This is a genomic window from Jiangella anatolica (assembly GCF_003236295.1).
Taxonomy (GTDB): Bacteria; Actinomycetota; Actinomycetes; order Jiangellales; family Jiangellaceae; genus Jiangella; species Jiangella anatolica.
This window is the reverse complement of the sequence record NZ_POTW01000042.1, coordinates 1-52,538: the sequence shown is the minus strand read 5'-3', so window position 1 is coordinate 52,538 and position 52,538 is coordinate 1. Positions and strand designations below refer to the sequence as shown.

Annotated in this window: 55 protein-coding genes and 1 pseudogene; 28 read left to right on the top strand and 28 right to left on the bottom strand. The window is 73.3% G+C overall.

Going from position 1 to position 52,538, the window contains the following annotated elements; all coding sequences use genetic code 11:
- Together C1I92_RS17775 and C1I92_RS17770 are read right to left on the bottom strand one after the other, a co-directional pair.
- Window positions 1-975, bottom strand: a 975-nt coding sequence (locus C1I92_RS17775) for an acyltransferase family protein (protein WP_146605186.1), incomplete at its 3' end; no start/stop codon positions are given.
- A gap of 113 nt (window positions 976-1,088) precedes the next feature.
- Window positions 1,089-2,303: a pyrophosphate--fructose-6-phosphate 1-phosphotransferase gene (locus tag C1I92_RS17770; protein WP_111255988.1), complete on the bottom strand. Its 1,215-nt coding sequence runs from the start codon at window positions 2,301-2,303 to the stop codon at window positions 1,089-1,091.
- 133 nt (window positions 2,304-2,436) lie between these two features.
- On the opposite strand from C1I92_RS17770, the gene C1I92_RS17765 reads away from it, so the two are divergent.
- A complete protein-coding gene (locus C1I92_RS17765) occupies window positions 2,437-3,798 on the top strand; it encodes a class II 3-deoxy-7-phosphoheptulonate synthase (RefSeq protein ID WP_199521327.1) in 1,362 nt (453 codons plus the stop codon).
- Here C1I92_RS17765 and C1I92_RS17760 read toward each other — a convergent pair.
- Window positions 3,795-4,391, bottom strand: coding sequence for a VOC family protein (locus tag C1I92_RS17760; protein WP_111255987.1), 597 nt, complete (start codon window positions 4,389-4,391; stop codon window positions 3,795-3,797). The genes C1I92_RS17765 and C1I92_RS17760 overlap by 4 nt on opposite strands.
- A 28-nt stretch (window positions 4,392-4,419) precedes the next feature.
- The gene (locus C1I92_RS17755; RefSeq protein ID WP_111255986.1) at window positions 4,420-4,761 is read right to left on the bottom strand and encodes a VOC family protein; all 342 of its coding nucleotides are present in this window, start codon (window positions 4,759-4,761) and stop codon (window positions 4,420-4,422) included.
- A gap of 116 nt (window positions 4,762-4,877) precedes the next feature.
- Here C1I92_RS17755 and C1I92_RS17750 point away from each other — a divergent pair, with 116 nt between their 5' ends.
- Entirely contained in the window at window positions 4,878-7,634 is a 2,757-nt protein-coding gene (locus C1I92_RS17750; RefSeq protein ID WP_111255985.1) for an ATP-binding protein, read from the top strand.
- Here the strand turns inward: C1I92_RS17750 and C1I92_RS17745 are convergent, their stop codons facing one another.
- The 7 genes from C1I92_RS17745 to C1I92_RS35635 form a co-directional block, all read right to left on the bottom strand.
- A complete protein-coding gene (locus C1I92_RS17745; RefSeq protein ID WP_111255984.1) occupies window positions 7,635-8,147 on the bottom strand; it encodes an NAD(P)H-dependent oxidoreductase in 513 nt (170 codons plus the stop codon).
- Window positions 8,144-9,145, bottom strand: coding sequence for a sulfate/molybdate ABC transporter ATP-binding protein (locus tag C1I92_RS17740; RefSeq protein ID WP_111255983.1), 1,002 nt, complete (start codon window positions 9,143-9,145; stop codon window positions 8,144-8,146). Before C1I92_RS17740 ends, C1I92_RS17745 begins: the two co-directional genes overlap by 4 nt.
- Complete coding sequence (locus tag C1I92_RS17735; RefSeq protein WP_111255982.1) at window positions 9,142-9,966, bottom strand: sulfate ABC transporter permease; 825 nt, start codon at window positions 9,964-9,966, stop codon at window positions 9,142-9,144. The genes C1I92_RS17740 and C1I92_RS17735 overlap by 4 nt, the downstream gene beginning before the upstream one ends.
- Window positions 9,959-10,702, bottom strand: a complete 744-nt coding sequence (cysT, locus tag C1I92_RS17730; protein WP_369124116.1) for a sulfate ABC transporter permease subunit CysT — start codon at window positions 10,700-10,702, stop codon at window positions 9,959-9,961. The genes C1I92_RS17735 and cysT overlap by 8 nt, the downstream gene beginning before the upstream one ends.
- A gap of 47 nt (window positions 10,703-10,749) precedes the next feature.
- Entirely contained in the window at window positions 10,750-11,787 is a 1,038-nt protein-coding gene (locus tag C1I92_RS17725) for a sulfate ABC transporter substrate-binding protein (protein WP_111255980.1), read from the bottom strand.
- Window positions 11,788-11,888: 101 nt separating this feature from the next.
- Window positions 11,889-12,443 (bottom strand): winged helix-turn-helix domain-containing protein, encoded by a 555-nt coding sequence (locus C1I92_RS17720; RefSeq protein WP_146605185.1) that lies wholly within the window; start codon window positions 12,441-12,443, stop codon window positions 11,889-11,891.
- 47 nt (window positions 12,444-12,490) lie between these two features.
- Window positions 12,491-12,562, bottom strand: a complete 72-nt coding sequence (locus C1I92_RS35635; protein WP_369124115.1) for a putative leader peptide — start codon at window positions 12,560-12,562, stop codon at window positions 12,491-12,493.
- Between the two features lie 77 nt (window positions 12,563-12,639).
- Between C1I92_RS35635 and C1I92_RS17715 the strand changes: the two genes are divergently transcribed.
- Both C1I92_RS17715 and C1I92_RS17710 read left to right on the top strand, forming a co-directional pair.
- On the top strand, window positions 12,640-13,662 hold the full coding sequence (locus tag C1I92_RS17715; protein ID WP_111255978.1) for a threonine aldolase family protein: 1,023 nt from the start codon (window positions 12,640-12,642) through the stop codon (window positions 13,660-13,662).
- A 101-nt stretch (window positions 13,663-13,763) separates the two neighbouring features.
- On the top strand, window positions 13,764-14,672 hold the full coding sequence (locus C1I92_RS17710) for a sulfite exporter TauE/SafE family protein (protein WP_111255977.1): 909 nt from the start codon (window positions 13,764-13,766) through the stop codon (window positions 14,670-14,672).
- Between the two features lie 4 nt (window positions 14,673-14,676).
- On the opposite strand, the gene aroF is transcribed toward C1I92_RS17710, so the two are convergent.
- From aroF to pknB, 3 genes are all read right to left on the bottom strand, one after another.
- Window positions 14,677-15,732, bottom strand: coding sequence for a 3-deoxy-7-phosphoheptulonate synthase (aroF, locus tag C1I92_RS17705; RefSeq protein ID WP_111255976.1), 1,056 nt, complete (start codon window positions 15,730-15,732; stop codon window positions 14,677-14,679).
- Between the two features lie 119 nt (window positions 15,733-15,851).
- Window positions 15,852-16,724, bottom strand: coding sequence for a deoxyribonuclease IV (locus tag C1I92_RS17700; RefSeq protein WP_199521324.1), 873 nt, complete (start codon window positions 16,722-16,724; stop codon window positions 15,852-15,854).
- A gap of 29 nt (window positions 16,725-16,753) precedes the next feature.
- A complete protein-coding gene (gene pknB / locus C1I92_RS17695) occupies window positions 16,754-18,820 on the bottom strand; it encodes a Stk1 family PASTA domain-containing Ser/Thr kinase (RefSeq protein WP_111255975.1) in 2,067 nt (688 codons plus the stop codon).
- A gap of 180 nt (window positions 18,821-19,000) precedes the next feature.
- Between pknB and C1I92_RS33880 the strand changes: the two genes are divergently transcribed.
- On the top strand, window positions 19,001-19,594 hold the full coding sequence (locus tag C1I92_RS33880) for an SseB family protein (protein ID WP_158564188.1): 594 nt from the start codon (window positions 19,001-19,003) through the stop codon (window positions 19,592-19,594).
- A gap of 161 nt (window positions 19,595-19,755) precedes the next feature.
- Here C1I92_RS33880 and C1I92_RS17685 read toward each other — a convergent pair whose 3' ends face one another.
- Window positions 19,756-20,103 (bottom strand): DUF1844 domain-containing protein, encoded by a 348-nt coding sequence (locus tag C1I92_RS17685; protein WP_111255974.1) that lies wholly within the window; start codon window positions 20,101-20,103, stop codon window positions 19,756-19,758.
- Between the two features lie 224 nt (window positions 20,104-20,327).
- Between C1I92_RS17685 and infC the strand changes: the two genes are divergently transcribed.
- The 5 genes from infC (at window position 20,328) to C1I92_RS17660 (ending at window position 22,797) form a co-directional block, all read left to right on the top strand.
- Window positions 20,328-21,047 carry a translation initiation factor IF-3 gene (gene infC, locus C1I92_RS17680; RefSeq protein ID WP_199521323.1) on the top strand — a complete coding sequence of 240 codons (720 nt, stop codon included), beginning with the start codon at window positions 20,328-20,330 and terminating at the stop codon, window positions 21,045-21,047.
- 17 nt (window positions 21,048-21,064) lie between these two features.
- A complete protein-coding gene (rpmI, locus tag C1I92_RS17675) occupies window positions 21,065-21,259 on the top strand; it encodes a 50S ribosomal protein L35 (RefSeq protein WP_111255973.1) in 195 nt (64 codons plus the stop codon).
- A gap of 58 nt (window positions 21,260-21,317) precedes the next feature.
- On the top strand, window positions 21,318-21,707 hold the full coding sequence (gene rplT, locus C1I92_RS17670; RefSeq protein ID WP_111255972.1) for a 50S ribosomal protein L20: 390 nt from the start codon (window positions 21,318-21,320) through the stop codon (window positions 21,705-21,707).
- Window positions 21,708-21,777: 70 nt separating this feature from the next.
- Window positions 21,778-22,611: a TrmH family RNA methyltransferase gene (locus C1I92_RS17665; protein ID WP_111255971.1), complete on the top strand. Its 834-nt coding sequence runs from the start codon at window positions 21,778-21,780 to the stop codon at window positions 22,609-22,611.
- An 18-nt stretch (window positions 22,612-22,629) separates the two neighbouring features.
- On the top strand, window positions 22,630-22,797 hold the full coding sequence (locus tag C1I92_RS17660; RefSeq protein WP_111255970.1) for a type II toxin-antitoxin system VapB family antitoxin: 168 nt from the start codon (window positions 22,630-22,632) through the stop codon (window positions 22,795-22,797).
- A gap of 189 nt (window positions 22,798-22,986) precedes the next feature.
- On the opposite strand, the gene C1I92_RS17655 is transcribed toward C1I92_RS17660, so the two are convergent.
- The gene (locus C1I92_RS17655) at window positions 22,987-23,832 is read right to left on the bottom strand and encodes a TIGR03619 family F420-dependent LLM class oxidoreductase (protein WP_111255969.1); all 846 of its coding nucleotides are present in this window, start codon (window positions 23,830-23,832) and stop codon (window positions 22,987-22,989) included.
- A gap of 35 nt (window positions 23,833-23,867) precedes the next feature.
- Between C1I92_RS17655 and C1I92_RS17650 the strand changes: the two are divergent.
- The 6 genes and pseudogenes from C1I92_RS17650 to C1I92_RS17625 form a co-directional block, all read left to right on the top strand.
- A pseudogene (locus tag C1I92_RS17650) lies at window positions 23,868-24,320 on the top strand (PPOX class F420-dependent oxidoreductase); the annotation flags it as partial.
- A 92-nt stretch (window positions 24,321-24,412) separates the two neighbouring features.
- Window positions 24,413-24,952: an MOSC domain-containing protein gene (locus tag C1I92_RS17645; RefSeq protein ID WP_111255967.1), complete on the top strand. Its 540-nt coding sequence runs from the start codon at window positions 24,413-24,415 to the stop codon at window positions 24,950-24,952.
- 53 nt (window positions 24,953-25,005) lie between these two features.
- A complete protein-coding gene (gene pheS / locus C1I92_RS17640; RefSeq protein WP_111255966.1) occupies window positions 25,006-26,124 on the top strand; it encodes a phenylalanine--tRNA ligase subunit alpha in 1,119 nt (372 codons plus the stop codon).
- Complete coding sequence (gene pheT, locus C1I92_RS17635) at window positions 26,124-28,616, top strand: phenylalanine--tRNA ligase subunit beta (protein ID WP_111255965.1); 2,493 nt, start codon at window positions 26,124-26,126, stop codon at window positions 28,614-28,616. The genes pheS and pheT overlap by 1 nt, the downstream gene beginning before the upstream one ends.
- The gene (locus C1I92_RS17630) at window positions 28,613-29,413 is read left to right on the top strand and encodes an SDR family NAD(P)-dependent oxidoreductase (RefSeq protein WP_111255964.1); all 801 of its coding nucleotides are present in this window, start codon (window positions 28,613-28,615) and stop codon (window positions 29,411-29,413) included. The genes pheT and C1I92_RS17630 overlap by 4 nt, the downstream gene beginning before the upstream one ends.
- A 69-nt stretch (window positions 29,414-29,482) precedes the next feature.
- Window positions 29,483-30,049 (top strand): Uma2 family endonuclease, encoded by a 567-nt coding sequence (locus C1I92_RS17625; protein WP_111255963.1) that lies wholly within the window; start codon window positions 29,483-29,485, stop codon window positions 30,047-30,049.
- Window positions 30,050-30,053: 4 nt separating this feature from the next.
- Here the strand turns inward: C1I92_RS17625 and C1I92_RS17620 are convergent, their stop codons facing one another.
- Window positions 30,054-30,995: a protein kinase family protein gene (locus C1I92_RS17620; protein ID WP_111255962.1), complete on the bottom strand. Its 942-nt coding sequence runs from the start codon at window positions 30,993-30,995 to the stop codon at window positions 30,054-30,056.
- Between the two features lie 99 nt (window positions 30,996-31,094).
- Here C1I92_RS17620 and argC point away from each other — a divergent pair, with 99 nt between their 5' ends.
- From argC to C1I92_RS17580, 8 genes are read left to right on the top strand one after another with little or no spacing between them, the layout of a single operon-like run.
- Complete coding sequence (gene argC, locus C1I92_RS17615; protein WP_111255961.1) at window positions 31,095-32,138, top strand: N-acetyl-gamma-glutamyl-phosphate reductase; 1,044 nt, start codon at window positions 31,095-31,097, stop codon at window positions 32,136-32,138.
- Entirely contained in the window at window positions 32,135-33,292 is a 1,158-nt protein-coding gene (argJ, locus tag C1I92_RS17610) for a bifunctional glutamate N-acetyltransferase/amino-acid acetyltransferase ArgJ (RefSeq protein ID WP_111255960.1), read from the top strand. Before argC ends, argJ begins: the two co-directional genes overlap by 4 nt.
- A complete protein-coding gene (argB, locus tag C1I92_RS17605; protein WP_111255959.1) occupies window positions 33,289-34,170 on the top strand; it encodes an acetylglutamate kinase in 882 nt (293 codons plus the stop codon). Before argJ ends, argB begins: the two co-directional genes overlap by 4 nt.
- The gene (locus C1I92_RS17600) at window positions 34,167-35,408 is read left to right on the top strand and encodes an acetylornithine transaminase (RefSeq protein ID WP_111255958.1); all 1,242 of its coding nucleotides are present in this window, start codon (window positions 34,167-34,169) and stop codon (window positions 35,406-35,408) included. The genes argB and C1I92_RS17600 overlap by 4 nt, the downstream gene beginning before the upstream one ends.
- A complete protein-coding gene (gene argF, locus C1I92_RS17595) occupies window positions 35,405-36,337 on the top strand; it encodes an ornithine carbamoyltransferase (protein ID WP_111255957.1) in 933 nt (310 codons plus the stop codon). The genes C1I92_RS17600 and argF overlap by 4 nt, the downstream gene beginning before the upstream one ends.
- Window positions 36,334-36,849 (top strand): arginine repressor, encoded by a 516-nt coding sequence (locus C1I92_RS17590; RefSeq protein ID WP_199521322.1) that lies wholly within the window; start codon window positions 36,334-36,336, stop codon window positions 36,847-36,849. Before argF ends, C1I92_RS17590 begins: the two co-directional genes overlap by 4 nt.
- On the top strand, window positions 36,846-38,267 hold the full coding sequence (argH, locus tag C1I92_RS17585; RefSeq protein WP_111255955.1) for an argininosuccinate lyase: 1,422 nt from the start codon (window positions 36,846-36,848) through the stop codon (window positions 38,265-38,267). Before C1I92_RS17590 ends, argH begins: the two co-directional genes overlap by 4 nt.
- Window positions 38,268-38,277: 10 nt before the next feature.
- Window positions 38,278-38,781 carry an O-acetyl-ADP-ribose deacetylase gene (locus tag C1I92_RS17580; protein WP_111255954.1) on the top strand — a complete coding sequence of 168 codons (504 nt, stop codon included), beginning with the start codon at window positions 38,278-38,280 and terminating at the stop codon, window positions 38,779-38,781.
- 484 nt (window positions 38,782-39,265) lie between these two features.
- Here the strand turns inward: C1I92_RS17580 and C1I92_RS17575 are convergent, their stop codons facing one another.
- The 9 genes from C1I92_RS17575 to C1I92_RS17535 form a co-directional block, all read right to left on the bottom strand.
- Entirely contained in the window at window positions 39,266-40,006 is a 741-nt protein-coding gene (locus C1I92_RS17575) for a class I SAM-dependent methyltransferase (protein ID WP_111255953.1), read from the bottom strand.
- On the bottom strand, window positions 39,990-40,409 hold the full coding sequence (locus C1I92_RS17570) for an MmcQ/YjbR family DNA-binding protein (protein ID WP_111255989.1): 420 nt from the start codon (window positions 40,407-40,409) through the stop codon (window positions 39,990-39,992). The genes C1I92_RS17575 and C1I92_RS17570 overlap by 17 nt, the downstream gene beginning before the upstream one ends.
- A gap of 132 nt (window positions 40,410-40,541) precedes the next feature.
- A complete protein-coding gene (locus tag C1I92_RS17565) occupies window positions 40,542-41,339 on the bottom strand; it encodes an alpha/beta fold hydrolase (RefSeq protein ID WP_111255952.1) in 798 nt (265 codons plus the stop codon).
- Window positions 41,340-41,349: 10 nt separating this feature from the next.
- Window positions 41,350-42,135: an HpcH/HpaI aldolase family protein gene (locus tag C1I92_RS17560; protein WP_111255951.1), complete on the bottom strand. Its 786-nt coding sequence runs from the start codon at window positions 42,133-42,135 to the stop codon at window positions 41,350-41,352.
- The gene (locus C1I92_RS17555) at window positions 42,132-43,253 is read right to left on the bottom strand and encodes an ABC transporter ATP-binding protein (protein WP_111255950.1); all 1,122 of its coding nucleotides are present in this window, start codon (window positions 43,251-43,253) and stop codon (window positions 42,132-42,134) included. The genes C1I92_RS17560 and C1I92_RS17555 overlap by 4 nt, the downstream gene beginning before the upstream one ends.
- Window positions 43,250-44,578, bottom strand: a complete 1,329-nt coding sequence (locus tag C1I92_RS17550; RefSeq protein WP_111255949.1) for an extracellular solute-binding protein — start codon at window positions 44,576-44,578, stop codon at window positions 43,250-43,252. The genes C1I92_RS17555 and C1I92_RS17550 overlap by 4 nt, the downstream gene beginning before the upstream one ends.
- Window positions 44,579-44,606: 28 nt before the next feature.
- Window positions 44,607-45,425 (bottom strand): carbohydrate ABC transporter permease, encoded by an 819-nt coding sequence (locus C1I92_RS17545; protein WP_111255948.1) that lies wholly within the window; start codon window positions 45,423-45,425, stop codon window positions 44,607-44,609.
- The gene (locus C1I92_RS17540; RefSeq protein ID WP_111255947.1) at window positions 45,422-46,303 is read right to left on the bottom strand and encodes a carbohydrate ABC transporter permease; all 882 of its coding nucleotides are present in this window, start codon (window positions 46,301-46,303) and stop codon (window positions 45,422-45,424) included. Before C1I92_RS17540 ends, C1I92_RS17545 begins: the two co-directional genes overlap by 4 nt.
- Before the next feature lie 118 nt (window positions 46,304-46,421).
- On the bottom strand, window positions 46,422-47,531 hold the full coding sequence (locus C1I92_RS17535; protein WP_111255946.1) for an aminotransferase-like domain-containing protein: 1,110 nt from the start codon (window positions 47,529-47,531) through the stop codon (window positions 46,422-46,424).
- An 85-nt stretch (window positions 47,532-47,616) separates the two neighbouring features.
- Here C1I92_RS17535 and C1I92_RS17530 point away from each other — a divergent pair, with 85 nt between their 5' ends.
- Window positions 47,617-48,321 carry an HAD family hydrolase gene (locus C1I92_RS17530; RefSeq protein WP_111255945.1) on the top strand — a complete coding sequence of 235 codons (705 nt, stop codon included), beginning with the start codon at window positions 47,617-47,619 and terminating at the stop codon, window positions 48,319-48,321.
- On the opposite strand, the gene C1I92_RS17525 is transcribed toward C1I92_RS17530, so the two are convergent.
- Window positions 48,299-49,204: a MurR/RpiR family transcriptional regulator gene (locus C1I92_RS17525; protein ID WP_158564187.1), complete on the bottom strand. Its 906-nt coding sequence runs from the start codon at window positions 49,202-49,204 to the stop codon at window positions 48,299-48,301. The genes C1I92_RS17530 and C1I92_RS17525 overlap by 23 nt on opposite strands.
- A 177-nt stretch (window positions 49,205-49,381) precedes the next feature.
- Here C1I92_RS17525 and C1I92_RS17520 point away from each other — a divergent pair, with 177 nt between their 5' ends.
- On the top strand, window positions 49,382-49,612 hold the full coding sequence (locus C1I92_RS17520) for a hypothetical protein (RefSeq protein ID WP_111255943.1): 231 nt from the start codon (window positions 49,382-49,384) through the stop codon (window positions 49,610-49,612).
- An 8-nt stretch (window positions 49,613-49,620) separates the two neighbouring features.
- Here the strand turns inward: C1I92_RS17520 and C1I92_RS17515 are convergent, their stop codons facing one another.
- Window positions 49,621-50,946 carry an ADP-ribosylglycohydrolase family protein gene (locus C1I92_RS17515; protein WP_111255942.1) on the bottom strand — a complete coding sequence of 442 codons (1,326 nt, stop codon included), beginning with the start codon at window positions 50,944-50,946 and terminating at the stop codon, window positions 49,621-49,623.
- Between the two features lie 122 nt (window positions 50,947-51,068).
- On the opposite strand from C1I92_RS17515, the gene C1I92_RS17510 reads away from it, so the two are divergent.
- Together C1I92_RS17510 and C1I92_RS17505 are read left to right on the top strand one after the other, a co-directional pair.
- A complete protein-coding gene (locus tag C1I92_RS17510; protein ID WP_111255941.1) occupies window positions 51,069-52,106 on the top strand; it encodes a LacI family DNA-binding transcriptional regulator in 1,038 nt (345 codons plus the stop codon).
- Window positions 52,103-52,538: ABC transporter permease family protein (locus tag C1I92_RS17505; protein ID WP_325048155.1), on the top strand; the 436-nt coding region annotated here is incomplete at its 3' end. The genes C1I92_RS17510 and C1I92_RS17505, both read left to right, overlap by 4 nt.

Genomic DNA, 52,538 nt, shown 5'->3' with positions numbered 1-52,538 from the left:
CCGCATGGGCGCGCTCCCCAGCAGGCGGGTCGGCACCGTGGACGACAGCCCGCCAGCGAACACGCGCATCGGCGTCGCGCCGAGCAGTCGGGTAGGCACCGTCCCGGACGCCCACGTGACCCCCGCCGCGATGACCGCCGCCGTCCCCAGCACGGGGACCAGCGCCGCGACACCCGGGAACGGCGTCGCCGCGTCGTACGTCAGCGCCGCCCAGCCGATCGCCGCGAGCCCGCCGCCGGCCAGTGCGCCGGCCAGCCGGCGCGGCAGCCGCTCCAGCCGCCGGGCGCCGATCGCCAGCGCCGCGCCGGCCGCCAGCTCCCACGCGCGCGTCGTCGACACGAGGTACGCCGCGCCGGGCGATGCCGCGGTCAGGTGCACCGACCACGCGAGCGACGGGACCGCGACGACGGCCAGCCCAGCCAGCAGCGTCCGCCGCAGCGACGGCGTGCCGCGGCGGCGCCGGTGCCACCACACCAGCGCCAGGATCAGCACCGGCCACAGCACGTAGAACTGCTCCTCGACGGCGAGGGACCAGAAGTGCTGCACGGGGCTGGGCGGCTCGCCGGCGGCGAGGTAGTCCACCGAGTCGGCCGCGAGCCGCCAGTTCACCACGTACGTCGCCGCCGCGGCGATGTCGCCGGCGACCGCGGGCCAGCGCAGCGGCGGCAGCAGCAGCATCGTCAGCGCGGCGGTCGCGGCCAGCACGACCGCCGTCGCCGGGAGCAGCCGGCGGATCCGGCGGGCGTAGAACCGGCCCAGCCGCAGCCGCCCGGTCGACTCGACCTCGCGCAGGATCAGCCCGGTGATGAGGAAGCCGGAGATGACGAAGAACACGTCCACGCCGACGAAACCGCCGCTGACCAGTGGAATGCCCGCGTGGTAGGCCAGCACCAGCAGCACCGCGACGGCGCGCAGACCCTCGACGTCCGGCCGGAAGTTCGATGGTTGCGCGCCGGTTCGGGACCGGTCCGTCACGTCGCAGGCACTCCTCCCGGCGGCTGTGGCGTCACCGTGAGGGCGTACCCAGCCGCGGCCGCGGCGAACGTGGGAGTCCGCCGCGGCCGGGTCGTGCCGCGGGCCGCGGGAGGTCAGGCCGGCTGCCCGATGGCCCCGATCAGGTCGGCGAACCAGGGCGTGGAGGGGTCGAACTCCTTGCCGCCCTTGATCCGGTCGAACTCGATGGCGCGCAGCCGTCCGCCGCGCTCCTCGTCGTGCCCGATGAGGCCGCCCTCGTGCCGCAGCGCACACTCGACGGCGAGGTCGGTGCAGCTCTTGATCAGCCGCAGGTCGTCGGCGTTCGCGGCGGCGGAGCGGCTGAAGTAGCCGCTCTTCTGCACCATGACCTTCTCGGCGCCGACGCGGGCGGCGAACTGCTTGGCGAACCAGGCGCCGGGGTTGATCTTGTCGATCTTGACGTGGCCGAACGGGTCGCGCGGGACCTCCTCGCCGGCCTCCTCCATCTCGGTGATGATCTCGTCGACGCCGGCGCCCTCGGACAGGAAGATGTTGACGCAGCCCAACTCGTCCATCACCGAGCGCAGCCGGCCGGCCTCGGCGTCGAGGTCGAGCTTCTGCTCGGGCAGGTAGACGGCGTGGACGTCCCAGCGGCGCGGGTCGACGCCCAGCTCCGGCGCCCACTCCTGCGCGGCCAGCCACTTGCGGTAGGCGCGCGCCGTCGCCGCCGTCAGCCAGCCGCAGTGCCGGCCCATCACCTCGTGGACGATGAGCATCCGCGGGTTGGAGGAGTGCTCGGAGATGATGTTGCGCGCGTAGATCGAGCCCTGCTCGGCGGCGGTCCAGGCGCCCAGGCTCTGCCGCACCGGCACGATGTCGTTGTCGACGGTCTTCGGCAGCCCGACGACGGTCAGCTCGTAGTCGTTGGTCGCGAGGTACGCGGCGAGGTCGGCGGCGGTCGTGTTCGTGTCGTCGCCGCCGATCGTGTGCAGCACGTCGACGCCGTCGCGGGTGAGCTGCTCGGCCGCGACGTGGAGCGGGTCCTGGCCCTCCTGGACCAGCCCGCGCTTGACGCAGTCGGCGACGTTGGTCAGCTTGACCCGGCTGTTGCCGATGGGCGAGCCGCCGAACCGGTGCAGCCGCGACGCCGTCGCCCGCATCTCGGGCGTGACGGTGATCGAGCGGCCGGTCAGCAGGCCCGCGTAGCCGTCGAGGTAGGCGATGATCTCGACGTCGGGCGCGATCTCGGTGTACCGCTCGATCAGGCCGCCGACGGCCGAGGACAGGCACGGGGCCAGGCCGCCGGCCGTGAGCATGGCGACCTTGCGCACGGGGGTGCTCTCGGGCATATGACGTGACCTTCTGTCGGAGTGGGACGGATCGCATGTCACCTTATCGTCGGTTCCTGAGACCACCGGCCGCGCTGTCCGGGGTGTGGGCGTTCACGGCGGGTTCACAGCGCGGCGGCCTACCCTGTCAGGTGTGAACTCCCCGGAGGACCTTGCGCTGTACACCGAGCTGACCGACGCGGTCGGCGCGCTGGAGGCCGGTCAGCAGCCCGAGTGGCCCGACCCGGCCGCCGTCCAGGACGCCGTCGCGCAGCTGCGCGCCATGCCGCCGCTGGTGTTCGCCGGCGAGTGCGACCTGCTGCGCGAGCGGCTGGCCGCAGTGTCCCGCGGCGAGGCGTTCGTCCTGCAGGGCGGCGACTGCGCCGAGACGTTCGCCGGGGTCAGCGCCGACAACGTCCGCAACAAGCTGAAGACGCTGCTGCAGATGGCGGTCGTGCTGACGTACGCGGCCAGCGTGCCGGTGGTGAAGATCGGGCGGCTGGCCGGGCAGTACGCCAAGCCGCGCTCCAAGCCCACGGAGACCCGCGACGGCGTCACGCTGCCGGCGTTCCGCGGCGACATCGTCAACGACTTCGAGTTCACCGAGTCCGCCCGGGTGCCCGACCCGCACCGGATGGTCCGCGCCTACCACGCGTCGGCGGCGACGCTGAACCTCACCCGCGCGTTCGTCGGCGGCGGGTTCGCCGACCTGCACCAGGTGCACGCCTGGAACAACGACTTCGTCCGCACGTCGCCGGCCGGCCAGCGCTACGAGCGGCTGGCCCGGCGGCTGGACCAGGCGTTGAAGTTCATGCGGGCCATCGACGTCGACACCGAGCAGCTGCGCACCGTCGAGCTGTACTCCAGCCACGAGGCGCTGCTGCTCGACTACGAGCTGGCGCTGACCCGCATCGACTCGCGCACCGGCGCGCCGTACGACGTGTCCGGGCACTTCGTGTGGATCGGCGAGCGGACCCGCCGGCTCGACGGCGCGCACCTGGAGTTCGCGGCGCGTATCCGCAACCCGATCGGCGTCAAGGTCGGCCCGACGACGACACCGGACGAGCTGCTGGCGCTGGCGAACAAGCTCGACCCCGAGCGCGAGCCCGGCCGGCTGACGTTCGTCACCCGCATGGGCGCCGGCAAGATCCGCGACGCGCTGCCGGCGCTGATCCAGAAGGCGCAGGCCGACGGCCTGGTCGCCTCCTGGATCTGCGACCCGATGCACGGCAACACCTACGAGGCGCCCAGCGGCCACAAGACCCGCCGCTTCGACGACGTCGTCGACGAGGTCCGCGGCTTCTTCGAGGTGCACCGCTCCCTGGGCACCCACCCCGGCGGCATCCACGTCGAGCTCACCGGCGACGACGTCACCGAGTGCGTCGGCGGCGGCGACCCTATCGCCGAGGACGGCCTGGGCAGCCGCTACGAGACCGTCTGCGACCCGCGGCTGAACCGCACCCAGTCGCTGGAGCTGGCCTTCCTCGTCGCCGAGCTGCTGGAGTCGGCGAACTAGGACTCCCACCGGAACCCGTCCGGGTCGGTGAAGGCGCCGTCCGCGCCGCCGATGACGACGCCGTGCGCCCCGGCGCCGGCCGGGTCGACGCCGGCGACCTTGGCGAGGTCCTTGCGCCGGTTGAGGGTCAGCGTGACGGCGCCGGTGTCGAGCTCGGCGTACTTGCGGCCGAAGCTCTTCGCGACCGTGAAGCCGCGCTCGGCGTAGAACCGCTTGCTCGCGGCCACGTCGTCGACGCCGAGCTGGAGCACGACGTCGTCGACCTTCAGGGTGGCCGGGCCGGTGTCCTTCTTCGACGACGACGCGACCGTCACGATCGTGCCGTCCGGGGCCGTGACGACGCCGCCATAGCCCCACAGCGACTTCGAGGCGGGCTTGAGCACGGTGGCACCGGCCTCGACCGCGGCGGCGACGAGCGCGTCGACCGTGCCGGGCTGGGACGCGACGAGCGACAGCGTGAACCCGCTGAAGCCGTCGCCCGGCACGCCGCCGGACCGGAGCCGGACCCGATCGTCCAGGCCGAGGGAGGTGTAGAAGCCGGCGGCGGACGCGGGGTCGGCCACCTCGAGGGTGATGTGATCGATGGTCGTCATGAGGGTTCTTCCTTTCGATTCGGTGTGGTCAGCGCTGGAGGAAGCCGAGCAGGTTGCCGCTGGGGTCCTCGACGACGGCGGCCAGCTGCCCGCCGCCGACGTCCTTGACGTCCTGACGGGTGCGCCAGCCGGCCTCGACGGCCCGGCGCAGGGCCGCGGCGGCGTCGTCGACGTGGCAGTACCCGACGGGGCCGTTCATGCCGTGGCCGTGGCCGTTCGGGTCCAGCCCGATCTCCTGGTCGCCGAGCCGGAACCCGACGTAGTAGGGCTCGTCGGCGTAGGGGGCCACGCCCAGGACGGTCCCGTAGAGCGCCCGTGCGGCGGCCAGGTCCCGGACCGGGACGATGATGGTCTTGATGCCGTGGCTCACGGCCTGCCTCCTCGCTGCGGTGGATCCGATGCCTCAGCCTCCCGCCGGGCCGGCCCCGCCCACATCCGTGCCGAGCACGGGTCGGAGCACGTAGCCCGTACGGAATACTGGGCGGGGTGTCGAAGCAGCCGGTCACGACGGCCATCTCGGCCCGCGAGGCCGAGATCCTGGCGCTGGTCGGCGAGCACCGCACCAACGCCGAGATCGCCGCGCAGCTCTACATCTCGGTGCGCACGGTCGAGACGCACGTGTCGTCGCTGCTGCGCAAGCTGGGTGCGCCCGATCGCCGGGCGCTCGCCGGGCTCGCGGCCGAGGCGGCGCGCGAGGAGCGGACGAGTCAGGCGCTGGCCGGGCTGCCGGCGCCGCTGAACCCGTTCATCGGCCGCGCGGAGGAGCGCCGCGAGTTGCGTGAGGCGGCCGGCGCGCACCGGCTGGTCACCGCGGTCGGCCCGGGCGGGGTCGGCAAGACCCGGCTCGCGCTGGCCGTGGCCGCGGACCTGGCCGGCGACCACCCCGACGGCGTCTGGTACGCCGACCTCGTGCCGGTCACCGATCCCGCGCTGGTCGGCGCGGCCGTGGCCGACGCGCTGGGCGTGGGCGAGCAGCAGGGCCGCGGCATCGACGACTCCGTGTTCGCCGCGCTGGCCGACCGGCGCGCGCTGCTGGTGCTGGACAACTGCGAGCACCTGCTCGACGGCGTGGCCCCGTTCGTCGAGCGGATGCTGGCACGCTGCCCGGCCGTGCACGTCCTGGCCACCAGCCGGGCCCGGCTCATGATGCCGTTCGAGCGGGTCTACTCGGTGCCGCCACTGTCCCTCGGCGCCGCGTCCGACGCCGTCGCCCTGTTCGCCGACCGCGCCGCGGCCGTCGGCTGGACCGTCGAGCCCGGACAGCTGGACCAGGTCGCCGACGTGTGCCGCAAGCTCGACGGCGTGGCGCTGGCGATCGAGCTCGCCGCCGCCCGGCTGCCCGCCCTCGGGTTCGACGGACTGGCCGCCGGCCTCGCCGACCACCTGCGGCTCCTGGTGGGCGGCTATCGCGCCGACGACCGGCACCGCTCCGTGCGCGCGGTGCTGGACTGGAGCCGGGCGCTGCTCGACGAGCCCGGCGTGGTCCTGCAGCGGCGGATCTCGGTGTTCGTCTCCCCGTTCACCGCCGCGGCCGCGGCGTCGGTGGCCGGATTCGACCCGTTGGCGCCCGGCGACGTCGTCGACGGGCTGGCCCGGCTCGCGGACCAGAACCTGCTGAGCGTCGTCCCGTCCGCCGGCGTGACCCGGTACCGCGCGCTGGAGACGATCCGCCAGTACGGCGCCGAACAGCTCACCGCGGCCGGTGAGCTCGACGCCACCCGGGCCCGGCAGCTCGAGTGGTGCCTGGCCGTGGCCACCGAACTGGCCACCGACCATTCGCCGCCGGCCGGTGACTGGCGGGCGCGGTTCGACGCGGTCGCCGACGACCTGCGCTCCACCCTCGGCTGGGCGGCCGCGGACGCCGGCCGGCGCGACGGCGCCCACCGGCTCGCCCTGGCGCTGGCCGGGCTGGCCTTCACCCGCAACCTGCTCGGCGAGTCCCAGCTGCGCTACGAGCAGGCCGCCGCGCTCGCCGGCGACCCCGCCGCCGCGGCCACCGCCCTGCGATCGGCCGCGAGCGTCGCCGCGTGCCGGCTGCTCGGCGACGACACCTACCGGCTCTGGCGGGCCGCCGCCGACGCCGCCCTCGCCGCCCGCGACCCGGCGGCCGCGGCCCGGGACCTCGCCACGGCCGCGATGACCACGTACCGGAAGGCCGCGACGTTCGCCCGGCGGCCCGCGCCCGAGGAGTCGGCCGCGCTGCTCGACCGGGCGCGCGAGCTGGCCGGGGACGGCCCCGCCGCCGTGGCCGCCGTGACCCTGGCCGAGTGCGACGCGCTCGGCTACGCGTTCTTCGCCGACCACGCCCGGCCGGCGCCGTCGGCCGCCGAGCTGACCGCGCTGGCCGAACGGGCCGTCGAGCTGGCCGGCGCGCTCGGCGACCCGCTCGCCGAGAGCGCCGCGCTGCAGGCGCTGACCGCCGCGCAGCGCCGGGCCGGCGACGGCTTCGCCGCCGCGGCCACCGCGGGCCGCCGCGTCGACCTGCTAACCGCGGTACCCGTCACGCCCGCCGCTACCGACGAGCTCATCGACGCGCTGCAGATCGCCACCGCGACCAGCATCGGCGTCGGCGACTTGCCTGCGGCGCGGCGCCGTGGCCGGCAGCTGTGCGACCTGCCGCCGCTGGCCGAGACCGGCCACGTCGCCACGTCCAGGCTGATCATGGCCGACGCGCTCGCCGGACACGCCACCGACGTCATCGCCGCCGCCGGCCGGTTCCTCGACGGCTGGACGCGGGCCGGCCGGCCGCAGAACCGCGGCTTCGGCCCGGTCGCCGCCGGAGTGGCGATGATCCACGGGCTGCGCGGCGACGACGCCGCCCGGGCCGAGTGGCTCGCCGTCCTCGACCAGCTGGGCGTGACCCCCGAGGACCGCGCCGGCTACAGCCCCACGTTCGACGCGATCGTCCTGCTCCACGATGGCCGCGCCGGCGCCGCCCTGGACCTGCTCGACCCCGGCGACGGCGAGCCGAGCCCGTGGCGCACCGGGATCCTGCTGCACTGGCACGTCGCACTGCGGGCCGAGGCCGCCGTGCTGGCCGGCCGGTCCGACGCCGCCGAGCTGCTCTCCGCCGCCCGCCCGGTCGTCGGCGCGAACCCCGTCGCCGGGGCGCTGCTCGACCGGGCCGCCGCCCTCCTCGACGACGACCGCGAACGGCTGCTCGCCACCGCCGCCGCGTTCGAGGCGGCCGGCTGCCCGTACCAGCGCGACCGGACGTTCACCCTCGCCGGCGACCGGCGATGATCATGGAACCAGGGCGCCGGCGGTCGCGGCGAGGACGGGGGCGTGGTCGGCGGCCCAGCGTTCGGCCAGCGGCAGCAGGTCCGGCAGCTCCCGTTCCTCGATGACGAACGACGGCACCGGCAGGGTGGCGCCCAGCTCGGCGAGGACGGGGCGCAGCTGCAGGTCCGCGACGAAACGGTGGGTGGGCGCGGCGGCGACGGTGACCGGGACGGCGACCGTGCCGCGCAGCGCGCCGCCGGGCAGCCGGTCCAGGAACGCCTTGAGCAGGCCCGTGTAGCTGGCCTTGTACGTCGGCGTGGCCACCACCAGCACGGACGCCTCCGCCGCCGCGGCCAGCGCCGCCTCGCCGTCGGCCGCCAAGGAGTCCAGCCACTGTCCGCCGAAGCCGGCCAGGTCGAACACCGGCCCGTCGGGCAGGCCGGCCCGCGCGCCGATCGCCGACGACAGCGCCGTCGCCACCCCCAGCGTGCGCGACCCCGCTCTCGGGTTGCCGACCACTGTCACGATGCTCATCTCGCGGGAACCTCCAGAGCCGATCGAACCGGTGAACCGAGAACCGGCACGACCGGTGCGCCGGGCACGACCCGCACGGACACCGTCGCGCCGACGTCGACGCCCAGGCGGAAAAACTCCGTCCGGGTCATGGTGGCGAGCACGACCTGCTCGCCGGTGCTGACCTCGACCCGCACCTCGAAGCCGACGCGCACGACCCGGGCGACCCGGCCGGCGACGGCGTCGGGGTCGTCCGCGCCGGGCGCCAGCGCGACGTCGTGCGGGCGCACCAGCTCCGAGCCCAGCTGCGTGACCGGTCCGAGGAAGCGCATGACGAAGTCGTTGGCGGGGGAGTCGTAGAGCTGGTCCGGCGAGCCGATCTGTTCCACCCGGCCCTCGTTGATCACGACGATCTCGTCCGCCACCTCCAGCGCCTCCTCCTGGTCGTGCGTGACGAAGACGGTGGTGACGTGCACCTCGTCGTGCAGCCGGCGCAGCCACTCGCGCAGCTCCTTGCGAACCTTCGCGTCCAGCGCGCCGAACGGCTCGTCCAGCAGCAGCACCTTCGGCTCGACGGCGAGCGCGCGGGCCAGCGCCATGCGCTGCCGCTGGCCGCCGGACAGCTGCGCGGGCAGCCGGTCGGCGAACTGCTCCAGGTGCACCAGCGCCAGCAGCTCGTCCACCCGCCGGCGGATCTCGTCCTTGGGCCGTTTGCGGATCTCCAGCCCGAACGCGACGTTGCGCCGCACGGACAGGTGCTTGAACGCGGCGTAGTGCTGGAAGACGAACCCGACACCGCGCTTGCGGGCCGGCAGCGCGGTGGCGTCGAGGCCCTCGATACCGATCGTGCCGGCGTCGGCCCACTCCAGCCCGGCGATGATCCGCAGCAGCGTCGACTTCCCGCCGCCCGACGGGCCCAGCAGCGCGGTGAGCTGCCCGGACGGGATGCTGACGGACACGTCCTCGAGCGCGACGAAGTCGCCGAAGCGCTTGGACACGCCGGTGACCTCGATGCTCATCGGGGTTCCTCCTTCGGCCGGATGATCGAGACGACGACGATGCAGGCGACGGCGACCAGCGCGAGCAGGAACGCCGTCGCGTACGCGCCGCCCTGGTCGAAGTTCAGGTACTTCTCCTCGACGACGAGCGTGGCGGTGCGGGTCTGCCCGAGGACGTTGCCGGAGACGACCTTGACGGCGCCGAACTCGCCCAGCGACCGGGCCAGGCTCAGCACGACGCCGTACGTCACGCCCCACTTGATCGCCGGCAGCGTGATCCGCCGGAACGTCTGCCCGGCCGTCGCGCCGAGGCTCTGCGCCGCCTGCTCCTGCTCGGTGCCGATCTCCTCCAGGACGGGGACCACTTCGCGGATGACCAGCGGCAACGCGACGAACGTCGTCGCCAGCACGATGCCGGGCGTCGCGAAGATCACCTGCAGCCCGGCGTCCTCCAGGCCCGGGCCGAACCAGCCGGACCGGCCGCCGTACACCAGCACCAGCGCCAGCCCCACCACGATCGGCGACACCGACAGCGGCACGTCCAGCAGCGCGTTCAGCAGCCGCCGGCCGGGGAAGCGGTAGCGGACGATCAGCAACGAGATGCCGACGCCGAACACGGTGTTCAGCACGACGGACACGATCGCGACGCCGACGGTCAGCCGCAGCGCGTGCGCGACGTCGGGGTCGTCGAGGATGCCGCGCAGGTTCTCCAGGCCGCCGTCGAAGGTGTGCTGCGCGACCAGCCACAGCGGCCACGCGACCAGCAGCACCAGATACGCCGTCACGACCGCACGGGCCACCCAGCGGCCGCGGCCGCGCGTCCTCGGCCGCCGGCTAGCCACGGCGGCCCACCCGGCGCTGGATCACGTCGAGCGCGACGATCACCGCGAACGACACGGCCAGCAGGACCGTCGCGACCGCCGCCGCGTTGTCGAGGTTGTCGTTCTCGATGCTGCTGAGGATCCGCACCGACGTCACCTCCGTCCGCCTCGGCAGGTTGCCCGACAGCAGCACCAGCGAGCCGTACTCGCTGACGCCGCGGGCGAACGAGAGCGCCGCGCCGGCCGCGATCGCCGGGGCCAGCGCCGGCAGGATGATCCTTCGGAACGTGGTGAGCCGCGACGCGCCCAGCGACGCGGCGGCCTCCTCGACCTCCCGGTCCAGCTCGGCCAGCACCGGCTGCACCGTACGGACGACGAACGGCAGCGTCACGAACAGGAACGCCAGGAACACCGCGGCCCGGGTGTTGGCGATGTCGACGCCGAGCGGGCTGTCCGGCCCGTACAGCGACAGCAGCACCAGCCCGGCGACGATCGTCGGCAGCGCGAACGGGACGTCGATCAGCACCTCCAGCGCCCGCTGGCCGGGGAACCGGTCGCGCACCAGCACCCACGCGATCAGCGTCCCCATCACCACGTTCACGACGGTGACCAGCAGCGCCGTGCCGACGGTGAGCCGGATCGCGGCCGCCGTCTGCTCGTTCGTCACCGCCTGCCAGAACCCGTCCCACCCGCCGGCGGCGGCCGTCGCCACGACCGCCGCCAGCGGGATCAGCACCAGCAGGCTGAACCAGAGCATCGCGACGCCCAGGCCCAGCCCGGAGGCGCGGGTGAGGCGCACTGAGCTCACTCCGCCTTGCCGGACTCGGCGATGATCTTGGTGATGATGCCGCTCTCCTCGTCGAAGAACTTGTCCGACAGCGCGCTCCAGCTCTCGAAGTCGTTCTCGACGGTGAGCAGGTGCGCCGGCGCCGGGAACGGGTCGTCCGGGTCCTGCGCGCCCTCGACGCCGCTGGTGTCGACGCCGTCGACGACCGGCCGGAAGCCCTTGAGCGCGAACTGGCGCTGGCCGTCCTCGCTGAGCACGAAGTCCAGCCACTCCTGCGCCTTCGGGTCCGCGTCGCTGAGCACCGCGCCCGGGTTCTCGATCAGGATCGTGGTCTCCGGGATGACCCAGTCCAGCTCCTCGCCGTTCTGCGTCGCGAGGATCGCCTCGTTCTCGTAGGCCAGCAGCACGTCGCCGGTGCCGCCGAGGAAGCTGGTGGTGGCGTCGCGGCCGCTGTTGGGCAGCGAGACGACGTTGGCGAAGAGCTTGCGGACGAACTCCTCGGCCTCCGCGTCGGTGCCGCCGTTCGCGGCGATGTGCCCCCATGCGGCCAGCGCGTTCCAGCGGGCCGCGCCGGACGACGCCGGGTTCGGCGTGACGATCTCGATGCCCGGCTGGACGATGTCGTCCCAGTCCTGGATGTTCTCCGGGTTGCCCGGCCGGACCGCCAGCACCACTACCGAGGACGACACGACGCCCTTCGTCGGGCCGTCGTCCCAGGTCTCGTCCACCAGCCCGGCGTCGACCAGCCGGGTCACGTCGCTGCTGACGGAGAAGTGGACGTAGTCGGCCTCCAGGCCGGACTCCACCGCGCGGCTCTGGTCGCCGGAGGCGCCGTAGGAGCTCTGGAACCGCACGCCCGCGCCCTCGTCGGTCTTGTTCCACTCCTCGGCGATGGCGACGTTGGCCGCCTCCGGGACCGCGAAGCCCACGATCGAGAGCGTGGTCTCCTCGCCGCCGCCGGAGGCGGTGTCGGCGTCATCGCCCCCGCAGGCCGCGAGCGCCAGGCCGCCGGCGAGGACGATCGCGGTCGCTGCTGCTCTGGTACGGGTCTTCATGAGTGGTGCCCCCTCGGTCGGTGCGGATCATAGTAAGCACGGTGGATTAGTAGACAATAGAGCAGATCTCGCATGCTGAGCGAGAATCGCCCGGATGTTGGTCAGTCGAGCCGGTAGCCGTGGCCGCGCAGCGTGTGGATCCGGCGCCCGTGCCGGCGCAGCTTCACCCGCAGCCGCCGGATGTGCACGTCGACGGTGCGTGTGCCGGTCGTGGTGCCCAGCGGCCAGACCTCCTCGATCAGCTCCGACCGGGTGATCGACCGGCGGCGGTTCTCGATCAGGTACGCGAGCAGCTCGAACTCGCGGTGGGTCAGCGACACCGGCCGTCCGTCGACGACGGCGGTGCGGGCGGCGTGGTCGAGCGCGAAGCCGTTCGGCTCGTCCGGCTCCGGCTCCGGCTCAGGCGACGCGGCGATCGCGGCCTTGACGGCGCGCAGCTGGGCGCCGGCGTGGCTGGGGGAGCGCAGCGCGATGGCGGCCGACGTCTCGGCGCTGGGCAGCAGCTCCTGGGCGAACTCGCGCAGCAGCTCGGCCAGCTCGACGACGGTGGCGCCGGACCGGCCGGCCAGCGCCTCGTCGACCTCGACGAACACGACCACGCCGAGCGGCGACGGTTCCGGGACGGCGGACAACGGGGGCACAGCGGCAATGGACATGGTGACTCCCGGGGAGGGTGGGTGGACCGCGGTGTTGAGAGCGGGAGTCAGCGACAGAGCTGGCTGGCGACGCGCATCAGATCGACGGCGCGTCGCTGGGTGAGCAGCAGCCTGGGCACGCCACCAATTTCCTAGGTGTCTGGTGGGAAAGCAACCGGCCATCCGCATCGTGGGAACCGCGCCCTAGAGTGGCGCTGTGATCGACCTGCGCAGCGACACCGTCACCCGGCCCACCGCGGCGATGCTGGCCGCGATGTCCACCGCCGACACCGGCGACGACGTCTACGGCGAGGACCCGACCGTGTCCGCGCTGGAGGAGCGAGTCGCGGCGCTGCTCGGGCACGAGGCCGGCCTGTTCACCGTCAGCGGCTCGCTGGCGAACGTGCTGGGGGTGCGGTCGCTGGTCGCGCCGGGCCAGGAGCTGCTGTGCGAGGAGCGCGCGCACGTCGTGCGTGCCGAGCTGGGCGCGCACGCCGCCACGCAGGGCGTCACCACCCGCACCTGGGCACATCCGCGCGGCCACGTCGACCTCGACGCCGTCCGCCGGCTGATGACGCCCGACGCCGGGCCGTACCTGGTCTCCACCAAGGCGGTGGCGGTCGAGAACACGCACAACTTCGCCGGCGGGACGGTTCAGCCGCTGGACGCGCTGCGCGAGCTGCGGGCGCTGGTCGACCCGGTCGGCGTGCGGCTGCACCTCGACGGCGCCCGGCTGTGGAACGCGCACGTCGCGACCGGTGTCGCGCTGGCCGACTACGGCCGGCTGTTCGACACCGTCTCCGTCTGCCTGTCCAAGGGTCTGGGCGCGCCGGTCGGCTCGGTGCTGGTCGGGCCGGCGGCGGCGATCGCCGAGGCGCGGGTGTGGCGCAAGCGGCTCGGCGCCGGCTGGCGACAGGCCGGCGTGCTCGCGGCGGCCGGCCTTCACGCGCTGGACCACCACGTCGAGCGGCTCGCCGACGACCACGCACACGCCCGCCTGATCGCCGAGGCCGTCGCCGCCGTCGATCCGTCCGCCGTCGACCTCGCCGCGGTCGAGACCAACGTCGTCATCCTCGACGTCGGCGACCGGGCCGCCGCGCTGGTGGAGCGCGCCGCCGCCGAGGGCGTCCTGACCGGCACCGTCGGCCCCGGCCTGGTCCGCCTCATCACCCACCTCGACGTCACCACCGACGACGCCAAGCGCGCCGCCGAGGTCCTCGCCGCCCTCCTCGGCGACTGACGGCTGCGTCCGTACTGCGAGACGCGACCGTCCAGCTGTTGACCACAATCCCGACCTAGGCGACTATTCCTATAGTTCTGACGGGTTAAGGAGGCTGCCGGGTGCGTACGCTCGTCCTGCTGGGTCTGGTGGGTTTCGCCGCTCAGCTCGTCGACGGCAGCCTCGGCATGGCCTACGGCGTCACCTCGAGCACGCTGCTGCTGGCCGCGACGGCGAACCCGGCGGCGGCGAGCGCGACCGTGCACCTGGCCGAGATCGGCACGACGCTGGTCTCCGGCGTGGCGCACTGGCGGTTCGGCAACGTCGACTGGAAGGTCGTCGCGAAGATCGGCGTCCCGGGCGCGATCGGTGCGTTCGTGGGCGCGACGCTGCTGTCCCGCCTGTCCACTGAGGCCGCGGCTCCGGTCATGTCGCTGATCCTGCTGGCGCTCGGCCTCTACCTGCTGATCCGGTTCACGCTGCGCGGGCTGCCGGTGCGCCGCGACCCGAAGCCGCTGGGCCGCCGGTTCCTCACCCCGCTCGGGCTGGTCGCCGGGTTCGTCGACGCCACCGGCGGCGGTGGCTGGGGCCCGGTCGGCACGCCCGCGATCCTGGCCAGCGGCCGGCTGGAGCCGCGCAAGGTGATCGGGTCGATCGACACCAGCGAGTTCATCGTCGCGGTCGCCGCGAGCGTGGGCTTCCTCATCGGGCTGGGGACCGAGAACATCGACTACGCCTGGGTGGCCGTGCTGCTGGCCGGCGGCGTCATCGCCGCGCCGATCGCGGCCTACCTGGTGCGCGTGGTCCCGCCGCGGGTGCTCGGCTCGGCGGTCGGCGGCATGATCGTGCTGACGAACGGCCGGACCATCCTGCGCAGCGACTGGGTCGACGCGCCGGGGGGCGTGCGCGCCGTCGTCTACGTCGTGGTCGCGCTCGTGTGGGCGGCGGCGCTGACGTACTCGATCCGCGCGCACCTCGCCCAGCAGCGCGCCGCTGAGCCCGCCGCCGCCGAGCTGCAGCCGGTGGGTTGAGGGCTCAGAGCCCGACGGGGGACGGCTCGCCCAGCACCCGGCCCGACGCCGGCACCAGCCGCCGCAGCGTCGACGCCAGCTCACGCACGTCCGCGCCGGCCAGCGACTGCGGCCCGTCGCACAGCGCCGCCTCGGGGTCGGGATGGACGTCGACCAGGATGCCGTCCGCGCCGACGGCGATGGCGGCCCGCGACAGCGGCAGCACCAGGTCGCGCCGGGCCGCCGAGTGCGACGGGTCGACGATGACCGGCAGGTGCGACAGCCGCTGCACCACCGGCACCGCCGCGATGTCGAGCGTCGTCGCCGTCGCGGTCTCGAACGTGCGGATGCCGCGCTCGCACAGCACGATGTCGAGGTTGCCGCGCTGGGCGACGTACTCCGCGGCCATCAGCCACTCGTCGACGGTGGCCTGGATGCCGCGCTTGAGCAGCACCGGCTTGCCGGCCCCGCCGACGGCCTGCAGCAGCGAGGTGTTCTGCATGTTACGGGCGCCGACCTGGAGCATGTCGGCGTATCCGGCGACGAGGTCGGCGTCGGCGGGGTCGATCACCTCGGTGACGACCGGCAGCCCGGTGACCTCGCGGACCTCGGCCAGGATGTGCAGGCCGACCTTGCCCAGGCCCTGGAACTCGCGCGGCGCGGCCCGCGGCTTGAAGGCCCCGCCGCGCAGCAGGGTGGCGCCGGCCGCCTTGGCCATCTCGGCCGCCTCGAGCGTCTGCTCCAGCGACTCGACCGCGCACGGGCCGGCGATCAGCGTGAACGTGTCGGGGCCGATGCGGACCGGGCGGGCGCCGGTGCCGGCGCCGACGACAACGGTGCTGCGGGCCGGCTGGTGGTCGACGCTGACCAGCTTGTACGGGGTGGAGACGGCGATGACGTCGGCCACGCCGGGCATGCTGCGCAGGTTGAGCGCGCGGAAGTCGTCGATGACGCCGACCAGGCCGACGATGGTGCGCTGCACGCCGCGGCTGACGAACGCCTCGCCGCCCGTGGTGCGCACCCGCGTCACGACCGCGTCGATCTGTTCCGCCGTCGCATCTGGCGACATCACCACCACCATGACGCAACCTCCTGCCTCGGCCCCAGACTTGAAACTAGGCCACCGAAACCCGGCTTCGGCAGTGTTGTCCGGGGAGTAAGACAGTTGGTCACAATCAGGTCACTTGACCTCTCATGTTGTTATTTCTGGGAAGTCGGTTGTAATTCCTCCAGCAGCGAAAGATCTTCGGCATAAGCCGGGGGACCACCGGGCGTCTCCAGCACGACGGGCAGCCCGGCGACCGATTTGTGGTGCAGCAGCTCGCCGAACGCGGCGGCGCCGATCTGCCCCTTCCCGATGCGCTGATGCCGGTCGCGGAACGAGCCGCACGCGTCCATCGAGTCGTTCGCGTGCACCGCGGCCAGCCGCTCGGCGCCGGCGACGTCGCCGAACCGGTCCAGCATCGCCGTCATCCCGCCCGCGGCGGCGAGGTCGTGGCCGGCGGCGAACAGGTGGCAGGTGTCCAGGCAGACCCGGGCCTGCGGGTGGTGGTCCAGAGCGGCCAGGTATGGCTCGAGGTCCTCCACCGTCGCGCACAGCGATTGGCCCTGGCCGGCGGTCGGCTCCAGCAGCAGTCGCGGCCCGCCGGGCGCCGCGTCGAGCTCGTCGAGCAGCGGCAGCAGCAGCTCGCGGACCTGCCGCAACGCGTCGTCGCGGCTGCCCGCCGTCACGCAGGATCCGGTGTGGACGACGACCCCGGCCGCGCCGACCTCGCGGGCCCGGTGCAGCGAGTGGGCCAGCGCCGCGGCCGAGCGCTGCGCCGTCTCGGGCACCGGGCTGCCCAGGTTGACCAGGTACGCGGCGTGCACGAGCACGGTCAGGCCGTGCCGCTCGGCGGCGGCGCGGAAGGCGGCGTCGGCGGCCGCGTTGCCCGGCGTCATCGCCCAGCCGCGCGGATTGCCGAGGAACACCTGAACGGACCGCGCACCCATGGCGGCCGCCCGGTCCGGGACGGTGGCCGGCTTACCTGCGGCGGGAAGGTGGGTGCCCAGCAGAGCCAGCGCGTCGGTCACGAGCGTCCTCGGTTCGGCCGTGGCCGGGTCTAGAAGTGGATGATGCGGACGTTGGAGCCGGGCGCCAGCGGGGTGCCGGCCTGCGGCTCCTGGTTCTGGATCCGCACGCCGCGGCCGTCCTCGCCGCCGATGCCGGGGAACAGGTCGACGATTTCGACCTCGAAGCCGGCTTCGCGGAGGATTCGCTCGGCATCTTCCACTCTTTCACCACGCACTTCCGGAACTGGGACCAATTCCGGCCCAAGTGAGACGGTGATCGTGATCTCGTCGTTACGGAAACCGGTGCCACTGGCCGGTTCCTGCGAGATGATCACGCCCGGCGCGACGTCGTTGGAGTTCTGTTCCACGGTATTGACGCGGAATCCGGCGGCGGTGAGCGCGGCCTGCGCATCGGTGGCGGGGCGGCCGGTGAAGTCCTCGATCGTGAGCGGCTGCGGCCCACGGCTGACGGTGACGACCACCTCGGTGTCGCGGCGGACCTGCTCGCCCGGCTCCACGCTCTGGGTCAGGATGAGGCCGGCCTCCACCTCGTCGTGGTAGACCTCGTCCTCGACGCGGACGGTGAGGGACAGCGGCTCGGCCAGCTGGTTCGCCGCCTCGACGGTGAGCCCGGTCAGCGTCGGCACCTCGTACCGCTCCGGGCCCTTGGACAGCACGTAGGTGATCTCGCCGCCGCCGAGCAGCCGCTCGCCGGGCCCGGGCTCGGTGCTCAGCACCAGGCCGGCCTCGACCGTCTCGGAGAACTCCTCGCCGCCGTTGACCGCGGTGAACCCGGACTCCTCGGCCCGCGTCTCGGCCTGCTCGGCGGTGAGGTCGAGCAACGACGGCGTCGACTCCCACCGTCCGGACCCATACCACCACGCCGCCGTCGCCACGCCGACGGCCAGCAGCAGCACGAAGAGGAACAGGTACAGGCCGCGGCGGCTGCGGGTCTGCTCGGTGCGCCGGTGCGCCGCGGCGCGGGCGCGCGCCTCGGCCTGCCGGGCCGCCCGGGATCCGGGCCGCGGCGGCTCCTCGCCGGTCTCGGCGTCGGTCTCGTCCTCGGTGAAGCGGATCGACAGCGGCGCGTCGATGCGGCGGGTCGAGCCCGGCCGGCTGGTCTCGGTGACGTCCTCGTCGGGCCGCACCTGGCCGACCTGCCCGGCCAGCACGGTGCCGGCGAGCGCCTCGTCGAGGGTGACGCCGGCGGAGTCGCGCGGCTCGGCGTGCGTCTCGGCCAGCTCGGGGTCGTCCTCGGGCGCGGGCAGCACGACGCCGGCGATGGCGGAGCGGGCCCGCCGGACCGCGCCCAGGAAGGCGCCGGCGTCGGCGTAGCGCTGCAACGGCTCGCGCGCGGTCGCCGTCACCACCAGGTCGTCGACGGACGGCGGCAGCGGCACCAGCTCCGACGGCGGCGGGACGTCGTCGTCGATATGGCTGCGCACCACCACGAAGTCGGTCGGCCCCTCGTGCGGCGTCTTACCGGTGAGCAGCTCGTAGAGCATGATGCCGGCGGAGTAGACGTCGGAGCGCGGCGTGGCGCGCTCGCCCAGCGCCTGCTCGGGGGAGATGTAGCTGACGGTGCCCAGCAGGCCGCGTGTGGTCTTCGACGAGCTGCTGTTGGCCCGGGCCAGCCCGAAGTCGGCGACCTTGACCCGTCCGTCGTTGCCGACCAGCACGTTCTCGGGCTTCACGTCGCGGTGCACGATGCCGGCCCGGTGCGCCGAGGCCAGCGCCGACAGCACCGACTCGGCCACCTCCAGCGCGAGGTCCGCGCCAAGCCGGCCGCGCTCGTGCAGGACGTCGCGCAGCGTGCGGCCGTTGATGTACTCCATCGCCAGGTAGACCGCGCCGTCGTCCTCGCCCTGGTCGAACACGTTGACGACGTTCGGGTCGGACAGCTGCGCGACCGCCCGCGCCTCGTTGATGAACCGGGCCACGAACTCGTCGTCCGCGGCCAGCTCCGCATGCATGATCTTCAGCGCGACGGGCCGGTCCAGCCGGGTGTCGGTGGCCTTGTAGACCGTGGCCATGCCACCCCGCGCCACCAGCGCCTCGATCCGGTAGCGTCCGTCGAGGAGACGGCCCACCGGTGCGTCGGAGACGGAGAGGTCCACGGGTGGAGTGTACGTTCACTCGCCACCCCTGGCCGATCGACACGGTCCGCCGGTTCGGCCCGCCCGGTCCGTGGGCTGTCGTCATATCTGGTCCGAAATGTCGTGGTTGTTGGCATTGGCGGGGACCAATCCCGGCGGTCGGATGGCGTTCGCGCCGTCGGCGGACTATGGTCCCGGCCCGTGACCGCTGTGCCCCGACGCTCCGTCCCGTCCACGCCCTTCGGCGGCGACGACGGCGCGGCCGACCCCCGTCTGGCGGCCGCGCTGGCCGCGTACGACCGGGGCGAGGGCGGCTCGGCCGGCGTGCTCGCCGCACTGGCGGCCGGGCGGCTGCTGATCCCGGTGGTCGCCGTGCCCGAGTCGGCCGACGAGACCGGGGCGGAGAAGGAGACCGCGATGGCGACGGTGCTCACCACCGGCCGCGACGGTCGCCGCGGGCTGCTCGCGTTCACGTGCGTGGAGTCGATGCGGCGCTGGGACCCGGCGGCGCGTCCCTCGCCGGTGCCGACCCGCGCCGCCGCCGAGGCCGCGCTGGCCGACGGCGCGCAGGCGCTGGTCATCGACCTCGCCGGGCCGGTGATGTTCGCCGTCGACGCCGCCGGCCTGCGGTCGCTGGCCTCCGGCTGGCGGCCGCTGGGCACGTGGCCCGGCGTCGAGGGCGCCGAGCCGGTGGCCAGGGCCGAGGCCTCGGTCGTCCGTCCGGAGGCCGGCCGCGGTGTCCGCGGCGTGTGGCGCCGGGCCCGCCGCCGGGTGCGGCGCGCCTTCAGCGGCTGACGCGACTCCGCGCCGCCCGGCCCCGTCGCGCACCGCCGGCGTGCCCCTGCTGGCCAGCCCCGCCGGAAATGATCACGTTAAGCAGGCATCCTCCCGCCTCGCTAGGCATGCCTGCCCGGTGAAGCAGGAGCAGCCCTGCTTAACGTGATCATTCCGGTGCGTCAGGAATAGACGGGGCCGGTGTACTTCTCGCCGGGACCTTCGCCGACGGCGTCGGGGATCGTGCTCGCCTCGCGGAACGCCAGCTGCAGCGTCTTCAGCCCGTCGCGCAGGGGGCCCGCGTGGTGCGTGCCGAGTGACGGGGCGGCGGCGGTGATCAGGCCGGCGAGCGCCTCGATCAGCGACCGCGCCTCGTCCAGGTCGCGATGCTCCGGGAGGTCCTCGGCGAGGCCGAGGTGGACGGCGGCGGCGCTCATCAGGTGGACGGCCGCGGTCGAGATGACCTCGACGGCGGGGACGTCGGCGATGTCGCGACTCGCCTCGGCGGCGATGTGATCTGGCGTGCTCATTCATGGTAGGCTCTCACACCGACCGGACCGTCTGACTCGAACCCTCGAGTGGGGCGGCCAGCAAGCGGAGACCTCTCCCACCCGCAACGATCGCACAGATCGTCGGGTTCCCTGGTCAGGGCGTCCACCGGGCGCCCTTGTGGTCGTGATGCAGGAATGCATCGCGGCGCCGATGGGTTGGCCTCTGCGTGCACGATCGCGGAGGCCATTCGTGTTTCCGCGGTGTGGTCGAGGCACCACCCCGTCGATTTCAGGAGGAAGGCATCAGCGCAGAGCCCCGCATCAACGACCGGATCCGCGTTTCGGAGGTCCGGCTCGTCGGCCCCAACGGTGAGCAGGTCGGCATCGTCCGCATCGAGGACGCGCTCCGGCTTGCGGCGGAGGCCGATCTCGACCTGGTCGAGGTCGCTCCCGGCGCCCGGCCGCCGGTGGCCAAGCTCATGGACTACGGCAAGTTCAAGTACGAGTCCGCCATGAAGGAGCGCGCGGCTCGCCGGAACCAGTCGCACGTCCTGATCAAGGAGCAGAAGCTCCGGCCCAAGATCGACAAGCACGACTACGAGACCAAGAAGCGCGCGGTCGAGCGCTTCCTGGCCGAGGGTGACAAGGTCAAGGTCACCATCATGTTCCGCGGCCGTGAGCAGTCGCGACCTGAGCTGGGCTTCCGGTTGCTGCAGCGGCTGGCCGAGGACGTCAACGAACTTGGCTTCGTCGAGTCGTCGCCGAAGCAGGACGGCCGCAACATGATCATGGTGTTGGGGCCGCACCGGAAGAAGGCCGACGCCAAGGCCGAGAAGGAAGCGGCGAAGGTCGAGCGGCAACACCAGCGCGACGCCGACGAAGAGGCCGAGCGGGCCGAGCGCGCGGCGAGCCGGGCGGCGGCGGAGGCCGAGAAGGCCGAGCGACCCGAGGTCGTCCGTCCCACCCCTGACAACGAAGACTAAGAGGAGCAGACGGCGCCATGCCGAAGAACAAGACGCACAGCGGCACGAGCAAGCGGTTCCGGATCACCGGGAGCGGGAAGGTGCTGCGCCAGAAGGCGAACCGTCGCCACTACCTGGAGCACAAGCCGTCCACGCTGACGCGGAAGCTCGCCGGCACCACCGAGGTGTCCAAGGCGGACCAGTCCCGCATCAAGAAGCTGCTCGGCAAGTAAGCGGCGACCGTCCAGTTCATCCTTCGGCCGGTGCGGCCGAACTCAGCAAGGAGTACCAGTGGCACGCGTCAAGCGGGCGGCCAACGCCCACAAGAAGCGCCGTGAGACCCTCGAGCGGGCCAGCGGCTACCGGGGTCAGCGCTCCCGGATGTACCGGAAGGCGAAGGAGCAGGTCACCCACTCGCTCGTCTACGCCTACCGCGACCGCAAGCAGCGCAAGGGCGACTTCCGGCAGCTCTGGATCACCCGTATCAACGCGGCGTCCCGCGCCGAGGGCCTGACGTACAACCGCTTGATCCAGGGCCTGCGGCTGGCCGAGGTCGAGGTCGACCGCAAGATGCTGGCTGACCTCGCGGTGAACGACCCGGGCGCGTTCAAGACCCTGGTCGAGGTCGCGCGTGGCGCGCTGCCCGCCGACCGCAACGCGCCGGCGGCTCCGGCGGCCTGAGCGTCGTCCGTTCGTCGAGACCGGGCCCGTCATCGGCGGGCCCGGTCTTCGTCTGTCCGGAAGGAGCACGATGCTGACCGAACGGTCCGGGCGGGTGCGTGAGGCGCACAAGCTGCTGCGCCGGCCGGCCCGCGAGAAGGCCGGCCTGTTCCTTGCCGAAGGCCCGCAGGCGGTCCGCGAGGCGGTCGCCGCCGGACCGGGCCGGGTCGTGGAGCTGTTCGCGACGACGGCGGCGGCGGTCCGCTGGGCGCCCATCGTCGCGGCCGCGTCCGACGCCGGCGTCCCGGTGTCCATGGCCGACGAGGCCGCGCTGGCCGCACTGTCGGAGACGGTGACGCCGCAGGGGCTGGTCGCGCTGTGCCGGTCGCTGACGGTGGACCTGGCGGCCGCGCTGGCGGGTGAGGCGGCCGGTGAGCCGGCCGGTGGGCCGCAGCTGGTCGCCGTCCTCGCCGAGGCACGCGACCCGGGCAACGCCGGCACGGTCATCCGCTGCGCCGACGCGGCCGGCGCCGACGCCGTCGTGCTCACCCATGGATCGGCCGACCCGCAGGGCGGCAAGGCCGTCCGCGCCTCCGCCGGCAGCGTGTTCCACCTGCCGATCGTGTCCGGCCCGCCGGTCGCCGACGCCGTGACGGCGCTGCGCGAGCGCGGCCTCACGGTGCTGGCCGCCGACGGGGCCGGGTCGCTCGACCTCGACGCCGCCGAGGACGACGGGCTGCTCGCGGGTCCGGTGGCGTGGCTGTTCGGCAACGAGGCCTGGGGCCTCCCCGACGACGTCGCCGCCGTCGCCGACCACGTCGTCCGGGTCCCGATCTACGGCCGCGCCGAGAGCCTCAACCTCGCCACCGCCGCCGCCGTCTGCCTCTACGGCTCCGCCCGCGCCCGCCGCCGCGCCGCGCGGTAGACGAGCGTCGGCGAGGTCATGCGGCGATGGGGAGTCGCGACCAAGCGTGAGGCGGTCGATCTCGCCCTGCGCCGCCTCGTCGGCGCGCCGCTGACGAAGGAGTTCCTGCTCTCGCTCCGCGGCGTCGGCCGGGGCGCGGACCTGGACGAGCTGCGGCCGGCCGACATTGTCCCCGCCCACCCGTAGAGTGGGCCTCCCACCCGGCCGGGCGGGGACCAACGCAGGCGCGCCGCCGCGACGACACGCCGCGTGATCGGCCGCCGCACCGCAGGCCGCCGGCCCGAGCGCCCGGGCATCGTGTCGGCCGCTCTTGGCCCCGGCGCGTGTGGGCGCGGCCTCGACCGGCCCCGCCACCGCGTGGCATCCGGTGACCCGTCAGCTGAACGCGGCGGCCAGGTCCTCCATCCGCCGGGCGGCGCCGGCCTCGTCGCCGAAGGAGACGGCGACGTAGTCGGCGCCGGCGTCGGCGAGGGCGTGCACGGACTTCACCACGGCGGGCACGCCGTCCGGGTCGGCGGGCCACTCGATCCGGGTGCCGACGCGCAGCGGCAGCCTCGACAGCGGCCCGGCGGCGCGTAGCTCCCGCAGCCGGCCCAGCCGCTCGGCGAACCCGTCGGCGTCCAGGGCGAACCCGTGCCATTCGTCGGCGACGGCGGCCACCCGGCGCAGCGCCGCGTCGGACGTCCCGCCGAGCGAGATCGGCAGCGGCGTCAGCGGCGCCGGCTCGAACACGCCGCGCTCGAACCCGAACCGCGGATCGTCATACGACGTCGCGCCGGAGAACAGCGCCCGGAACAGCCGGGCCGCGTCGGCGACGTACGCGCCGCGCCCGGCATAGTCGGCCCGGGCGGCGGCGAACTCGTTGGGCTCCCACCCGGCGCCGACGGTGAGCACCAGCCGCCCGCCGGACAGCCGGTGCACCGTCGCCGCCTGCTTGGCGACGAGGAACGGCTCGCGCAGCGGCACCACGAGCACCGACATGCCCAGCCTGATCCGCTCCGTCGCCGCCGCGAGGAACGCCAGCGTCGTCAGCGGCTCGTAGACGCCCCCGTACGCCGGGCCGTACGGCTCCGGCGGCAGCAGGTGGTCGGGCAGCAGGACGGCGTCGTAGCCGAGCCGCTCGGCCAGAACGGCGAGCTCGGTCAGCCGCGACGGCGCCATGCGCGGGGACTCGTTGGGCAGGATCACCTGCAGTTCGGTGGGCGCGAGCTCGATCGACATGAGTCGACCCTATGCAATCCACTTAAGGTGGCCTCATGCCGAACATCGCCACGAACACCACCGTCGATCTCGCCGGGCTGCTCGAGTTCGTCCGGCCGCGCCACCACGGCATCGTCATCACCACCCGCAGCGACGGCACGCCGCAGGCCTCGCCGGTGACCTGCGGCGTCGACGACTCCGGCCGCATCGTCGTCTCGACCTACCCGGACCGCGCCAAGGCGAACAACGTCCGGCACCGCCCGACCGCCAGCATCGTCGTGCTCTCCGACGAGTTCAACGGCGCCTGGGTGCAGGTCGACGGGCCGGCGGAGATCATCGACCTGCCCGACTCGATCGAGCCGCTGGTCGAGTACTACCGCAACGTCGCGGGCGAGCACGAGGACTGGGACGGCTACCGCGAGGCGATGCACCGGCAGGGCAAGTCGCTGCTGCGGATCACCCCGCAGCGGTGGGGCCCGGTCGCGACCGGCGGGTTCCCGCCGCACCTCGATCCCGACGGCGGCGACCACGACGGCGACCACGGTGACGGGGGCCACGGCCACGGCCATGGCGACGAGCACGGCCACGGCCACGGGCACTGATGGGACAGGTCAGCGCCGTCAGCACCAGCGCGACGCACAGCTTCAGCAAGCCGAACCGGCCGGTGATCCGGCTGCTGGCCGGGCTCGGTGTCGAGGGTGACGCGCATTCCGGCGTGACGGTGAAGCACCGGTCCCGGGTCCGCCGCGATCCCACGCAGCCGAACCTGCGCCAGGTGCATCTCATCCACGCCGAGCTGCACGACGAGCTGGCCGCCGCCGGGTTCGCCGTCGGCGCGGGGGAGATGGGGGAGAACGTCACCACCCGCGGCGTCGACCTGCTCGGCCTGCCGACCGGCACCCGGCTGCGGCTGGGACCGGACGCGGTCGTCGAGGTCACCGGGCTGCGCAACCCCTGCTACCAGATCGACGACTTCCAGCAGGGCGTGCTCAAGGAGGTCGTCGGCCGCGACGCTGACGGGCAGATCGTCCGCCGGGCCGGGGTGATGGCGATCGTGCTGACGGGCGGCGAGGTCCGGCCGGGCGACCCGATCGCCGTCGAGCTGCCGGCGGCGCCGCACCTCCCGCTCGCCCCGGTGTGACGCTCGCCGCGTACACTCTCCGGGTTGCGACCACGCGTGAGTAGACGAGGAAGATGTCCGCGCCCAACAGCGACTACGACCCAGTTCAGGTGACCCCGCTCGACGCCGATCAGGTGGCGGCGATGGTGTCCGACGCCCTCGCCGCGTTCGCCGCGGCCGGCGACCTCGACGCGCTCAAGGAGGCCCGGCTCGCCCATACCGGCGACCGGTCGCCGCTTGCGCTGGCCAACCGCGAGATCGGCGCGCTGCCGCCGCAGGCGCGCAAGGAGGTCGGCCAGCGGGTCGGCGCCGCCCGCCGCGACGTCGCCACCGCCCTGGCCGAGCGCCAGGCGGTGCTCGAGGCCGAGCGCGACGAGCGCGTTCTCGTCGAGGAGGCCGTCGACGTCACGCTGCCGTGGGACCGCGCGCCGCAGGGCGCCCGGCATCCGCTGACGACGATCCAGGAGCGGGTCGCCGACGTGTTCGTCGCGATGGGCTGGGAGGTCGCCGAGGGCCCCGAGGTCGAGGCCGAGTGGCTGAACTTCGACGCGCTCAACATCGGCCCGGACCACCCGGCGCGCACCATGCAAGATACTTTCTGGGTCGACGCTGAGGGTTCTGGGGACTCCGGGCTGGTGCTGCGCACGCACACCTCGCCGGTGCAGGCCCGGTCGATGCTGAGCCGGACGCCGCCGATCTACGTCATCTGCCCGGGCCGGACGTTCCGGACCGACGAGCTCGACGCCACCCACACGCCGGTGTTCAGCCAGGTCGAGGGGCTGGCCATCGACGAGGGCCTGACCATGGCGCACCTCAAGGGCACGCTCGACCACTTCGCGTCGTCGATGTTCGGCGCCGGCATCACCACCCGGCTGCGTCCGTCGTACTTCCCGTTCACCGAGCCCAGCGCCGAGATGGACCTGCAGTGCTTCGTCTGCCGCGGCGCGTCCGTCGGCGACCCCGACCACCCGTGCCGCACCTGTGGCTCCGAGGGCTGGATCGAGTGGGGCGGCTGCGGCATGGTCAACCCGCGGGTCCTGATCGCCTGCGGCATCGACCCGGAGCGCTACACCGGCTTCGCGTTCGGCATGGGCCTGGAGCGCACGCTGATGTTCCGGCACGGCGTCGAGGACATGCACGACATGGTCGAGGGCGACGTCCGGTTCGCCGCGGCCTTCGGGATGGAGATCTGATGCGCGTCCCCCTGAGCTGGCTGCGGGAGTACGCGGCGCTGCCCGACGGCGTGAGCGCGCGCGACGTCGCGACCCGGCTGATCCGGGCCGGCCTCGAGGTCGAGACCGTCGACGAGGCCGGCGCCGACATCACCGGCCCGCTGGTCGTCGGCCGGGTGCTGGAGTTCGCCGACGAGCCGCAGAAGAACGGCAAGACCATCCGCTGGTGCTCCGTCGACGTCGGCGAGGCGGAGCCGCGCGGGATCGTGTGCGGCGCGCACAACTTCGCCGCCGGCGACCTCGTCGTCGTGTCGCTGCCCGGCGCGGTGCTGCCCGGCGGGTTCGAGATCGCCGCCCGCAAGACCTACGGGCACGTGTCCGACGGCATGATCTGCTCGGTCCGCGAGCTGGGCATCGGCGACGACCACGCCGGCATCCTGGTGCTCGGTGTGGACGAGGCGGCGCCGGGCGACGACGCGATCGAGCTGCTGCGGCTGCGCGACGACGTCCTCGACATCGCCGTCACGCCCGACCGCGGCTACTGCCTGTCCATCCGCGGCGTCGCCCGCGAGGCCGCGACGGCGTACGGCGTGGCCTTCACCGACCCGGGTCTGCGCCCGGACGTCGCGCTGACCGGCGACGACGGCTACCCGGTGCGGGTCGACGACGCCCAGCGGTGTCCGGTGTTCGCGGCCCGGACGGTGACCGGCTTCGACCCGTCCGCGCCGAGCCCGCGGTGGCTGCAGCGACGGGTCCAGCTGGCCGGCATGCGGCCCATCTCGCTGGCCGTCGACATCACCAACTACGTGATGCTGGAGCTGGGCCAGCCGATCCACGGCTACGACCGCGACGCGCTGCGCGGCCCGATCGTCGTCCGCCGGGCGACGGCGGGGGAGAAGATCACCACGCTGGACGGCGTGGTCCGGGCTGTCGACCCCGATGACCTGCTGATCACCGACGACTCCGGGCCGATCGGCCTGGCCGGCGTCATGGGCGGCGGGTCCACCGAGCTGAGCTCCGAGACCACGGCGATCGTGGTCGAGGCGGCGCACTTCGAGGCGACCGGCATCGCCCGCACGGCGCGCCGGCACAAGTTGCCCAGCGAGGCGTCCAAGCGGTTCGAGCGCGGCGTCGACCCTGCGCTGCCGGCGGTCGCGTCGCAGCGGGTGGTCGACCTGCTCGTGTCGCTCGGCGGGGCGACGCAGGAGCCGGGGCTGACGGTGACCGGCGCGGCGCCCGCGCCGTCCCCGATCGAGATCCCGGTGTCGCTGCCGGCACGCGTCGTCGGCGTCGACTACGCGGCCGACGAGGTGACGTCGCTGCTCACGGCTGTGGGCTCGGTGGTCGCGCCGGCGGGTGCCGAGCGGATCGCCGTCACGCCGCCGACCTGGCGGCCCGACCTCACCGACCCGTACGACCTGGTCGAGGAGGTGGCCCGGCTGCGCGGCTATGACGCGGTGCCGTCGGTGCTGCCGGTCGCGCCGGCCGGGCGCGGCATCACGCCGGCGCAGCGGTTGCGCCGCCGCGTCGAGCGCGCCGTCGCCGCCGCCGGCTACGTCGAGGCGCCGTCGTACCCGTTCGTCGGCGCGGCCGACTTCGACGCCCTGGGCTTCCCGGCCGACGACGCGCGCCGGGTCGCGCTGCGGCTGGCCAACCCGATCTCGGAGGAGCAGCCGCTGCTGCGCACGACGCTGCTGCCGGGGCTGCTGGCGACGCTGCGGCGCAACGCCGGCCGCGGCTCGTCCGACGTCGCCGTGTACGAGGCGGGGCTGGTGTTCCGGCCGTCGCCCGGGCCGCTGCCGGTCCCGCCGCGGCTGCCGGTCGACCGCCGGCCCACCGACGCCGAGCTGGCCTCGTTGCTCGCGGCGGTCCCGTCGCAGCCGCGCCGGGTCGCCGTCGCGCTCGCCGGTGATCGCGAGCCGACCGGCTGGTGGGGCTCCGGCCGCCCGGCGAGCTGGGCCGACGCCGTCGAGGCCGCCCGCGTCGTCGCTCGCGCCGCCGGGGTGTCGCTCCGGGTGGAGAAGGACGAGCACGCCCCCTGGCACCCCGGCCGCTGCGCCGCCCTCTACGTCGGCGACACGCTGGTCGGGCACGCGGGCGAGCTGCACCCGCGCGTCGTCGCCGCGCTCGGACTGCCGGAGCGGACCAGCGCGATGGAGCTGGAGCTGGACCGGATCTTTCCTGACGGCGTCGGGGACGAGCCGGTCCGCGCCCCGTCGGTCTCCACCTTCCCGGTCGCGACGCAGGACGTCGCGCTCGTCGTGGACCTGTCCGTCGCCGCCGCCGACGTCGAGGACGCGCTGCGCTCCGGCGCCGGCGAGCTGCTGGAGTCGGTGCGGCTGTTCGACGTGTTCACCGGTGCGCAGCTCGGCGACGGGAAGAAGTCGCTGGCCTACGCGCTGCGGTTCCGCGCGCCGGACCGCACGCTCACCGTGGAGGAGACCACCGCCGCCCGCGACGCCGCCGTGGCCGCGGCCGCGTCGCGCACCGGCGCGGTCCTGCGCGGCGCATGACGGCGACCGCCCTCGTCACCGGGGCCAGCCGGGGGATCGGCCGGGCGCTCGCCGCCGGACTGGCCGCGCGGGGCATCGCGGTCGGCCTGCTCGCCCGCGACCGGGCCCTCCTCGACGAGGCCGTCGAGGAGTGCCGGTCGCACGGTGTGACGGCGGTCGGCGTGACGGCCGACGTCACCGACCACGCCGCCGTCGCCGCGGCGGTGTCGGCGGTGGCCGAGGGACTCGGCGGGATCGACCTGCTGGTCAACAACGCCGGTGTCATCGAGTCCGCCGAGGGGCCGTTCCTCGACACCGACGTCGAGGAGAGCTGGCGGGTCGTCGAGGTCAACGTGCGCGGCCCGTTGCTGGTCACGCACGCCGTGCTGGCGGTCATGCTGGCCGGCGGGGGCGGGCGGATCGTCAACCTGAACAGCGGCCACGGCTTCAAGCCGGTGCGGACCTACACCGGCTACGCGATCTCCAAGGGCGCGCTGGCCCGGTTCACCGGCCTGCTCGACCTGCAGTACCGGGACCAGGGCGTGCGGGCGTTCGACCTCGCTCCCGGCCACGTCGAGACCGAGATGACGACGGCGATGCCGATGCACGCCGGCCGCACCGAGTGGACGGCGCCCGAGGACGTCGTCGACCTGGTCGCCGCCATCGCCGAGGGCCGGCTGGACGACCTCGGCGGCCGGTTCTTCCGGGCCGGCACCGACACGCCGGAGTCGCTGCTGGCGCTGCGGGACGACATCCTCGCCCACGACGCCCGCACCCTCCGGCTGCCCACCGCCGGCCCCGACGACCCCCTCGGCTGACGCGTCCGATTCGCCCCATATGTTCCCGACGAGTGGCGGGGTCTGCGATGAACGGCCAGACTTCCCGGCATGGCAGCGGACCAGGCTCCGGCGCTCGCCCGGCCGGGTCGTGGGCCGTTCACCCGCGCCGAACTGAACGCGATCGTTGAAGACGGCCGTCGGCACGAGATCCTCGACGGCGTCCTCATCGTGACACCGCGGCCGGCGCTGCGGCACCAGCGGGCGGTGCTGCGCCTGGCGGTCGTGCTCGCCGACTCTGCGCCGAGCCGCATTGAGGTTCTGGCTGGACCGCTGGATGTGGCGTTGGCCGACGACACGGTCCTCCGTCCGGACCTGGTGGTGGCGCGGTTCGAGGACTTCACCGAGCGTGATCTGCCGAAGGCGCCCTTACTGGCGGTCGAGGTGCTGTCGCCGTCGACGCGGCGGTACGACCTGCTGCTCAAGCGGTCTCGCTACGAGGCCGCCGCCACGCCGTCGTACTGGGTGGTCGACCCGGACGAGCCGTCGGTCACCGCCTGGGAGCTGCGCGACGGCACGTACGCCGAGGCCGGCCGGGCCGCCGGCGACGACGCGCTGGAGCTGACCCTCCCGTACCCCGTCCGTATCGTCCCGGCCGAGCTGGTCGCCCCGCGCTGACCCATCAGTCCCAGCCGGTGCGGCGGCGCACCCAGGCGAGCGTCGTCGCGTGCTGGGCCAGCTGGAACGCGCGCACGGTCGGCAGCCCGGGCGGCGGCGGCCGCCGGCCTGCCTCGGCGAAGTACCCCGCGAACCCGGCCAGCACCGCCGTGACGTGCGCCGGGTCGACGCCGGCGAGCAGCGGGTGATCGGCCAGGTACGGCTCCGGGTCGTGGCCGTGGAAGGCGGCGTTCTTCAGCAGCAGCACCGAGTCGATCCAGGCCGCGCCGCGAAACGCCCACGGCCAGTCGACGAACCACACGCGCGAGCCGGAGAGCAGCACGTTGTCCGCCCGCACGTCGAAGTGGACCAGCGTGTCGCCGTCGACGACGTCGAGGGCGGACTCGGCCAGCGACGCCAGCCGGTCGAGGTGCCGGCGCTCCCACGGGTCCAGGTCGGCCGGCGGGTCCGCCGCCAGCGTCCGGTAGGAGAGCATCAGGTCGCGCATCTCGTCGCGAGCCAGCCGCGGCGACGGCACCGGGCACGGCGTCAGCGACGCCGACAGCCCGGCCAGCGCGTCGACGACCCGGCGCAGCTCGCCGGGCCGCCACGGCTCGTGCGGCATCCGGCCGTCGACCTCGTCGAAGACCAGCGCGACCCAGTCGCCGTCGTCGTAGGAGCCACGGAACCGCGGCGCCGGCACCTCGGGCGGCAGCGCGGCCGCGACGTCGATCTCGCGGCGGTAGAGGCCCGGCGACTCCGGGTTGAGCGGCGTGCCGACCGCCTTGACGAACGCCCGGCGGCCGCCGGCGCAGCGCACCCGCGCGGCCAGGCCGGGGGAGAACCCGCCGGACTGGTTCTCGGCGGCCACGACGGGCGCGCCGAGCAGGTCCTCGATGCCGGCGCGGACGTCCGCCGGCAGCGACTCCCAGCCGGCACGGACTCCGGATGCGGTGACGGGCGGCATCGGCCCATCCTCGCCAACCCCGGCGACTGGCCGCATGCCATTTTCGGCGTGACGGTAACCACGTTGCATGAAATTGCGGAACTCTGCATACTCATTCGCATGGGAGCGACTGTGGCGATCGCGGGAGCGAGCGGCTATGCGGGCGGCGAGCTGCTGCGCCTGCTGCTCGGCCATCCCGAACTCGGCGTGGGGACGGTGACGGCGCACTCGAAGGCGGGCGACCGGCTGATCGCGCACCACCCGCAGCTGATCGAGCTGGCCGACCGGGTCCTGGAGCCGACGACGGCCGAGGCGCTGGCCGGGCACGACGTGGTGATCCTGGCGCTGCCGCACGGCGCGTCGGCCGAGATCGCGGCGCAGCTGCCCGACGACGTGCTCGTGCTGGACTGCGGCGCCGACCACCGCCTCACCGACGCCGCCGCCTGGCAGCGGTTCTACGGCACCGGCCACGCCGGCAGCTGGCCCTACGGCCTGCCCGAGCTGGTCCACGCCGACGGCCACAAGCAGCGCGACGCGATTCCCGGCGCCAAGCGGATCGCCGTCCCCGGCTGCAACGTCACCGCCGTGACGCTCGCGCTGGCGCCCGGCCTGGCCGCCGGCGTCGTCGCTCCCGACGACATCGTGGCGGTGCTGGCCTGCGGCACGTCCGGCGCCGGCACGTCGCTCAAGCCGCACCTGCTGGCCAGCGAGATCATGGGCGCGGCCAGCCCGTACGCGGTCGGCGGCGTGCACCGGCACATCCCGGAGATCCAGCAGAATCTGCGGCTGGCCAGCGGCGCGGCCGACGTCACCCTCTCCTTCACTCCCACGCTGGTCCCGATGAGCCGCGGCATCCTCGCCACGGTCACGGCGAAGCTCGCCAGTGACGCCGGCAGCGTGCGGGCCGCATGGGAGCAGGCCTACGCCGACGAGCCGTTCGTGCACCTGCTGCCCGAGGGCCAGTGGCCCACCACGGCCGCCGTCCTCGGCGCGAACACCGCGCACATCCAGGTGACGGTCGACGAGGCGGCTGGGCGTGTGGTCGCGATCGCCGCCATCGACAACCTGACCAAGGGCACCGCCGGCGCGGCCATCCAGTCGGCCAACCTCGCGCTCGGGCTGCCGGAGACACGGGGACTGCCGACGACGGGGGTGGCGCCGTGAGCGTCACCGCGGCCGCCGGCTTCCGGGCCGCCGGCGTCGTCGCCGGGCTGAAGCCCAGCGGCACGCCCGACGTCGCGCTGGTCGTCAACGACGGGCCGCAGCACACCGCCGCCGCCGTGTTCACGTCGAACCGGTGCAAGGCCAACCCGGTGCTGTGGAGCGAGCGCACCATCGCCGACGGCACGCTGTCCGCCGTCGTGCTGAACTCCGGCGGCGCCAACTGCTACAACGGCCCCGACGGCTTCCAGACCACGCACGCCAGCGCCGAGCTGGTCGCCGAGCTGACCGGCGGCCAGGCCTTCGACGTCGCCGTCTGCTCCACCGGGCTGATCGGCCAGCCGCTGGACCGGCCGATCCTGGAGAAGGGCATCCGCGCCGCCCACGCCGAGCTGTCGGCCGACGGCGGGCCGGCCGCGGCGACGGCCATCATGACGACCGATACCGTCGCCAAGCAGGCCGTGAGCGGCGGCGACGGCTGGGTCGTCGGCGGCATGGCCAAGGGCGCCGGCATGCTGGCGCCCGCGCTGGCCACCATGCTCGTCGTCATCACGACCGACGCGGTCGCCGACGCGGCCACGCTCGACACCGCGCTGCGGGCCGCCACGAGGAGCACGTTCGACCGACTCGACACCGACGGCTGCATGTCCACCAACGACACCGTCGCGCTGCTGGCCAGCGGCGCCTCCGGCGTCACCCCCGGCGAGGCAGAGCTCACCGCCGCGGTGACCGCCGTCTGCGCCGACCTCGCCGAGCAGCTCTGGCACGACGCCGAGGGCGCGCACCACGACATCGCCATCGAGGTCACCGGCGCGGCCAGTGAGGACGACGCCGTCGAGGTCGCCCGGGCCGTCGCCCGCAGCAACCTGTTCAAGGCCGCCGTCTTCGGCAACGACCCGAACTGGGGCCGGGTGCTGGCCGCCGTGGGCACCACGAAGGCGGCGTTCGAGCCAGAGCACATCGACATCTCGATGAACGGCGTCAAGGTCTGCGTCGCCGGCGGCACGGGTGTCGGCGCGCCGTCGGACGGCGTCGACCTGACCGGCCGCGACGTGCACGTGCTGGTCGAGCTGAACGCCGGCCCGGCCACGGCGACGGTCCTGACCAGCGACCTCACGCACGACTATGTGCACGAGAACTCGGCGTACTCGACATGAGCACGACGACGACGGCCGCGCTGGCCAAGGCCGGGGTGCTGGTCGAGGCGCTGCCCTGGCTGAAGCGGTTCCACGGCAAGATCGTCGTGGTGAAGTACGGCGGCAACGCGATGATCGACGACGATCTCAAGCGAGCGTTCGCCGACGACATCGTCTTCCTCCGGCTGGCCGGGCTGAAGCCGGTCGTCGTGCACGGCGGCGGGCCGCAGATCAGCGCGATGCTGGACCGGCTCGGCATCGAGAGCGAGTTCCGCGGCGGCCTGCGGGTCACCACCCCCGAGGCGATGGACGTCGTCCGGATGGTGCTGGTCGGCCAGGTCGGCCGCGAGATCGTCGGCCTGATGAACACTCACGGGCCGCTCGCCGTCGGCCTCTCCGGCGAGGACGCCGGCCTGTTCACGGCGAAGCGGCAGGCGGCCGTCGTCGACGGCGAGCCGGTCGACATCGGGCTGGTCGGCGACGTCGCCGAGGTGAACGCCGACGCCGTCCGCGATCTCATCGACGCCGGGCGCATCCCGGTCGTGTCGTCGGTCGCACCGGACGCCGAGGGCGTCGTGCACAACGTCAACGCCGACACCGCCGCGGCCGCGCTCGCCGTCGAGCTGGGCGCGGAGAAGCTGGTCGTGCTCACCGACGTCGAGGGGCTGTACCGGAACTATCCGGTCGACGAACAGATCGTGCAGGAGATCACCGCCGGCGAGCTGACCGCGCTGCTGCCGTCGCTGTCGGCCGGCATGATCCCGAAGATGCAGGCGTGCCTGCGCGCTGTGGAGGGCGGGGTGCCGGAGGCGACGATCATCGACGGCCGGGTCCCGAATTCGCTGCTGCTGGAGGTCTTCACCGACGAGGGTGCGGGGACGATGGTGGTGCCGTCATGACGGAGCTGGAGCAGGTGCCCGGGCTGGGCGCCCTGGACAACAATGCCGCGTGGACCGCGCGCTACGGCCGGTCGCTGATGAACACGTTCGGCCCGCCGCAGCGGGTGCTGGTCCGCGGCGAGGGCTGCTACGTGTGGGATGCCGACGGGCGCCGCTATCTCGACCTGCTCGGCGGGCTGGCGGTGAACTCGCTGGGCCACGCGCACCCGCTGCTCGTGTCGGCGATCACCGCGCAGCTGGCCACGCTCGGGCACGTCTCGAACTTCTTCGCCAGCGCGCCGCAGATCGCGCTGGCCGAGCGGCTGCTGGACCTGCTGGGCGCCCCCGCGAGCGCCGGCCGGGTGTTCTTCACCAACTCCGGCACCGAGGCCAACGAGGCGGCGTTCAAGATCGCCCGGCGGACCGGCCGGCCGAAGATCGTCGCGACCGAGGGCGGCTTCCACGGCCGGACCATGGGCGCGCTGGCGCTGACCGGCAAGCCCGTCATCCGCGAGCCGTTCGAGCCGCTGCCCGGCGGTGTGACGTTCGTGCGGTACGGCGACGCGGAGGCGCTCGCGGCGGCGGTCGACGGCGACACGGCGGCGGTGTTCCTCGAGCCGGTGCAGGGAGAGGGCGGCGTCGTACCGGCGCCGGCCGGCTACCTCGCGGCCGCGCGCGAGATCACCGAGCGAGCCGGGACGCTGCTGGTCATCGACGAGATCCAGACCGGCATCGGCCGCTGCGGCGACTGGTTCGCGCACACCGCCGAGGGCATCGTCCCCGACGTCGTCACGGTCGCGAAGGGCCTGGGCGGCGGCTTCCCGATCGGCGCCTGCATCGGTCTCGGCCGGGCCGCCGACCTGCTCGGACCCGGCGCGCACGGCACCACGTTCGGCGGCAACCCGGTGGCGGCCGCCGCCGGGCTGGCCGTGCTGCACGCCGTCGAGCGCGACGGCCTGCTCGAGAACGTGCGCACCGTCGGCGCCCACCTGCGCGCCGAGGTGCTGGCGCTGGGCCACCCGCTGGTCCGCGGTGTGCGCGGGCGCGGCCTGCTGCTGGGCATCGAACTGGCGGCGCCCATCGCCGCGGCGGTCGTCGCCGAGGCGCTCGGCGCGGGCTTCGTCGTCAACGCCGTCACACCCGATACGATCCGGCTCGCGCCACCACTGATCCTCGACATCGCGCAGGCCGACGAGTTCCTGGCGGCGCTGCCGGCGGTGCTGGACGCCGTCGGGACCGCCTCGAAGGAGACCCGATGACCCGGCACTTCCGCCGTGACGACGACCTGTCGCCGGCCGAGTACCTGCAGGTGCTCGACATGGCCGACGAGCTCAAGGCGGACCGGTTCGCCTACCGGCCGCTGGAGGGCCCGCGCGCGGTCGCCGTCATCTTCGACAAGCACTCCACCCGCACCCGCGTCTCGTTCAGCGTCGGCATCGCCGAGCTGGGCGGATACCCGCTGGTCATCGACGCGCAGACGTCGCAGCTGGGCCGCGGCGAGCCGATCGCGGACACCGCACGGGTGCTGGACCGGCAGTGCGCCGCGATCGTCTGGCGGACGTTCGGGCAGCAGCGCCTCGACGACATGGCCGCGGCGTCGGCCGTCCCCGTCGTCAACGCGCTCACCGACGACTACCACCCGTGCCAGCTGCTGGCCGACCTGCAGACCGTCCGCGAGCGCAAGGGCACGCTGGCCGGGCTGACGCTCACCTACGCCGGAGACGGCGCCAACAACATGGCGCACTCGTACCTGCTGGCCGGCGCGCTGGTCGGCATGCACGTGCGGATCGCGTCGCCGGCGGGCTACGCGCCGTCGGCGGACGTGCTGGCGCGCGCGGGGGAGATCGCGGCGCAGACGGGCGGCTCCGTCGCGCACGTCACCGACCCCTACGACGGGTTCGCCGGCGCGGACGTGCTGGCCACGGACACCTGGGTGTCGATGGGGCAGGAGGGCGAGGCGGGCGACCGGGAGGCGCCGTTCGTCCCGTTCGCGCTGACCGCTGACGCCGTCGCGGCGGCCGGGCCCGGTCCCGTCGTGCTGCACTGCCTGCCGGCCTACCGGGGCAAGGAGATCGCCGCCGATGTCATCGACGGGCCGGCCAGCGCCGTCTGGGACGAGGCGGAGAACCGGCTGCACGCGCAGAAGGCGCTGCTGACCTGGCTGCTCGCGCAGGAGGCGACGTCGTGACGCAGCCGGCGACGCGCGCGGCCCGGCACGGCCGGATCGCCGAGATCCTCGCGCAAACCCCGATCCGGTCGCAGACCGAGCTGGCCGAGCGGCTGGCCGAGAGCGGCATCGAGGTCACCCAGGGAACACTGTCGCGCGACCTGGACGAGCTGGGGGCGGTGAAGATCCGCAACGCCGACGGCTGGCTCGTGTACGCGCTGCCCGGCGAGGGCGGCGACTCCCGGCCGCTGGCCGCCTCGAAGACCGCCGTCGACGCCCGGCTGATCCGGGTGTGCGAGGAGATCCTGATCTCGGCCCGGTCGTCGGCGAACCTGGTGGTGCTGCGCACGCCGCCGGGTGCGGCGCAGTACCTGGCGTCGGCGGTCGACCACGCGGCTCGCGCGGACATCCTGGGCACCATTGCCGGCGACGACACGGTGCTCGTCATCTCGACCGACCCGGCGGGCGGGGCGGAGGTCGCGGCGTGGTTCCTCGCCCTCGCCGAGGGCAACGTGCCCGCGCCGCCGGCATGAACGATTCCGGAGGATCTGTGAGCAGCAGTGCACTGTGGGGCGGCCGGTTCGCGGGCGGGCCGTCGGACGCGCTGGCGGCGCTGTCGAAGTCGACGCACTTCGACTGGCGGCTGGCGGCGTACGACATCGCCGGGTCGAAGGCGCACGCCGCGGTGCTGGAGCGGGCCGGGCTGCTGACCCCGTCGGAGCTGGCGGGGATGCTCGACGGGCTGGACCGGCTGGCCGCCGACATCGCGTCGGGGGAGTTCGTGCCCGCTGACGCCGACGAGGACGTGCACACCGCGCTCGAGCGCGGCCTGATCGACCGCGTCGGTCCCGAGCTGGGCGGCAAGCTGCGCGCCGGGCGCTCCCGCAACGACCAGGTGACGACGCTGTTCCGGATGTACCTGCGCGAGTCGGCGCGGACGGTGTCCGGGCTGGTGCTGGACCTGGTCGACGCGCTGGTGTCCCAGGCCGACGCGCACCTGGGCGTCGCGATGCCGGGCCGGACGCACCTGCAGCACGCGCAGCCCGTCCTGCTGTCGCACCACCTGCTGGCGCACGTGTGGCCGCTGCTGCGCGACGTCGACCGGCTGCGCGACTGGGACCGCCGCACGGACTCCTCGCCGTACGGGTCCGGCGCGCTGGCCGGGTCGTCGCTGGGGCTGGACCCGGTGTTCGTCGCGCACGAATTGGGCTTCTCGTCGTCGGTGGAGAACTCGATCGACGGGACGGCGTCGCGCGACTTCGTCGCCGAGGCCGCGTTCGTCTTCGCTCAGATCGGCGTCGACGTGTCCAGGATCGCCGAGGAGGTCATCCTGTGGGCGACGAAGGAGTTCTCGTTCGTCACCCTCGACGACGCCTGGTCCACCGGCTCGTCGATCATGCCGCAGAAGAAGAACCCCGACATCGCGGAGCTGGCCCGCGGCAAGGCCGGTCGCCTGATCGGGAACCTCGCCGGGCTGCTGACCAGCTTGAAGGCGCTGCCGCTGGCGTACAACCGGGACCTGCAGGAGGACAAGGAGCCGGTCTTCGACTCCGTCGACACGCTGACCGTGCTGCTGCCGGCGTTCACCGGCATGGTGGCGACGCTGCGCTTCAACGTCGCGCGTCTCGAGGAGCTGGCGCCGCAGGGCTTCTCGCTGGCCACCGACATCGCGGAGTGGCTGGTCCGGGAGGGGGTGCCGTTCCGGTCGGCGCACGAGATCGCGGGGGCGTGCGTGCGCGCGTGCGAGTCGCGCGGTCTGGAGCTGTGGGACCTGACCGACGAGGACCTGGTGGCGATCTCGCCGTCGCTGACGCCGGGGGTGCGGTCGGTGCTGTCGGTGCCGGGGTCGCTGGCGTCGCGGTCGGCGCGCGGCGGGACGGCGCCGGACCGGGTCCGCGAGCAGCTGTCCGCCGTGCGCTCCGCTGTGGCGGCGGGTCGCGCCTGGGGCTAGGTTCGGCCTCATGGCGCGGCTCGAGGTGGTCCAGGGCGACATCACCCGCGAGGCCGTCGACGCGATCGTGAACGCGGCGAACTCGTCGCTGCGTGGCGGTGGCGGCGTCGACGGGGCCATCCACTGGGCGGCCGGCCCGCGGTTGAAGGAGGCAGGGGCCGCGCTGGCGCCCTGCTTGCCCGGCGACGCCGTGGCGACGCCTGCGTTCGACCTCGACCCGCCCATCCGCCACGTCATCCATACCGTTGGACCGGTCTGGAAGGGCGGGACGCGTGACGAGGCCTCGGTCTTGGCGTCCTGCTACCGCCGGTCGCTGGAGGTGGCGGACTCGCTCGGCGCTCGGTCCGTGGCGTTCCCGGCCATCTCGACCGGTGTCTTCGGCTACCCGCCCGAGGAGGCCGCCCGCATCGCCGTCGACACCGTCCGTACCGTTCCGACGCGGGTCGAGCTGATCCGCCTGGTGGCCTACGACCGCCCGACGTACGAGCTCCTCACCGCCGCCCTCGAGGGCTGACGGGGCAGCAGAAACCCCGGCGCGGTGAGTCACCGCTTTCGCGAGAGAAGCGCGCCGGGGTCCGGCCGGGATCATCGGTGTTAGCAGCACCTCCACCGGCCATCCAAGAGTCTAGCCGTTGACGTCTGCGCTGACCAGCTGTCATCCTGAAGGGCTTAACTACATCGGGCACCCGCCCGGCGTAGTCCAGAGATGGGCTACCGGGCGGGCTGTTAGCAGCGGCTCACCGGTAGCTCTCGAGAGAGAGTGAGATCCGTTGAGTCACCGCGACAGGGACGAGCGCACCACGTTGGCCAGGCTTAGAGAGCTGCGCCAGCACACTGAGCTCATCGGTCAGATCCTGCGGGATCTGTGGCCGGGTCTCGTGGGAGCGTTCTCCATCCTGGGTGTTGCCCTGCACCAGTTCGTCGCGCTGCTGAGGTAGCCGGCGGGCCGCAGGGAGCGAGACGGGGTCGGCGAGAGCCGGCCCCGTTCGTGTGTGGCCTCAGCGCCGGGCCGCCAGCAGCGAGAACGCGTTCGGCAGCCGGCCGCGCCAGGCGGCCGCGTCGACGCCGTCGGGGCGCCAGAACGGGTCGGGGTACTCGGCCAGGTGCCGCAGCTCCAGTTCGGCCGCGACGACCGACGTGACGATCTCACCGAGCGTCGCCTGCGACTCGACCGCGCCGCGGGCCGGGAAGGTGTCGTTGACGTGGCGACGCTCGAAGTAGCCGCGGTCCGGCCGGATCCGCGGCTCGTCGGCGTCCCACGTCCACAGCGGCACCGCCGGGTGTGCCTCGTAGACGAACAGCGTCCCGCCCGGCCGCAGCAGCCGCGCGACGTCCCGGGCCCAGGCCGCCAGGTCGGGCAGCCAGATCAGCGCGCCCTTGCCGGCGTAGACGAGGTCCGCGCAGCCGGAGCGCAGTGGCGCGCCGGGCAGCTCGCCGACGACGTACCGGCAGGGCAGTCCCAGTGCGTCCGACCGCCGCTGCGCCGCCGCGACGGCGACCGCGCTGAAGTCCACCCCGACGACCGACCGGGCGCCGGCCCGCACCAGCGCGGCGTCGTCCAGGCCGTGGCCGCTCTGCAGGTGAACGACCTCCGGCGACGTCGCCAGTGCCGGGCCGAGCAGCTCCAGCTCGGCCGGCAGCAGCGTCGCCGTCCGCGCCTGCGCCAGCAGGTCGTCGTACTCGCGGACGTGCTTGGACGAGGCGTCGTCCCAGGCCGCCCGGTTACTCGCCACGGTCACGCAGCCAGGCCGCGACCCGCGCCTTCGAGGCGCGCGACATCCAGGCGTCCTGGACCTGCTCGGCCAGCTCGGCGCGGGTCAGCTCGCCCAGCCGGGCGGCCCGCACCAGCACCGACAGGTGCCCATTGAAGTGCGGCGTGGTGAAGTACGGCGTGCGCGGGTCCTGGACCAGCGCCTCCTTCTCCGCCTCGGACTCCACCCACAGCACGATCACGTCGTCGTACCGCTCGCCCGTCTCCGGGTCGACGGCGTCCGGCCGCGGGTTGCGGAAGTACACGAACGACTTGCCGCCGACCTGGTAGACGGGCCGGTGCTCGGTCTTCGGGTAGACGGTGACGTGCGGCATCGCCGCCGCCACCTCGTGCACGTCGGCGACCGTGGCCGGCCGCTCGCCGTCCTCCATCATCAACACTCCCGACGTCTCGGGCCGTGCACGTGGACTCCTTCGCTCCGGTCGACTCACGGTCCGGACTGGCGACTCGTGGGAGCCTCCGGCCCCCAGTCGTCGCCGGTGTGCACAGCCCCTCCACAGGGCTCAGCGTAGGCGTAGCCCGGCGAGCCACTCGAGCACGAGCGCGTTGAACTCGTCCGGTCGCTCCTGGTGCGGCCAGTGTCCCGTGTCGCACCACGTGACGACACGGCTGCGCGGGTGGGCGGCGAGCTCGCGTTCCCAGTCGGCCCGGACGGACGAGGCGTGCACGGCCAGCACCGGGCACGTTCGCCGCCGGAGGTAGGCCGCACTCGCCGGCCGCATCGCGACCTGGTCGGCCGGCTCGAACAGCCCGGCGAAGGTCTCGGCCACCACGTGTGGCCGCAGGCCGGCGATGCGGTCGCGGCGCCAGGCGCGCAGAGCGGGCGAGGGCGCGGCCTCGGACGCCTCGAGAATGACGCCGGCGACGTGCGGGCCGCGGGGTGAGCGCAGCTCCTCCACCTGGCGGAGGACGGTCGCCGCCTCTGCGTCGTCGAGGCCATACGCGGGATCGACGCTGACGCAGGCCAGCACGCGGCCGGCCTGCTCTACGGCGAGGACCGCCGCCACGACGGCGCCGAGCGAGTGACCGATCGGAACGAACTCCTGGACGCCGAGGTGGTCGAGCAGCGCGACGAGATCGGCGGCGAAGGCCCGCGGCACGTAGCCGGTGGCCGGGACGGACGAGCGGCCGTGGCCGCGCAGGTCCGGCACGATCACCCGGTGCTCGGCGGCGAACGCGCCGACCTGCGCCCGCCAGTCGTGCGAGTCGCAGGTCCAGCCGTGGATCAGCAGCAGCGGCGGCGTGCCGGTCCCGTGGTCGGTGTAGAAGACGCGGCCGGGGCCGAGCTGTGCGAACGGCACCGGACGGTCCTCAGCGCCGGATGGCGAGCTCGTCGAGCATCCGGGCGACGCCGTCGACGATCAGCGGGGCGGGCAGCAGTTGCACGACGGTGACGCCGGCGTCGATGAACGCCGCCGCCCGCTCCATCGAGCGGTTGCCGACGGAGATGCCGACGGGCTTGCCGGCGGCGCGCGCCCGGCGGATGCCGTCCAGGATCAGCGCCCGCACGTCGGAGTGGTTGAAGTCACCGATGTGGCCGGTCGTCGCGGACATGTCGCCGGCGCCGAACGTGATGAGGTCGACGCCCGGCACCGCCGCGATCTTCTCGACGTTCTCGACGCCGATCGGATCCTCGATCAGGCAGGTCACGATGGTCTCGCGGTTGGCGAAGGCGTAGGCGTCGTCAGCGGGGACGCCGAGCGCCCAGCGGGCGTGCATGCCCCGTCCGCCCGGCGTGGTGATGGCGCGGTCGCCCTCAGGCGCGAACTTGGCCGAGCGCACCGCCGCGGCCGCGTCCTCGGCAGTGCTGATGTGCGGGAAGGTCAGGCCGGTCATGCCGCGGTTGAGCACCTGCGTGACGATCTCCGGCCGGTTCACGGCGAGACGGGCGGTGGGGGTGAGATCCGCCGCCTCGGCCGCGCGCGCCAGGTGCTCGAGGTCGCTCAGCGTGGCCGGGCCGTGCTCCAGGTCGATGCGGACGAAGTCCAACCCGGCGAGCGCGGCGTACTCGACCATGATCGGGTCGGCGGAGTCGAGCGCGAGCCCGACCACCATCTCGCCGCGCAGGATCTTCGCCTTCGTGGTGTTCACCTTCATGCCGCCTCCTGGAGTCGTGTGCCGTCGAAACCGAACAGGTGCAGGTCAGCGGCGCTGGCATGCACGATGAGGCGCTCGCCGACCGCGATGTCGGCGTGCAGTCGCACCTTCACGCGGAGCCCGCCGAAGGTGCCGTGGACCAGCCGCTCCCGGCCGAGCAGCTCGGTGAGCACGGGCGTGAGCTCCAGTGACAGGTCGTCATCGCGTCCCGGGCCGGGCCGGAGATCTTCGGGCCGCACCCCCACGGTGACGACGCCGTCCGGTGCCGAGAGCGACGGCGGCAGCGTCAGCCCGTCCGGGCGGCCGGGTATGGACAACCGGCCGTCGCGGTGCGTGCCGGTGAGCAGGTTCATGCCCCCGAGGAAGGTGGCGACGAAGCTGGTCGCGGGACGGCGGAAGAGCTCCTCCGCCCCCGCGCACTGCTCGATCCGGCCGTCGCGCAGGACGACCAGCTGGTCGGCGAGGGACAGCGCCTCGATCTGGTCGTGCGTGACGTAGAGCGTGGTCATGCCGAGCCGGCGTTGCAGCGCGAGGAACTCCGCGCGCATCTCGACGCGCAGCTCGGCGTCGAGGCTGGAGAACGGCTCGTCCATGAGCAGCACGTCGGGCTCGCGCACGAGCGCCCGCCCGATGCCGACCCGCTGCCGCTGCCCGCCGGAGAGCTGGCTGGGCCGCCGCTCCAGCAGGCCGTCGATGTGCAGCAACTCGGCGGTCGCCGCCACCCGGCGCACCCGCTCCCGCTTGGGGACGCCGGCCATCTTCAGCGGGAAGGCGAGGTTGCCCCCGGCCGTCTTGTCCGGGTACAGAGCGTGGTTCTGGAACACCATCGCCACTCCCCGCAGACCGGCATCGACGCGGGTCACGTCGCGGCCGCCGATCAGGACGGCGCCCGCCGTCGGCTGCTCGAGCCCGGCGACGCAGCGCAGCAGGGTCGTCTTGCCGCAGCCGGACGGTCCGAGGAGCACGGTGATGCCGCCGGGCGGGCACTCGATGTCGACGTCGTCGAGCGCGACCGTGCCGTCGGGGAAGCGCTTCACGAGGTTCCGGCAGGTCACCCCGGGCGTCGACGCGGTCTCCGTCCGGACGGACGAGCTCAGGGCCGGCGACGTGGCGGTCATGGCAGCAGCGACCCGGCGGCGTCCTCGGCGTCGGCCAGTGCCTGCGCCGGGTCCTTGCCGCTCTGCAGCGCGGCGAGGATCTCGTCGCCGAGGATGCTCCAGATCTCCTGGGCCGAGCGCCCCGGGAACTGGAACATCGGGGCGAAGTCGGCGACGTCGCCGGCCGTGAGCGCCAGGGCGGCGTGCTCGTCCGCCACGGCCGCGTTGGCGCTCTTGTCCAGGACGACGACGCCGCCGCCCTGCTCCTCCTCGTAGGCCGTGCCGCCGGCCGGCCCGATGAGCTCGCGCACGGCCTCCCAGACGCCTTGCTGGCGGACGGGGTCGTCGGTGAACATCACGATGGAGGCGCCGCCGGCGAGGAGCACCCGGTCGTCGCCGTCGTCGAGAACGGGGTACGGGGCGATGCGGTACTCGAAGGCGGCGCCTTCGGCGTGGGTGCGGGCGCTCGAGCTGGCGTCGAACACGATGCCGACATCGCCGCGGAAGTAGGCCTCGCCGATCGAGGTGGAGTCGTACAGGGAGACGACGTCGTCGGCGGCGAGCTCGGCCAGGAACTCGACGAGCCCGGTCAGCGCCGGGTCGTCGAAGGTCAGCTCCGACTGGTCGTCGTTCATCAGCGCTCCGCCGGCGGAGGCGACGACGTTCTGCAGGCGCCACATGTTGGGGTCGTCGGCGAAGCGGAACGCGAGTCCGCTCGGCGCGGCGCCGGAGTCGACGATCTGCCGGGCGGCGGCCTCGAGCTCGGTGAACGTGGCCGGCGGGTCGTCGGGGTCCAGCCCCGCTGCCCGGAAGACGTCGGCGTTGTAGTACATGACCACCCACGACGCGGTGAGCGGCAGGCCGAAGGTCTGGTCGTCGTAGACGCCGAAGTCCAGCAGCGCCGGTTCCGCCGTCGCCGGGTCGTAGGAGGCGTCCGCCTCCATCAGCGGGTCGAACGGCTGCGCCAGGCCGGCGTCGACGTAGGTGCGGATGGACGCCGAGCTGATGATGGCCGCGTCCGGGAGATCGCCGGCGACCCGTGCGGCGAGGATGCGCTCCTCGACGGCGCCGTAGTCGCCACCGGAGTTGACGAACTCGACCGTCGTGCCCGTGCGGTCGGTGAACTCCGGTGTGAGCACCTCGAACGCCGGGTTGACGATGTTGGTCGAGGTGTCGGGGATGAGGACGTCGACGGTGACCGGCGCATCGGTCGCCGCGCCCGACGGCTCGCCGGAGGCGCTGTCGTCGCCGCCTCCGCAGCTCGCGGCCAGCAAGGCGGCCACCGTGATGACGCCGAGACGGCAGCCGGCGCGTCGGCGGCGGCCGATCGAGAGGTGCGAGGTCATGACGCTCCTGTCGTGGAAGTGGTGAGGGTCAGTCGGCCACGTTGAGGTTGATGCCACGGACGAACTGGCGTTGCGCGAGCAGGAACGCCACGATCAGCGGCGCGACCGCGAGCGTGGCCGCGGCCATCTGCGCGCCGTACCGGACACCGGCCTCCTGGTCGGCGAACTGGGTGATGGCGAACGGCACCGTGGCGTTGGCCGAGCTCTGCAGCACCACCGACGCCCAGAACAGGTCGTTCCAGCTCGACACGACGCTGAAGATGCCGAAGGCGGCGATCGCGGGCTTGACGTTGGGCAGCACGACCCGCCAGACCATTCCGAACTCGCCGACGCGGTCCATGCGGGCGGCGTCGAAGATGCTCTGCGGCAGGGTCAGGATGAACTGGCGGAACAGGAAGATCCCGAACGCCGACGTCAGGCCCGGCCAGACCAGCGCAGCGATCGTGTCCAGCAGACCGACCCGCGAGATCATCACGTAGCTCGGGATCGCGATGACCATGCCCGGCACGATCAGGCACCCGAACATCACGCCCAGCGCGAGAGAACGGCCGCGGAACCGGTGCCGTGCGAGGACGTACCCGGCCGGCAGGCAGGTGAGGAGCTGGCTGGCGAACGTCACGGCGGCGACGATGACGCTGGAGCGGTAGGCGCGCAGCCAGTCGGACTCGCGCACGGCGATCCGGAAGTTCTCCAACGTCAGGTCGCCCAGCCCGGCGCCGCCGAACACCAGCCGCTCGGGCACGAAGGCGGTCCAGAGCATGATCGCGAACGGTGCGAGCATGACGACGCCGCCGACGGCCAGCGCGAGGTGCGTCAGCACCTGACGGGTGACGACGCGGGCCGTCATCGGGTGCCCGCCCGTTCCCAGCGCAGCCCGACCGTGCCCAACTGGATCGCCGTCACCCCGAGGATCAGGGCCAGCAGCACGAGTGTGATCACCGATCCGCCGCCGACGTCGAGGAAGCGGATGCCGCGCTCCCAGAGCAGGTAGGACAGCGTGGTCGAGCTGTTCACCGGCCCGCCCTCGGTCATCACCCGCACCTGGTCGAACACCTTCAGCGCGTTCCGCGTGGTGATGATCAGCGTGAACACCACCGCGGGCCCGAGCGCCGGCCACGTCACGTGCCAGAACCTGCTCCACGCCCCGGCGCCGTCGAGCCGGGCCGCCTCCAGCAGCTGCGGCGGGACGGCGGACAGGCCGGCGAGGAACATCACCACCGCGAAGCCGACGTTCTCCCACGTCCCGACGACCGCGACAGCGGGCAGCGCCAGCGTGGTGGAGTGCAGCCAGTCCTCCACGCCGAGCACCCGGCCGACGGTGGCGTCGACCACGCCACTGCCGCCGTAGAAGAGCCACCGCCAGGCCACGGCCATGGCGGCCAGCGTCGAGGCGACCGGGAGGAAGTACACGTTGCGCCAGAGCGTGCCGCCCCAGCTCAACGAGTGGATGCCGAGCGCGACGAGCATCGACGCGGTCAGCGTCACCGGCACCGTCAGGATCAGGTAGATCGCCGTGTTGACCAGCGCCCGGCCGAACTCGTCGCTGGACAGGACGCGGCCGAAGTTGTCCAGTGCGACGAAGTCGGCCGTGCCGAGCAGCGGGTCGTAGTCGAACAGCGAGAGCACGATGACGACCAGCACCGGCGCGACGACCGTCAGGGCCAGCAGCACGTAGGCGGGCACGAGCAGCAGGCCCGCGCGCGGCTGCCGGATGCGGAGGGTCATCAAGGCGTCCTCTGGAGGGTGGGCGGTCCGACGCCAGGGAACGCTACTGTCTGGATATAGGCGTGTCTAGCAATGTCGTTGCCTGGCCGGCGAGCGTCGCCGACTGTTCACGGCGCGTTCACGCAGGTAGTGGCGGCTCGTCGCGCATCGCGGCCAGGACCTCGAGCCCGCGGCGCACGTCGGCTCGATCGAGCGGGGTGCTGAGCGAGAGCCGCACCCTCGGCGGCGCCGGGTAGCCGCCGACGGCGAAGAGTTCGGCCGGCCGCACCAGCACGCCGCGGCCCGCCGCCGTCGCCCCGAACTCCTGCGACGAACGGCCCGGCGGGACCCGCAGCCACAGGTGCAGCGAGGTGTCCTGGCTCCGGAACGAGTACCCGGTCAGCAGGTCGCGCGCGAGCCGCTGCCGGGCGGCGGACTCCCGGCGGATCGCGGCGGCGATCGCGGCGGCCTGTCCGCCGCCGACCCAGCGGCGCACCACATCGGCGGACAGTGGGCTCGCCGCCCAGTGCGACAGCCGTGCGACGGGGTCGAGCAGCCGGCGGACGGCCTGGGTGTCGGGGCCGAGGAGATACCCGACGCGCAGGCCGTGCGTCAGTGCCTTGGTCAGGCCCATCGAGTACCAGGTGAGCTCCGGGGCGAGCGTGGCCAGCGGCGGGGGACCGTCCGGATGCAGCGCGCCGAGCACGTCGTCCTCGAAGATCGGCACGCCGTGCCGGCGCGCCACGGCCGCGATGTCCGCCCGGCGCCGCTCGCTCATGATCGAGGTCGTGGGGTTGTGGTGGGTCGGATTGCAGTAGATCAGGGTGGGCCGGGTGTCGCGGCAGGCCTCGTCCAGCGCGTCCGGGACCATCCCGTCGTCGTCGATCGCCACGGCCCGCAGCCGGACCCGGGCCTGCTCCGCGAGATCGCCGATGACCCCGTAGGTCAGTCCTTCGGCGAGCACGAGGTCGCCGGGGTGGGTGAGGTGGCGCAGGACGAGCAGCAGCGAGCTCTGCGTGCCGTTCGTGAGCACCACCCGCGATGGATCGGGCTCCGGCATGCGCCGGGCCAGCCAGGACGCCGCCGCGGCGCGGTCGGCCGGATCGCCGCCGGGGACGGTCGTGCGAACGAGCAGGTCGAGGCCCGGATCGGCGGCCAGCTGGCGAAGCGACGCGGACAGTGCGACGCCGAGCTCGTCGGGCACCGGCGGGACGGACCGGGTGAAGTCGGCGACGATCGGGCCTGCCATAGCGGCTCAGGCTACCGGCCGAAGGAATGATGTTGCTAGAGTCCTGCTCGTTCGAGCACTGACATTCCCTCGGAGAGGAAGTCCGATGCAGGTGACACAGCCGCCCTGGGAGCTGGTGGTCTTCGACATGGCCGGCACCATCTTCAGCGACGACGGCCTCGTGGGTGCGGCCTTCCGCGGCGGTCTGGTGGCCGCGGGCGTCGCCGGCGACGCCGCGCTCGACGACGCCATGGCGACGTTCGCCCGCAATCGCGGGCGCAGCAAGCTCGACGCGTTCCGCGAGATCCTGCCGGACGAGGCCGCCCGCCGCGCCAACGTCGCCTTCGAGCGGCGGTACGAGGAGCTCCTGCACGCGCACGGTGTCACCGCGTTCCCCGGGATCGAGGCGCTGTTCGACCGGCTGCGCGGCGCCGGTGTGCGAGTGGCGCTCACGACGGGGTTCGCCCCGGCCACTCGTCAGGTGATCCTGGACGCCCTCGGCTGGCGCGACGCCGTCGACCTCGCGGTGAGCCCGGGTGACGCCGGCCGGGGCCGTCCGTATCCGGACATGATCCTCACCGCCGTCCTCGAGCTCGGGGTCACCGACATGCACGCCGTCGCCGTCGTCGGCGACACGCGCGCCGATCTGGTCGCGGGCTGGCGATCGGGCGCCGGGGTCGTGGCCGGCGTGACGACCGGCGCCGACGACCGGTCGGTCCTGCAGGCCGCCCCGCACACGCACATCCTCGACTCCGCCGTCGACATCGAATCTCTCGTCGGTACGGGGCTCACATCGTATGCTCGGCGGTGACGTCCGCCATCGCGTCCAGGTAGGCCGTCGATCGAGCGGGGTCCTTCAACGCCAGGCCGACGAACAGGGCGTCCATGATCGCCAGGTGGGCTAGCCGGCTGGCCGTCGCCTCCAGCCGGAACCCCTGCTTCGGGCTGCCGGCCACGAGCGCCGCGTCGGCGAGGTCGGCCAGCGGAGAGTGCTGGAAGCTCGTCACCGCCACGACGTAGGCGCCGCGCGCCCTCGCCGTCTCGGCGACCAGCAGGGTCTCGCGGGTGGCGCCGGTGTGGCTCACCGCGATGCAGGCCGACGTGTCGTCCAGCTGCCGGGCGGACAGATGCTGAGCCAGCGCGTCCGCCGGAGCCGAGATCGCCAACCCCAGCGCCTGCAGCCGGTACCCCGCGTCGTGCGCCGGCGCCGACGACTGGCCGTTGCCCACGACCAGCACGCGCGTGCGGGTGCGCAACGCCTCCAGGGCGCCGGCGAAGGCCACCGGGTCGACCGTCGTCATCGCATCGGCCAGCGCCTGGCTGCTCGCGCCGAGCATCGTGCGCAGCACGTCGGCCGGGTCCGACTCCGAGTCGAGTCGGTCCGCGTACACGAGCTGATCGGTGCCCCGCAGCGCCAGGTCGCGTACCAGCGCGAGCTTGAGGTCCTGGAATCCCTGGAATCCGGCCTGCTGGCACGCCCGGACCACCGTCGACGCCGCCGTGTCGGCTCGGGCGGCCAGGTCCGCGGCGGCGTAGCCGATCACCGCCTCGGGATCGGCGATGATCACCTCCATCGCCCGCCAGGCACTCGGCACCAGCGACGGCGCCGCGGCCCGGATCTTGGCCAGCACCGCTCCGCTCGTCAGCGGCTCGGATCCACCGGCGCTGGGTTCCTTCCCGCGCTGGACGGTCACTCGGCCTCCCACTGTTCCGCCACGGCTGTGCCACCGCAGAGGATACAGAGAACTCCGTTGCCCGATCGCCCCTATCAGCGGCACCGCTGTTGCCATCGGCCTCGGCCGGGAGGCGTGGCCGGCGGGCATAGTCTGAGACTACGCGGAGCCGATCAGGCTCCCTGCCAAGGAGCGCTCATGGTCGGCTCGGCGACGGTGGTCCTGCGGGTCAAGTTCATCGGCGGATCGCAGATGGACGTCACCATCGATGAGCCCGACGTCAGCGAGGACGAGCTCGTCGAGCATGCCATCGCAGTGCTCGCGCAGGACTCCGGCGTGCTCCGCGCCCGGCACGGCGGCCGGCTGGTGGTGGTGTTCGCCCGGGGCGTGGCCGCTGTCGAGATCGCACCGCGGGGCGCCGTCCTCTGACCCGGGCCTCAGCTCGGCGCCGCCGCCAGAGCGGCGACCCTGTTCGCGGTGGCGTCCAGCGAAAGTTCGTAGTATCCGGCCAACCGGGTGTGGATGACGTCGCCGAACGGTTCGAGCCATCGCGGTTCGAGGTGTCCCGGGCCGAACTTGACGCCGAGGATCGCGCCCGCGATCGCGCCGTAACTGTCGGTGTCGTTGCCCTGGCTCACCTGCATGGCGATGCCGTCTCCGACGCTCGTCGCGAACCGCAGTGTGTTCAGGAGGGTGCCGGTCTCCTGGAAGACCCGGCAGTGGCCGTACTCGCCGTAGCGGCCATGGAGGCGTCGGTAGCCGTCGAGCCAGTCTGAGGCCGCCGCGACCTGCGCGATCGAGTCGCCGACGATCGCGGCGAACCGGCTGCGCCGCGGCACGTAGCCGAGGGCGGTCTCGCCGATCGCTCGCCAGTCAGACGTGACGAAGGCCGCCGCGATCGCCGCCGCGGCGAACATCGCGCCGTAGATCCCGTTTCCACGGTGCGTGAGCGAGGCGTCCCGCCAGGCGAGTTCGCTCGCCCGATCGGGTCGCCCCGGGGACGCATAGCCGTAGGCGTCGGCGCGGATCATCGCTCCGCAGAGCTCGTTGCCGGGGTTGAGCGTCCGGGGCAGCGCCTCGAGGTCCATTTCCGGTTCGTCGTCGACGCCCATGAGCAGGGCCTGCTTGGTCAAGAAGCCCCGTTCCGGCCCCCAGGTGTAGCCGAGCGGCAGGTTCTCCAGCCACATGCGCCGCAGGTCGTACTTGGTGAACGTCCGCCCGAACCGCTCGATCGTCATCATGCCGAGCAACGTGTAGTTGATGTCGTCGTCGGCGGGCACCCAGCGGATGTGCTCGCGTGCGCTCTCCAGGTGGTCCGGATGCAGCCTCGCCAGACCGTCCTCCGACGCGATCCGCACGGAGATGTAGTCGTCGAGTGGCCAGTCGCCGATGCGTTCGAGCGCGTCGCGCAGCTCGTCGAGGGTCGGCATGACCTCGACGGGCTTGCCGAGCACACAGCCGGCGACTGATCCGAGGAAGCCTGCACGCGCCCGCGCGACGGCATCCGCGGGATCCACCGTGGCGGCGATCACACGGGCGTTCTGCTCCGCTTGGATGTCCGCGTAGTCGCTCGGCTCCATGTACGGCCAGTCGGGTCGGAGCGGCGCGGAGTCGATGCGCGCGGCGAGGTCGGCCATCGCCTGGTAGTCGTCGGCCACGCCGCCGATCGCGTCGCGGAGATCGTCGACGGCGCCGCCCTGCTCGGCCTTGTCGCGGAGCATCGTCGCCAGCTGACGGCGGAGGACGGGGTACGGCGCGAACATGGGACTCCTGGCGAATGGGTGGACGAGGCGGCCGGCGAGTCGTCGCTTGCGCAACCCTGAGGCCGTGAGTACATTCTAAACCGGTTAAGACGCTGGTGTCACCGACTCGACGAGGAGTGCCCATGGCCGGTCGCAAGACGACCATCGCGGATGTCGCGCAGCGCGCCGGCGTCAGCAAGGGGCTGGTCTCGTTCGCGCTGAACGGGCGTCCGGGCGTCTCTCCGGAGACGCGCGAGCGCATCCTGTCCGTGGCCCATGACATGGGCTGGCAGCCCGACGCCCGGGCCCGCGCGCTGAGCACCAACCGGTCGCTGGCCTACGGGCTGGTGCTGAGCAGGAACCCGAGCGTCCTGAGTTCCGACCCGTTCTTCCCGACCTTCATCTCCGGCGTCGAACGCGCGATCTCCGGTCCCGGCCACGTGCTCGTACTGAGTGTCGTCGAGTCGCTCGAGCGGGAGCTGGAGACGTACCGTTCCCTGCTGGAGTCGGGCCGGGTCGACGGGGTGTTCCTCACCGACGTCCGGCGCGACGACCCGCGGCTCGCCCTGGTCCAGGAGCTGAGCGCACACGCCGTCGTCCTCGGTCATCCGAGGGTCGATGCCGGCTTCCCCACGCTGTCCGTGTCCGACGAGGCGGCGTTGGACGCCCTCGTGGCGCACCTCGTCGCTCTCGGGCATCACGAGCTCGGGCTCGTCGTCGGGCCGTCGCACATGCTGCACGCCGAGCGGTGGCGCGACTCGCTCGTCGCGGCGGCGACCACACGCGGGTTGCGCACCCCCCGGATCGTCGAGACCGACTTCAGCGCAGAGATGGGACTGGCGGCGACGCGTGAGCTGCTCGAGGGCCGCACCCCGCCGACAGCGATCGTCTACGCCAACGACCACATGGCGCTCGCCGGGCTGGGTCACGCGCGCCGGGCCGGCATCGAGGTGCCGCGGGAGCTCTCGATCGTGGGCTACGGCGACAGCGACATGACACGCTACGCGTACCCGTCCCTCACGACGGTGTCGGTCGACGTCGCCGAGTGGGGATACCGCGCCGCACAACTGCTGATGAGTCAGGTCGAGGGCGGAACGGACGACGTCGGACAACCGCCGCCCGCGCGCCTGGAGGTGCGCGAGTCGACGGCGTCCGTGCCTGAGCGGCCGGTCGGCCCATGACCGCCGTCGGGAGCCGGGCGGCCGTCCGCCGGCGGCGCCGCTCGCTGCACCACGACAACTCGCTGTGGCTGCTCGCCGTCCCGGCGGTCGTGTTCTTCGCGGTCTTCAGCTACGCGCCGCTGGCCGGGCTGGTCGTCGCGTTCAAGGACTTCAACATCCGCGACGGCGTCTTCGGCAGCCCGTGGGTCGGACTGGACAACTTCCGGTTCTTCTTCGAGTCTGGCAACGCCGCGCGCATCATCGGCAACACGATCTTCCTCAACGTCCTGTTCATCGCGGCGACCATGGTCGCCGCGGTCTCGCTCGCCATCGCGATCAACGAGATCCGGCACCGGACGCTGCGCCGCTTCCTGCAGTCGTCGGTGTTCCTGCCGTACTTCATCTCACCGATCGTGATCAGCGTCATGCTGCAGGCGTTCCTCGCCGGTGTGG

Bases quoted from the DNA above. Each gene is read 5' to 3' on its own strand.
- C1I92_RS17560 (WP_111255951.1), bottom strand. From the start codon at position 42,135: ATGAAGGTGAACACCACGAAGGCGAAGATCCTGCGCGGCGAGATGGTG.
- C1I92_RS17665 (WP_111255971.1), top strand. From the start codon at position 21,778: ATGCTGACCGAACGGTCCGGGCGGGTGCGTGAGGCGCACAAGCTGCTG.
- C1I92_RS17570 (WP_111255989.1), bottom strand. From the start codon at position 40,409: ATGGAGGACGGCGAGCGGCCGGCCACGGTCGCCGACGTGCACGAGGTG.
- C1I92_RS17620 (WP_111255962.1), bottom strand. From the start codon at position 30,995: ATGCCGCCCGTCACCGCATCCGGAGTCCGTGCCGGCTGGGAGTCGCTG.
- C1I92_RS17685 (WP_111255974.1), bottom strand. From the start codon at position 20,103: ATGAGCACGCCAGATCACATCGCCGCCGAGGCGAGTCGCGACATCGCC.
- pheT (WP_111255965.1), top strand. From the start codon at position 26,124: ATGCGCGTCCCCCTGAGCTGGCTGCGGGAGTACGCGGCGCTGCCCGAC.
- argC (WP_111255961.1), top strand. From the start codon at position 31,095: ATGGGAGCGACTGTGGCGATCGCGGGAGCGAGCGGCTATGCGGGCGGC.
- C1I92_RS17580 (WP_111255954.1), top strand. From the start codon at position 38,278: ATGGCGCGGCTCGAGGTGGTCCAGGGCGACATCACCCGCGAGGCCGTC.
- C1I92_RS17600 (WP_111255958.1), top strand. From the start codon at position 34,167: ATGACGGAGCTGGAGCAGGTGCCCGGGCTGGGCGCCCTGGACAACAAT.
- C1I92_RS17545 (WP_111255948.1), bottom strand. From the start codon at position 45,425: ATGACGGCCCGCGTCGTCACCCGTCAGGTGCTGACGCACCTCGCGCTG.
- C1I92_RS17645 (WP_111255967.1), top strand. From the start codon at position 24,413: ATGGGACAGGTCAGCGCCGTCAGCACCAGCGCGACGCACAGCTTCAGC.
- C1I92_RS17770 (WP_111255988.1), bottom strand. From the start codon at position 2,303: ATGCCCGAGAGCACCCCCGTGCGCAAGGTCGCCATGCTCACGGCCGGC.
- pheS (WP_111255966.1), top strand. From the start codon at position 25,006: ATGTCCGCGCCCAACAGCGACTACGACCCAGTTCAGGTGACCCCGCTC.
- C1I92_RS17540 (WP_111255947.1), bottom strand. From the start codon at position 46,303: ATGACCCTCCGCATCCGGCAGCCGCGCGCGGGCCTGCTGCTCGTGCCC.
- C1I92_RS17655 (WP_111255969.1), bottom strand. From the start codon at position 23,832: ATGTCGATCGAGCTCGCGCCCACCGAACTGCAGGTGATCCTGCCCAAC.
- argF (WP_111255957.1), top strand. From the start codon at position 35,405: ATGACCCGGCACTTCCGCCGTGACGACGACCTGTCGCCGGCCGAGTAC.
- argH (WP_111255955.1), top strand. From the start codon at position 36,846: ATGAACGATTCCGGAGGATCTGTGAGCAGCAGTGCACTGTGGGGCGGC.
- cysT (WP_369124116.1), bottom strand. From the start codon at position 10,702: ATGCTCTGGTTCAGCCTGCTGGTGCTGATCCCGCTGGCGGCGGTCGTG.
- C1I92_RS17760 (WP_111255987.1), bottom strand. From the start codon at position 4,391: ATGACGACCATCGATCACATCACCCTCGAGGTGGCCGACCCCGCGTCC.
- C1I92_RS17625 (WP_111255963.1), top strand. From the start codon at position 29,483: ATGGCAGCGGACCAGGCTCCGGCGCTCGCCCGGCCGGGTCGTGGGCCG.
- C1I92_RS17660 (WP_111255970.1), top strand. From the start codon at position 22,630: ATGCGGCGATGGGGAGTCGCGACCAAGCGTGAGGCGGTCGATCTCGCC.
- aroF (WP_111255976.1), bottom strand. From the start codon at position 15,732: ATGGTGGTGGTGATGTCGCCAGATGCGACGGCGGAACAGATCGACGCG.
- argB (WP_111255959.1), top strand. From the start codon at position 33,289: ATGAGCACGACGACGACGGCCGCGCTGGCCAAGGCCGGGGTGCTGGTC.
- C1I92_RS17515 (WP_111255942.1), bottom strand. From the start codon at position 50,946: ATGTTCGCGCCGTACCCCGTCCTCCGCCGTCAGCTGGCGACGATGCTC.
- rpmI (WP_111255973.1), top strand. From the start codon at position 21,065: ATGCCGAAGAACAAGACGCACAGCGGCACGAGCAAGCGGTTCCGGATC.
- C1I92_RS17535 (WP_111255946.1), bottom strand. From the start codon at position 47,531: ATGGCAGGCCCGATCGTCGCCGACTTCACCCGGTCCGTCCCGCCGGTG.
- C1I92_RS17740 (WP_111255983.1), bottom strand. From the start codon at position 9,145: ATGAGCATCGAGGTCACCGGCGTGTCCAAGCGCTTCGGCGACTTCGTC.
- C1I92_RS17745 (WP_111255984.1), bottom strand. From the start codon at position 8,147: ATGAGCATCGTGACAGTGGTCGGCAACCCGAGAGCGGGGTCGCGCACG.
- C1I92_RS17725 (WP_111255980.1), bottom strand. From the start codon at position 11,787: ATGAAGACCCGTACCAGAGCAGCAGCGACCGCGATCGTCCTCGCCGGC.
- C1I92_RS17520 (WP_111255943.1), top strand. From the start codon at position 49,382: ATGGTCGGCTCGGCGACGGTGGTCCTGCGGGTCAAGTTCATCGGCGGA.
- C1I92_RS17720 (WP_146605185.1), bottom strand. From the start codon at position 12,443: ATGTCCATTGCCGCTGTGCCCCCGTTGTCCGCCGTCCCGGAACCGTCG.
- C1I92_RS17630 (WP_111255964.1), top strand. From the start codon at position 28,613: ATGACGGCGACCGCCCTCGTCACCGGGGCCAGCCGGGGGATCGGCCGG.
- C1I92_RS17510 (WP_111255941.1), top strand. From the start codon at position 51,069: ATGGCCGGTCGCAAGACGACCATCGCGGATGTCGCGCAGCGCGCCGGC.
- C1I92_RS17550 (WP_111255949.1), bottom strand. From the start codon at position 44,578: ATGACCTCGCACCTCTCGATCGGCCGCCGCCGACGCGCCGGCTGCCGT.
- C1I92_RS17555 (WP_111255950.1), bottom strand. From the start codon at position 43,253: ATGACCGCCACGTCGCCGGCCCTGAGCTCGTCCGTCCGGACGGAGACC.
- C1I92_RS17530 (WP_111255945.1), top strand. From the start codon at position 47,617: ATGCAGGTGACACAGCCGCCCTGGGAGCTGGTGGTCTTCGACATGGCC.